The sequence below is a fragment of the Nocardia amamiensis NBRC 102102 genome, from assembly GCF_001612745.1.
Classification (GTDB): Bacteria; Actinomycetota; Actinomycetes; order Mycobacteriales; family Mycobacteriaceae; genus Nocardia; species Nocardia amamiensis.
Window position 1 is genome coordinate 1 of sequence record NZ_BDBA01000024.1, and the last position, 55,746, is coordinate 55,746.

Here is a 55,746-nt window from a genome sequence, read left to right on the forward strand (position 1 = left end):
AAAGAACTCCAGTCGCTGTGCCTCAACGTCGAGGTGCTGTCCTCCGACGGCGCCGCGATCGAGCTGCGGGAAGGCGAGGACGAGGACTTGGAGCGTGCGGCGGCCAACCTGGGCATCAACCTGTCCAGGAACGAAGCGGCCACCGTCGACGATCTGGCGAACTAGGCGGCCGGCCGGATGCTGTCATCGCACGGCATCCGGCCTCCCGCGACGGATTACCCAACTAGTGAACTTTTGCTCGAATTCGACCCGCACAGGGGAAAGGAAGTTACGTGCTAGACGTCAACTTCTTCGATGAACTCCGGATCGGCCTTGCCACCGCCGACGACATCCGTCAGTGGTCCTACGGCGAGGTGAAGAAGCCGGAGACCATCAACTACCGCACGCTCAAGCCGGAGAAGGACGGCCTGTTCTGCGAGAAGATCTTCGGTCCCACCCGGGACTGGGAGTGCTACTGCGGCAAGTACAAGCGCGTCCGCTTCAAGGGCATTATCTGTGAGCGCTGTGGCGTCGAGGTGACTCGCGCCAAGGTGCGCCGCGAGCGGATGGGCCACATCGAGCTGGCCGCTCCGGTCACGCACATCTGGTACTTCAAGGGCGTGCCCTCGCGCCTGGGCTACCTGCTCGACCTGGCGCCGAAGGATCTGGAGAAGATCATCTACTTCGCCGCCTACGTCATCGTCGGCGTCGACGAGGAGCTGCGGCACAACGAGCTCTCCACGCTCGAGGCCGAGATGGAGGTCGAGAAGAAGGCGGTCGCCGACCAGCGCGACGCCGACCTCGAGGCCCGCGCTCAGAAGCTCGAGGCCGACCTGGCCGAGCTGGAGGCCGAAGGCGCCAAGTCCGACGTCCGTCGCAAGGTCAAGGACGGCGGCGAGCGCGAGATGCGCCAGCTCCGCGACCGGGCCCAGCGCGAGCTGGACCGGCTGGAGGAGATCTGGAACACCTTCACCAAGCTGGCAACCAAGCAGCTCATCGTCGACGAGGTGCTCTACCGGGAGCTGGTCGACCGCTACGGCGAGTACTTCACCGGCGCGATGGGCGCGGAGTCCATCCAGAAGCTGATGGAGAACTTCGACATCGAGGCCGAGGCCGAGCTGCTGCGGGAGACCATCCGCACCGGCAAGGGCCAGAAGAAGCTGCGTGCGCTCAAGCGGCTCAAGGTCGTCGCGGCCTTCCAGACCAACGGCAACTCGCCGTTGGGCATGGTTCTCGACGCCGTTCCGGTGATCCCGCCGGAGCTGCGCCCGATGGTTCAGCTCGACGGTGGCCGCTTCGCCACCTCCGACCTGAACGACCTGTACCGTCGCGTGATCAACCGCAACAACCGCCTCAAGCGACTGATCGACCTCGGCGCGCCCGAGATCATCGTCAACAACGAGAAGCGGATGCTGCAGGAGTCCGTCGACGCGCTGTTCGACAACGGCCGCCGCGGCCGTCCGGTCACCGGGCCGGGCAACCGTCCGCTCAAGTCGCTGTCCGACCTGCTCAAGGGCAAGCAGGGCCGCTTCAGGCAGAACCTGCTCGGTAAGCGCGTCGACTACTCGGGCCGTTCGGTCATCGTCGTCGGTCCGCAGCTGAAGCTGCACCAGTGCGGTCTGCCCAAGCTGATGGCGCTGGAGCTGTTCAAGCCGTTCGTGATGAAGCGCCTGGTCGATCTGAACCACGCGCAGAACATCAAGTCGGCCAAGCGCATGGTGGAGCGGCAGCGGCCGCAGGTGTGGGACGTCCTCGAAGAGGTCATCGCCGAACACCCCGTGCTGCTCAACCGCGCGCCCACCCTGCACCGCCTCGGTATCCAGGCCTTCGAGCCGCAGCTGGTGGAAGGCAAGGCCATCCAGCTGCACCCGCTGGTCTGTGAGGCGTTCAACGCCGACTTCGACGGTGACCAGATGGCCGTGCACCTGCCGCTGTCCGCGGAGGCGCAGGCCGAGGCCCGCGTGCTGATGCTGTCGTCGAACAACATCCTGTCGCCCGCCTCCGGACGTCCGCTCGCCATGCCTCGTCTGGACATGGTGACCGGCCTGTACTACCTGACCCGCCTGGAAGACGGCGCGAAGGGTTCCTACCAGCCGGCCACCAAGGACGCTCCGGAGCAGGGCGTGTACTCCTCGCCTGCCGAGGCGCAGATGGCGGTGGATCGCGCTGAGCTCACCGTGCGTTCGCTGATCAAGGTCCGGCTGACCGACCAGCGTCCGCCGAAGGACGTCGAGGCGACCCTGTTCCCCGATGGCTGGCGCCGCGGCGACGCGTGGATCACCGAGACCACGCTGGGCCGGGTGCTGTTCAACGAGCTGCTGCCCGCGGACTACGCGTTCATCAACGAGCAGATGCCGAAGAAGCGTCAGGCGACGATCATCAACGATCTCGCCGAGCGCTACCCGATGATCGTGGTCGCGCAGACCGTCGACAAGCTCAAGGACGCCGGCTTCTACTGGGCCACGCGTTCCGGCGTGACGGTCTCCATGTCCGACGTTCTCGTGCCGCCGGAGAAGGCCGAGATCATGGAGCGCTACGAGGCGCAGTCGGATCAGATCGAGAAGAAGTACCAGCGTGGTGCGCTCGATCACCAGGAACGCAACAACGCCCTGGTCAAGATCTGGCAGGAGGCGACCGAGGAGGTCGGTAAGGCGCTGCGCGCGCACTACCCGGCCGACAACCCGATCATCACGATCGTCGACTCGGGCGCCACGGGTAACTTCACCCAGACCCGTACCCTCGCCGGTATGAAGGGCCTGGTGACGAACCCGAAGGGTGAGTTCATCCCGCGGCCGATCAAGTCCTCCTTCCGTGAGGGCCTGACGGTTCTGGAGTACTTCATCAACACCCACGGTGCCCGTAAGGGTCTGGCCGACACCGCGCTGCGCACCGCCGACTCGGGTTACCTGACCCGTCGTCTGGTGGACGTGTCGCAGGACGTCATCGTGCGCGAGCACGACTGTGGCACCGAGCGCGGCATCGTGGTGCCGATCGCGGAGAAGCTGCTCGACGGCTCCATCATCCGCGACGCGCACGTGGAGACCTCCACCTACGCGCGCACGCTCGCGGCCGACGCGCTCGACGAGCAGGGCAACGTCATCGTGGCGAAGGGCGCCGACCTCGGCGACCCGGCGCTGGAGGCGCTGCTGGACGCGGGCATCACCGAGGTGAAGGTCCGCTCCGTGCTGACCTGCACCACCGGCACCGGCGTCTGCGCGACCTGTTACGGCCGCTCCATGGCGACCGGCAAGCTGGTCGACATCGGTGAGGCCGTCGGTATCGTCGCCGCGCAGTCCATCGGTGAGCCCGGTACCCAGCTGACCATGCGCACCTTCCACCAGGGTGGTGTCGCGGGTGACGACATCACCGGCGGTCTGCCCCGGGTGCAGGAGCTGTTCGAGGCGCGCGTGCCGAAGGGCAAGGCGCCCATCGCCGAGGTCTCCGGTCGCGTGCGGCTGGAGGACGACGATCGCTTCTACAAGATCACCATCATCCCGGATGACGGTGGCGAAGAGGTTGTCTACGACAAGCTCTCGAAGCGGCAGCGACTGCGTGTGTTCAAGCACGACGACGGCACCGAGCGTCTGCTCTCCGACAATGACCACGTCGAGGTCGGCCAGCAGTTGCTGGAAGGCGCGGCGGATCCGCACGAGGTGCTGCGCGTGATGGGCCCCCGGCAGGTTCAGGTCCACCTGGTCCACGAGGTCCAGGAGGTCTACCGCTCGCAGGGTGTGTCGATCCACGACAAGCACATCGAGGTCATCGTGCGTCAGATGCTGCGTCGCGTGACGATCATCGATTCGGGTTCGACGGAGTTCCTGCCCGGCTCGCTCACCGAGCGCGCCGAGTTCGAGGCCTCCAACCGCCGTGTGGTCGCCGAAGGCGGCGAGCCCGCCTCGGGTCGCCCGGTGCTGATGGGTATCACCAAGGCGTCGCTGGCCACCGATTCGTGGCTGTCGGCGGCGTCCTTCCAGGAGACCACCCGAGTTCTGACGGACGCGGCGATCAACTGCCGCTCCGACAAGCTCATCGGCCTCAAGGAGAACGTGATCATCGGCAAGCTGATCCCGGCCGGTACCGGTATCAACCGCTACCGGAACATCCAGGTGCAGCCGACCGAAGAGGCCCGTGCCGCGGCGTACGCGGTGCCGTCCTACGACGACACCTACTACAGCCCCGAGGGCTTCGGCGCCCCCACCGGTGCCGCGGTTCCGCTCGACGATTACGGTTTCAGCGACTACCGGTAGTCCGTCAGCTGTAATAAGCATTCGGCCCCCGCTCCGTTTCGGAGTGGGGGCCGAAGTGCTGGTGGGCTCTCGGAAGTTGCTAGTCGCCTCGATGATTCATGGTGTAGGACGGAGTTGGCCTGCCCAAGGGGTCAGGACGGTGGTCGGGTAGATCGCATCCTGGCCGCGGAGATCGAAGGCTTGGTCGTGGCCGTAGTACCAGCCCACTGACTGGACGGCCTTGTCATCCTTCAGGAAGAGGTAGAAGCCACGGGGCGGGCCGTCGCCGTCGCTGCTGTAGGGCTTGGGGAGTCCCTGCCAGCAGTTCCCCGGGGTGTTTGCTCGTCTGTTGAGTTCTTCGGCCTTGATGTTCTGCGGCACGTCGACCATGCGGTCCCAGCCATCGCCCCAGCCTGCGGTGCGTGCGATGTCGGCCAGTGTGACGGCTTCCGTACCCGTTGCCGCGTTCATCGCCTCCCGGGTGAACTCACTCGTCGAACCGAGAGTGTCGACGTTCGACGACATCGTGTAGCGATTTGCGCAGTTCGCTTCGGAATCCGAACGGTTCGGCTGAGGTAGCAATCCGCAACCCGGGATGGCCGATATGGCCACAATCGCGTACAGAACCGAAATCGTGCGTCGGGCTTTGATCATCGGCTGTCACTTCTTTCCTGGTAACGGGACTCCGACGCCGGGCGGCGGTCCGGTTTGTGCTTCACCGACCGCATTGCTCCACGTTATTTGGGACGGCTTCGCCGTGCCGTCGGGATTCTTGCTTTCGATGACGATCGCGTTGCCGTTGGCGATCTCGTTCCGGATCAGGTCCTTCAATTCCTCTGGCGACGCATCGGGATGGGCGAGCGCGACATTGCGACCGAGTGTACGAACAGGTTCCAGCGGGACTCCTCGACCTCCTTTTTCTTCTCACGGATAGTTCTGATATTGGCCTCGATGTCATCGCTCAGCGTGCTGATCATCTTGCCCATCTCTTCCAACACATCTGCGGTGCTGAAGGTTTCGTCGCGGTCCTTGCGGCCGCGTGCGCGCGCTGCCTCTCCGGCCTCGCTGTCGAAGTAGTCCTGGGAGCGGCCGATCTTGTTCTCCGCGGCGGTGGCCTCCTGATCGACACCCTGTGCAGTCGCGAGCACCTTTGCCGCGGTCTCCTTCGCGTGCTTTAGATTCCAGGAGAGCACAGCGGTAATCGTCAGCAGTTCGACGCTCATCGCCCGTTCCCGTTCAAATCTGCTGCGCGATGCTGGTCGACATTCTCGTAGGCGGTTGCCTGTCTATCGATTTCGTCGCAGCATTCGCGAAGTCGGCGTGTGTGGTAGCCGATGACCGTGTCCATCGCCTGCAAGACCTCTTCGATCTTGGTGGCAAAGTTCGAGTCGATCATCTGCGGCCGCACCTGCTGGCGGCTGGCCAGCGCGATCGGCGCCTTGCCCGCCAGTGCGTCCGCGTTCGTCCGTACATCCTTTGCCAGCTCACGCATCCTGGCTGGGTCGACATTGAACATCAGAGCCTCCGATCCCAGTCGGAGGGCTCGCGCCACTGATTGCTCTGGTAAGTGTCGTCGCGTCTGAGATGGGACGGCGTCCACTCCATGGCGGGCTCGTTCGCCGAAGGATTGTCCGGCGCCGACCGGTTGTCAACGGGCGCATCGAAGATCCGTGTCGCTTCCGCATTGGCGTTGTCCATTGCGGCTCGTTGGCGATCGATGATGAGTGCGGCCAGTCGGTCCGGGCCGTTCTCCATCGCGTAGTCGGCGAGGTAGAGATCGGTGATGCGGCCGTTGACGTCGGTTTCGATGCTGACGCTGCCGTCCACCGACCGAGCCGAGCCGCGCACTGCGGCGAGTTGTTCGTTGAGTCGCTTGATTTCGAGCGCCCGTGCGCTGACGTCATCCATTGCTTCGGGACTCCCCTCCTTCTGCAGCGAACAGATTACCCAGTGATCGGGCGGTGGGGAGTCCAGCAATATCAGCGCTCGCTGTCGAGCATCGCCATTTGTGCCGTTGCGTAGCGTTCTCCGGCGACTCGGTCGGCGGGTACGGCCGACTCGATGGCGGACAGTTCGTTGTCGGAGAGCGAGATGTTCAGTGCGCCCATGGTTTCCGCCCAGCGTGTGCGCCGCCGAGCGCCGATGACCGGCACGATGTCGTTGCCGCGGGTCAGTGTCCAGGCGATGGCCAGTTGCGCGACCGAGACGCCCTTGCGTGTGGCGATCTCGCCCAGTGCGCGGACCAGTTCGAGATTGCGGTCCAGGTTCTCGCCTTGGAAGCGCGGGCTGTGCGCGCGGAAGTCGTTGGCGTCGAAGGTGGTACCGGGCCGGATCGAATCGCTGAGCAGGCCGCGCGAGAGCACGCCGTAGGCGGTGATGCCGATGCCGAGTTCTCGGCAGACCGGAAGGATCTCCGCTTCGATGCCGCGCGAGATCAGCGAGTATTCGATCTGCAGATCCGAGATCGGATGGACAGCGGCGGCGCGGCGGATGGTTTCCACCCCGACCTCGGACAAGCCGATATGGCGGACGTATCCCGCCTCGATCAGGTCGGCAATGGCGCCGACGGTGTCCTCGATCGGGACGTTCGGGTCGAGCCGGGCGGGCCGGTAGATGTCGACGTAGTCGACGCCGAGCCGTTGCAGGCTGTAGCCGAGGAAGTTGCGCAGTGCCTCCGGGCGGTTGTCCACACCGCCCCATGTGCCGCCCGGGCCGCGTAGCGCGCCGAATTTCACGCTCAGCACAACGTCCTCGCGTCGGCGTTCGGCGATGGCCCGGCCGATCAGCATTTCGTTGTGTCCGGCGCCGTAGAAATCGCCGGTATCGATCAGATCGACGCCGGAGTCCAGCGCCGCGTGGATGGTCGCGGTGGACTCGGCGTCGTCGGCCGCGCCGTACATGCCGGACATGCCCATCGCGCCGAGGCCGATGCGGCTCACGGTGGGGCCGGTCGCCCCGAGTCGTACTTCCTTGCTCGTCTTTGTCGTCATAGAACCAGCCTGACCTGCGCGGACTCGATGCGGGAGAGATCGTTTATCGGGGGAGCGGCGATCCCTGGCTGAGGCGGGCGTTCGGGAGGACAGTGGTGGCATGGACCGCGCCGAGCTCGCCGACTTCCTGCGCCGCCGCCGCGAGCAGCTCACGCCCGCCGACGTGGGGTTGCCGCCGGGCGTCCGGCGGCGTACGCCCGGCCTGCGCCGCGACGAAGTCGCGCTGCTGGCGGGCATGTCGACCGACTACTACACACGTTTGGAGCAATCACGCGGCCCGCGTCCGTCCACCCAGGTACTGGCCGCGCTCGCGCGGGCACTGCGCTTCACCAGCGACGAACGCGACTACCTCTACCATCTGTGCGACCACACGCCGTCGGGCCGCGAGCCGGCAGGCAAACATGTCGGTCCCGGTCTGATGCACCTGCTGGCGAAGCTGGACGACACCGCCGCCACCGTCGTCACCGATCTCGGCGAGGTGCTGGTGCAGAACCGGATGCACACCCTGCTCGTCGGCGATCATGCCGAGCGGCGGGGCTGGGACCGGTTCTACGCCTACCGCTGGTTCACCGACATCCCGTCCCGCGCGATCTTCCCGGTGGAGGACTGGGATCGGCTCGGCCGCCAGCACGTCGCCGATCTGCGTGCCACGGCCGCTCGCCGTGCGGGCGACGCTGACGTCGCCGAGTTCATCGCCAAGTTGCGGTCCGTGAGTGCGGAATTCGATCGGCTCTGGAACGAACACGAAGTGGCGGTGCGCCTTTCGGACACCAAGCGCATCCTGCATCCACAGGTCGGCCTGATCGACACGGTGTGCGAAACGCTGCTCACTCCGAACGCCGCGCAGCGCCTGCTGGTCTACCTTCCGCGTCCCGGCACCGACGCGGCCGAGAAACTGGACCTGCTGCGCGTGATCGGGACGCAGAAGCTGACCTCCGCAGACCAGCTCGACTAAGGCGCGGTCACGTACTCCAGCGCCGCGTCGACGGCGGGCTGCCCGCCACCAACCACGTATCCGGCCATCGCGCCGATTGCGGCGCCCGCGACCGCGGCGGCGGGCACGGTGATGAAGTCGAGCACGAACAGCCCGAGCGGGAATCCGAGGACGAAGCCGATGGCCGCACCGATCCCCGCGCCGGCCAGAATCGACGGCATCGCTTTCTCCGCTTCGGCGTAGAACCGCTCCTGCGTGCTGATGTCGCGCAGCGGTGCGTCGGTGAGGCCGGTTGGTGCGAGGGTGAGCCGGTGGCCCGCGTCCTCGACCACCGGGCGCAGTGCCACGCGCTGCTCCCCGATGCGCAGCGCCATCGGCAGCGCGGCGACGATCTTGCCGTCTCGGTCGGCCACCGTCACCACGCGATCGTCGTGGGTGAGCTCGAATGTCCCGTCCTGGAGGGTGGCCACGGCCGCGCGCCGGTCGTCGGTGGCGGCGACCTGGTAGGCGACCTGGTGGAACGAGCCGTTCAAGCCGAGCGGAGCGTCGTCGGGCGTGGGCTGCCCATGCGCGGCAGTCGTGGTGATCGTGGTGGCCGCCAACGCGATCAGTGCCGTCGCGGTGAAGTGCGAAATCCTCATCGTGCTCTTTCCGTGTGCCGCCCCCGTGTCCGGTCGTCCGAAGAACATACCGTCCGGTGGGCGTTAGCAGAAGAGGTTGGGACACGGCGTCGTTCGGTGCGCCCACGCGGTAATTCGATGTCGCGCTGCACAACCGAGTCGTCGCATCCATGCGTGAACGACTGGTTCATGCAGGCTATGCGGTCGATGAGCAGGGGTGGACCGCGTCGAGCTGCCTTCGTGCGGTTCGAGGGTGTGATCGCATATTCCCCTCTTGACGTCCACGCGCACACACGCAACACTGAACTAGATGGTTCAGTATGACTTCCTGGATGCCTCCTTCGGGGCGCTCGCGGATCCCACCAGGCGCGGGATCCTGGAGCGACTCGGTAGTGGGCCCGCGACCGTCAGTGAGCTGGCCGACCGCTTCGACATGACGCTGACCGGCGTCAAGAAGCACATCCAGCTGCTGGAGGCGGCGGGCATGGTGGTCACGGAGAAGCGTGGCCGGGTGCGGTACTGCCGACTCGGCGAGAACGTCTTCGACCGCGAAGTGGCCTGGATGCAGGGCTACCGGCGGATGGTGGAAGCTCGGCTGGATCGTCTCGGTGAATTCCTCGAGCGAACGGAGCAGCAACCATGAGTACAACCACGAACGACGCCGTTGTCACGACCGACACCGACCGCACGATCCACATCGAGCGGATCTTCGACGCCCCGCGCGAGCGGGTGTGGGCCGCCTACAGCCGGATCGAACTGCTCGCCCAGTGGTGGGGGCGCGGCAACAAGCTCGACATCGAGCGGTGGGAGTTCCGCCCGGGCGGCCACTGGCGCTTCGTCGAGCACTCCGACGAGAGCACCGACGGTTTCGAAGGCCGTTTCCGCGAGGTCACCCCGCAGGAGCGCATCGTGTACTCCTTCGAGTGGGACGGCATGCCCGCCTATGTCGCGATCGACCAGGTCAGCTTCGTCGACCTCGGCGACGGCCGCACCAAAGTGGTCACCGACAGCCAGTTCCACACGCCTCAGGAGCGGGACGGGATGCTCCAGTCCGGCATGGAGGTCGGGCTCAACCAGAGCTACCGCGCGCTGGACGCGCTGCTGGCCCGCGGCTGATCCCGGAACGCGTCCGGCCCCGGTCGTCTTCGCGAGCGGGGCCGGACCACGCGGTCAGCCCCTCGCCGGACCGATGCGGCGTTTGCGCGGCTTGAGGTGCAGCCCGGGTAGCGGCGGTGCGGGAATGCGCTGCTGTGGCGTATGGCCCGCGATGTCGGCGAATCTGCTGACATCGTGGTTCTCCCAGTCCGCGCGGGCCGCGACGATGTCCTCGTGGCTGCGGCCGACGAAGTTCCACCACATCACCAGTTCTTCGTCGAACGGTTCGCCACCGATCAGCGCGAAATGAGCGCCCTCCGCGCTGCTGATCCGCAGCTCGTCGCGATCGGTGCCCAGGTAGAGCAGGGGGCCGGGACCGAGTTCGTTGCCCGCGATCGTCACTTGGCCTTCGATCACCAGCACCGCATGCTCGAAACGGGTTTCCAGCGGGACGGTGACGTCGGCTCCCGGCTCCACCCGCACATCGGCGCCGACGATGGGCGTGTAGGCGATCGCGGGTGAGGTCACCCCGGCCAGCGAGCCGATCAGCACGATCGCGCTGAGGCCGGGCGCTTGCAGGACGGGCAGCTCGCGATGCTGCTCGAAGTGCGGGTCGATGCCGGTGCGGTCGCCAGGCAGCGCGATCCACAGCTGCAGACCGTGCCCGGCGGGCGCGCCGGGCACGGCGTACTCGGAATGGGCGATACCGCGCCCCGAGGTCATCAGGTTCAGCTGACCCGGTTCGATCTCCACGTCCGAGCCGACCGAGTCGCGGTGCCGGATGCGTCCTTCGAACGGCCAGGTCACCGTCTGCAGGCCGATGTGCGGGTGCGGATTGATGTCCGGCGGCGCGTCGGTCTTGGTGACGGTCGGCGAGCCGAAACGATCGAGGAAGCACCACGCGCCGACCGTCGGCAGATCCCGTTGCGGCAGCACTCGTTCGACAAAGACGCCGCGGACACCACCGAGCGGTACTTCGCGTGCCGGATACAGCTCCGCGGCCGGGCCGGGACCCGGCACCGGTTCACAGAGCGTTTCCGCAGGGTGAGGATCTAGATCACTCACCGCAGGACGCCTTTGCCGATCACGTGCGCGTCGTACCGGGGATGCTTCTCGAGGTATCCCTTGATGAACGGGCACAGCGGCCGGATCACGCGCTCACGCTCGATCGTGTCCTCGATCGCGTTCTTCGCCAGGATGGAGCCGAGGCCTTTGCCGGAGAACGCGCCGTCGATCTCGGTGTGGGTGAACACCGTCTCGTCGTCGCGCTCCTGGTATTCGGCGAAGCCCGCCAATTCTCCGCTGTGGAACACCTCGTAGCGATGCCGCTCGTCGTTGCGGACGACCGTGGATTCCGGAGCCGATTCGGTCATGCTTGCCTTCTCCTTCCGTGCGCGTACCGGGTGCCCGTTGAGAATCGAGACGCGGTGGAACGCGCCGATCGCGGTGGCAACCCAAGTGACGACAGACAGCTGATCGTCCGTCAGGTACCGCCGAGCGAAAATGTAATCACGCTCGATGATGCTCGATCACTCGATCTCAGTGAACCGCCGCAGGTCGAATGGCTCGGCCAGGATGTCCGCCAATGCCGCCGCGCAGGCCTCCAGGTGCGGCGTCTGGAAGTGCGTCGCGAGGGCGTCCGCGTCGATCCACTCCTCCAGCAACACCACCCGGCGCGGGTCGGTGGGGTGCAGATACAGCTCGTAGCCGACGCAGCCTTCTTCCGCGAGCGTCGGTTCGATCATTCCCTGCAGCACATCCTTCAGCTCCGCTTCGCGACCAGGCTTGGCGGTGAAGCGGACATTGAGCGTCAAGGTCGACATATTCATCTCCCGGTGTGGTGTGCGGCTATTGCCGGCCCAGCTGGACCTCATCGGCTTTGCCCTCGTAGAGGGTGATCTTGTAATCCAGCACGGCCAGGGTCTGACGGAGTTCATCGATCTTGGCGAGCACCTCGGCGCGCGTGTTCCGGAACATCTCCAGCCGCTGCGGAAACGTGGATTCCCCCGCGCGAACCAGCTCGGCGTAGCGAACCATGTCGGCCACCGACATGCCCGTGGTGCGCAGCCGTCCGATCAGCGCCAGCCATTCCAGATCGCGATCACTGAATCGGCGCTTGCCCGTGTGATCCCTGCCGATGTAATCCATCAACCCGATCCGCTCGTACCAGCGCAACGTGTCCCGGCTCAGGCCGGACCGCTCGGCAACCTCGCCGATCGAATACCGCGGCTGCTCCCGATCGCTCACGCCCTCGTGCAGTGCGGTTTCGCTCACGATTGCGCCTTGCCGGCGCTCGGTACGGTCGTGCGCGAGGGCACGCTGTGGTCCCGGTTCACTCGCTGACGCTCGCTCATTGTGCTCGCCTTTCCCGTCGAACACCGACGACGCTAGTCACCTGGAGTGCACTCCAAGCAAGCTGTGTCTGATTGTGGCTCGCGTCCGAGCGACCGCCGCCGGCGACTTCGTCGCGGCCGCGTCGGCCGCTCGGACGCGCTGGTCAGCTGCTGTAGTCGGGCAATTGCTGGACGGCCCACTTGTTGCCGTCCGGATCGGAGAAGAAGGTGAACAGGCCCCAGCCGAGGTCCTCGACCGGCGTGGCGTCGACACCCGCAGCGATCAGCTGCTGATACGCCTCTTCCGCGCTGGCGACCACCATCTGCATGCCCTCGACGCTGCCGGGCGCGGCCTTGGTGATGCCCTCGCCGAGACAGATCGAGCAACCCGAACCGGGCGGGGTGAGCTGAACGAAGCGCAGATTCTCGTTCACCCGGTGGTCGTGGTCGGCGTTGAAGCCGATCTTGGTGTAGAAGTCCTTGGCGCGGTCGACGTCGGTCACCGGAATCGCGACGAGCTCGATTTTCCAATCCATTCGCCGAGCATTCCACTGCCTGCCGACAAAGTCCCGGCTTGCGGCCTACTCTGGGAACATGCCTGGAAAGGACATCGATCGCATCAGGTCCCGTTCGGCCTGGGCGACGGTCAAGGAAAGCCCCGTGATCACCGCCATCGCGGTCGCGCCGTTCGCGCTCGCGCTCGGCGTGGTGTGGTGGCTGTTCGGCGGTTTCGCCGCGTTCGTTCTGCTGGTCATACTCGGCGTTGTCGTCGTGGCGGGCGGCAAGTTACTGCGCTGACCGCGCGTTGCCTGCGCGGTCAGCGCGGGATATGGAAGTGGATCAGGTCCCCGGTTCCCGGGTCGACGTCGGCCCAGGGACGGTCGAATCGCAGTACCGCGAGTGCCGAGGTCGGGAATTTCCTGCTCAGTTCGACGGCGGGCGCGCCGTCGTGATTGCTCGCCAATTCCCACGCCGTCCACGGCATGCCCGGCGCGTGCCCGATCACCAGCAGCGTCGCCACGTCGTCGTCGCTGAGCTGGATCAGCTCGATGAGCGTCTCGGGCGCCGCCTCGTAGATCGCGGACTCGAACACGACCGGCGCGGTGATCCCGGTGGCGGCCAGCGTCTGCCTGGTGCGCGTGGCGGTGGAGCAGCGCACGGCATCGATCGGCGGCTGGGTTGCGCGCAGCCACTGACCTGCCAGTCCGGCCTCGCGCCGTCCCCGGGGCGCCAGCGGCCGCTCGTGATCGTCTACACCATCCGGATAGGCCGACTTGCCGTGCCGCATGAGGATCAGAGTCCGCGCCATGGGGATACCGTAAGCCCTCCGGGCGAGAGGTCTCGACCACACTCGAGGCAAACTGAAAGCGGCATCACATCACCCCTTGGGTGGCACAGCCCACGCACACCTTCGAGGATCAGCACAATATGGCCTACGTAATCACGCAGCGTTGTTGCAACGACGCCAGCTGCGTTCCCGAGTGCCCGGTCGACTGCATCCGTCCCACCCCGGACCAGCCGGAGTTCGCGACGACCGAGATGCTCTACATCGACCCCGACACCTGTATCGACTGCGGCGCCTGTGTCGACGCGTGTCCGGTGGAGGCCATCTTCTCCGAGGACGACCTGACCGCCCAGCTGGCGCGGTTCCAGGAGATCAATGCCGCCTATTTCCAACGGCATCCGCTGGAATCGAACTTCGATCCGATCGTCAGTCCCGCGCGTCCACCGAAGGAACTGGGCACTCTGCGCGTCGCGATCGTCGGCGCCGGTCCCGCGGCCTGCTATGCGGCCGACGAACTGCTGCGCAGAGCCGACGTCGAAATCGAGATGTTCGACCGGCTGCCGACCCCCTGGGGCCTGGTCCGGGCGGGCGTCGCTCCCGACCACCCCGGCACCAAGATGGTGTCGAACATGTTCGAGTCCGCGTTCCGCCGCGAGACCCTGCAGTACTACTTGAATGTCGAAGTAGGCACGCACATCTCGCACGAGGAACTGCAGCGCCACCACCACGCCGTGATCTACGCGGTCGGTGCCTCGTCCGACCGCCGGATGGGTATCCCCGGTGAGGACCTGCCGGGCAGCCATTCCGCCACCGAGTTCGTCGCCTGGTACAACGGCCACCCCGACTACGCCGACCGGACCTTCGACCTGTCCGGCGAGCGGGCCGTGATCGTCGGCAACGGCAACGTCGCGCTGGACGTGGCGCGCGTGCTGACCGTGGACCCCGACGAGCTCGCCAAGACCGACATCGCCGACTACGCGCTGGACGCCTTGCGGCAGAGCAACATTCGCGAGGTCGTCGTGCTCGGCAGGCGCGGTCCACTGCAGGCGGCCTATACCTCGTCGGAGTTCCTCGCCCTCGCCCACCTGAAAGGCGTCGACGTGGTCGTGGACGGGGCCGACCTGGAGCTCGACCACGTCAGCCAGGCGATCGTGGACGACCCGGAAATCGAGCCGTCGCTGGGCTTGAAGTACACGCTTGCCAAGGAATACGCGGCGGGTGGCCGTGCCGAGGGCAACAAGCGGATCGTGTTCCGCTACCTGGGCTCGCCCGCCGCGCTGACCGGCGCCGACCGGGTCGAGTCGGTCCAGATCGTGCACAACGAACTGGTCGACGCGGACGGCCGGTTGGTGGCCAGGCCGACCGACCGCACCGAGACCATCGACGCCACGCTGGTGCTGCGGTCCATCGGTTATCGCGGCCAGCCGGTGGCGGGCCTGCCGTTCGATGAGCGGCGCGGCGTCGTGCCCAACGAGAACGGCCGGGTCATCGGCGACGACGGCACACCGTTGCCCGGTGTGTACGTCAGCGGCTGGATCAAGCGCGGCCCACGCGGCGTCATCGGCTCGAACCGGACCGACTCCGAGGAGACGGTGGAACTGCTCCTCGCCGATTTCACGGCGGGCAAACTCGGTGTGCCGCAGGGCGACCGCGCCGCGCTGAAGATCCTGCTGTCCGAGCGCCAGGCCGACCTGGTGGACCGCGCGGGCTGGAAGGCGATCGACCAGGCCGAGAAGGCGGCGGGCAAGACCGCGAACCGCCCCCGGGTCAAGTTCACCACCCGCGAAGACATGCTCAAAGCCGCCCGCGGCTGATGCTTCCCAAGGCCGGTCGGATCACCGGAGATCCGACCGGCGCGGGCACTGAAACCCCGCGTCACCTGACTGGTACGGCCTGAAGATCCGGCGAGGTGGGGAAGCCTAAAGACCCGGCGAGGCGGACGGCAGGGGCATGATGCGGACTACGGTGGTGATGGTCCCGCCGACCACGAACCATAACCGCAGCACCGGCTGTCCGCTCCGGTCGCCCGGTTCGTATCGGCTGCGCACGGTCACGTGCTGACGTGCCAGCACCGGCGCGACATACTCGATCACCGCCCGGTGCGGTCCCGCGAGCAGCTTGGGATATTCGACCAGGAACTGTTCCACCGCCTGCCAGTAACAGGCGTTGTTGACGTGGTTGTACTGATCGATGTCGGTGGCGCGCACCGGGAACGGCATGTCCGTGTCCGACTCCGGTGGTGTGGCGTCGGTCAGATACGGCCGCCACCGCAGGCGGTGTTCGGTGGCGGTGCGGGCCAGGTAAGCCAGGCCTTCGTCGCTGATCCGCGAGGGCATGCCGGTGGACTCGCTGATATTGATCCAGAAGCCCTCGGTCTCGATCAGACCGCCGTTTCCGCTGGTGATCCGCACGCGCATATTGGTCCAGCGGGTGGACATCGCCGAGCACCACCGCAGCAACCGCACCTCGTCCGGCCATAGAATCGGACGGATGACGTCGATGACCGTCCGGCGGACGATCCAGTTCGGGTCGGTCCGATGGAAGAACGTCTGATACAGGTTTTCCCAGGCGATATCTTGCAGGTAGCGGGCGATGGCATCGAACCGCAACCGGTCGTAGGGATCCACATCGCCAGCCCGGACGGGCCACGCCGAGGCAAAGCCCATGCCCTCCTGGGGAAGCGGGGCGAGTGGCTGATCGAGTGACACTTGTGCTCCTCGCGCTGCACGGTGTGCCGCGTTTCTTCATGCGGTGCTGTTGTGACGACTTTACGGGGCGTACGTCACACCCTCGCGTCGAGCCGTCTGTACCTCCTTCATAGTCGGCCTGCGAACACCCGGGCCACGGCTGCCACGGCCTTCGCTCGGCCCGCCGCAGCGCTGCCGGCGGACGTCATCCGGCTGCGCCCGTTATGTTGTCGGTGTGGCGTCGGCGCGGAACCTGCCGTCGCGAGGACAGAGAGGTCGGCTCATGCGCGCAGCCCAGGTGAGCAAACTGGAAGGACCGGAAGCGGTCGAGATCGTGGACATCCCGGAGCCCGCGCCCTACCCGGGCGGCGTCGTGATCGACGTGCACGCTGCGGGTGTTGCCTTCCCCGACGTGCTGATGACGCGCGGTCTCTACCAGATGAAGCCCGAATTGCCCTTCGTTGTCGGCGGCGAGGTGGCGGGCATCGTGCGGGAGGCCCCGGAGGACGCGCACGTGCGGGCGGGCGACCGCGTGGTGGCGCTGACCCTGCTCGGCAACGCCATGGCCGAGACGGCCGTCGTGCCCGCGCAGATGGTGTTCCGGCTGCCGGACAACGTCTCGCTGGAGGCCGGCGCCGGCATCCTGTTCAACGACCTGACCGTGCACTTCTGCCTGCGCACCCGAGGCAGGCTGGCCGAAGGGGAGACCGTGCTGGTGCACGGCGCCGCGGGCGGCATCGGCACCTCGACGCTCCGGATGGCCGCTGCGCTCGGCGCGGGCCGGGTGATCGCCGTGGTGAGCACGGAAGCGAAGGCCGAGGTGGCCCGCGCGAACGGCGCCACCGACGTGGTGCTGACCGACGGCTGGCTCGCCGCGGTGCAGGAGTTGACCGGCGGTCGCGGCGTCGACATCGTGCTCGACCCGGTCGGCGGCGACCGCTTCACCGACAGCATTCGCTCGCTCGCCTCGGCGGGCAGGTTGCTGGTGGTCGGCTTCACCGCGGGCGAGATCCCCACCGTCAAGGTCAACCGGCTGCTGCTGAAGAACGTCGAGGTGGTCGGCGCGGCGTGGGGCGAATGGGTGATGTCGCATCCGGGCTATCTGCGGGAGCAGTGGGCCGAGGTGGAGCCGCTGCTGGCCGCGGGCACGATCACGCCGCCGACACCGGTGCTGTACCCGCTGGACAAGGCCGCCGAAGCGGTTGCCTCGCTGGACAACCGCACCGCCACCGGCAAGGTCGTGGTCACGCTGCGCTGATCGCACAAGTCATGAAGCTGTCCAACCGGGTACTGAACCGGACTCTGCTGGCCCGCCAGCATCTGCTGGAGCGCTCGCGGCTGACTGTGCACGAGATGTGCGACCATCTCGTCGGGCTCCAGGCCCAGGATTCGCCGCCGCCGTTCGTCGGATTGTGGAGCCGCGTGGTGGATTTCGATCCGACGACGGTGTCGGACGCGCTGGAGGACCGATCGCTGGTCCGGATCACCCTGATGCGCGGCACGATTCACCTGGTCACTCCCACCGACGCGCTGCGGATCGCGCCGCATGTGCAGCCGGAGCTCGAAAAGGTGCCCTTCCGCAAGGGATTCAACTTCGGCGCCATGGTGGGGCTGGATCCGGACGAGGTGCGCGGGCACGGCGAGGCGGCGCTCGGCGACGAACCGATGTCCGCGGCAGACCTGCGTGCCCGCGCCGCCGAGCTGTACCCCGATCGCGACGCGGGCGCGGTGCTGCAGACCTGGCTGTATCAGCTGCCGGTGCTGCAGACTCCGCCCCGCGGGAAATGGAAGGACAGCAGCAGGCCGATCTGGTCGCGGGTGGAGCCGTGGCTCGGCGCGCCGCTCGACCCGACGTACCCGCTGGCGGAACTGCTGTTCCGCTACCTGCGTGCCTTCGGCCCGGCCAGCACGATGGACATGCAGACCTGGTCGAAGTTGCTCGGCATGAAGCAGGCGGTCGCCCAACTCGGCGACCGGGTGCGCACCTACACCGACGAGCGCGGCCGCACGCTCTACGACGTCGCCGACGGCGAACTGGCCGACCCGGACCTTCCCGCTCCGGTCCGGCTGCTCGGCTGGTACGACAACGCCCTTCTCTCGCACCAGGACCGGAGCAGGATCGTGCCGGAGGGCGCGGCTCCTCCGCTGCGAGCCTTCGCCGCGCAGGTGTCTCCGATCCTGGTCGACGGGTTTCTCGCCGGCTTGTACAAGGTCTTCGCGAACGCCAAGACGGCCCGGCTCAGGATCAGTCCGACCAGGGCATGGTCAACAGCCGAGCGCTCGGCCGTCGAAGCCGAGGCACACGGTCTGCTGGCCTTCCTGGAGGAGGGCAAACAGGGGAGCGTGGAAATTCTCGACCCGCACGCCGACCTGCGTCCCTGAGGGGACGAGCTCGGCCGCACCCGACATCGATCGCCGGCCGCGACGTCGACCACCCGGCCGCATTGCTCGGTGGTCGGTCGCACTGCTCGGTGGTCGGTCACACCGCTCGGCCACCCGGTCACACCACTCGGCCGCACTGCTCGGTGGTCGGCCACACCGCTCGGCCACCCGGTCGCACCGCTCGGCCACCCGGTCGCACCGCTCGGTCGGCGGTGGCACCGATCACGCAGCCGAGGCCGGATCGGCCGAGTGGCCACACCGGCTTCGCAGATCGCGAGCGGACGCGCTCACGGTTCGCGGGGCGGGCGGTAGGCGGGCGCCTTGGTGGTCCCGGTCGGACTCAGCGTGCGCAGCAGCGGCAGCGCCCGGCGCGCCACCACGGTGGACAGCACGATGACGCTGTGTGAGCGCACCACCGACGACGTCCGGTCGATGCTCAGCAGCACGGTTTGCAATCCGGCGTGCGAGTCGGCCCCGATCCGGCACAGCACGTCGCCCGAGCCGGTGGTGGCATAGGCCTCCAGCACTCCGGGGATGGCGTCGAGTTCGGCCGCCACCGCGTCCAGCGCACCCTGGGCGATCTCCAGCGTGACGAATGCCTGCACGTCGAATCCCGCCGCGGTGACGTCGATGTGCGGGTCGTAGGAGGCGATCACGCCGGATTCCTCCATGCGCGCGATCCGGGATTGCACCGTTGCCCTGGCGACCTTGGTGCGGCGGGAGAGCTCGAGGATGCCCGCCTTCTGGTACTCGTGCATCGCGGTGAGGATGGCGAGATCGAGTTCGTCGAGTTTCGCCGGTGTGCGCGACATGACGGCCTCCGTTTCGAGCACCGGCCAGGCTTGTCGCCTGTCCTGCTTGTGCTATTCAAATTGTCCAGCATTCCGGGCCGTTTCCTAGCCGAATTCGCCACACTGCCCATCCAGAATTCGCGCTGTTGCCTACTGGGCGGGCCCGGCGATTTCCTTGGAACATGACCATCGAGTACCTGCCGAACGCCCGGTCCGGCGCCGTTCCCAGCGACGGCGAGTTGCGCACGCTCGTGGGGCTGGTCGACCACGACGACAGCGGCGATCCCTTCCCGGTCATCGGGTGGGACGCCTTGGTCTGGGTGGTGGGCAACGCCACGCAGACCGCGCATTTCCTGCAATCCGCCTTCGGTATGCGGTTGGAGGCGTACTCCGGTCCGGAGACCGGCAACCGCGACCACAAGGCGTTCGTCTTGCGCAGCGGCGCGGCACGCTTCGTGATCACCGGTGCGGTGGACCCGGACAGTCCGCTGGTGGCCCATCACGACCGGCACGGCGACGGTGTGGTCGACATCGCGCTGGAGGTGCCCGATGTGGACCGCTGCGTGGCATGGGCACGCGCACACGGCGCCACGATCCTGGTCGAACCGCACGACGACTCCGACGACTTCGGCACCGTCCGTTCGGCCGCGCTGGCGACGTACGGCGACACCAGGCACACGCTGGTCGACCGTTCCGGCTACGACGGGCCTTACCTGCCCGGTTATGTCGCCCGGCGCTCGCACTACCAGCGGCGCGACGGCGCGCCCACCCGGCTGTTCCAGGCGATCGACCACGTCGTCGGCAACGTGGAGCTCGGGCAGATGGACGAGTGGGTCGAGTTCTACCGGCGCGTCATGGGTTTCACGAACATGGCCGAGTTCGTCGGCGACGACATCGCCACCGAGTACTCGGCGCTGATGAGCAAGGTCGTCGCAAACGGAAATCACCGGGTGAAGTTCCCGCTCAACGAACCCGCCGTGAGCAAGAAACGCTCACAGATCGATGAGTACCTGGAGTTCTATCGCGGTCCGGGCGTGCAGCACATCGCACTCGCCACGGGCGACATCCTCGCCTGCGTCGACGCCCTGCGCCGGGAGGGCGTCGAGTTCCTCCAGACACCCGACGCGTACTACGAAGACCCCGAATTGCGCGCTCGCATCGGCCGCGTCCGGGTCCCGGTCGAGGAACTCCAGCGTCGCGGCATTCTCGTCGACCGCGACGAAGACGGCTATTTGCTGCAGATCTTCACCAGACCGCTCACCGACCGGCCCACCGTCTTCTTCGAGCTCATCGAGCGCCACGGCTCCCTCGGCTTCGGCAAGGGAAATTTCAAGGCGCTGTTCGAAGCCATCGAGCGCGAACAAGCCGCCCGCGGCAATTTGTGACCGATCCCGGCGGTTGATGGCGGCAGCTGCCGGGCCGGGTTCGCCGGACCGGTACCTCCGTCGCGTAATCGGTAGAGTTCTTCCCATGCGGATCAAGTCGGCGGTCGTCCTCGCGACAGCCTTGGTGCTCGCGCTGGCGGCCTGCGGTTCGGACGCGCAGTCGGAGGACTCGGGTCCGTCGCGTCCGGCGCCGAAAGTGGTGGCGCTCGGCCCATTCGTCGGTGAGTGCGGGCATGTGACCGACGACGAGGTGCGCGACCTCGGTGGCCTCGGCCAGATCTCCGGCGTGTTCAAGAACGCGGTCGGCTGCAACTGGCGGGCGGCCGGAGTCGGTTCCGCCAGCATCACTTTCGCGTCCTATCGGGGTAGCCCGATCGAGCGCGAGCGAGCGTGGGTGACCGTCAACGGCCGCGCTCCCGATCCGATCAAGGTGGACGGGCGCGAGGGATTCGCCGCGCTGGATCCGAGCGGACAGATCTGCGATCTCGCGGTGCAACTCGGCGACGACTTCTTCGAGTGGTCGACGTCCTTCGGGTTCTTCTCCACCGCGACCGGCAACCCGTGCGACCGCAGCCGCGCCCTCGCCGAGCTGACCTTGAAGCGGTTGCAGTGAGGGGGGAGGGCATGAAATCCAGACGAGGTCTGCGCCGTCGTGCTGCGGCCGCCGCCGCTGCCATCGTCGTCGCGTTGGCCGCAGGCGGCTGTAGCCAGACCATCTCCGGGTCGGCGCTGCCAGTCGGCGGCAGTGAGCCGGTCAACACCAGGCTCGACAAGCTGCTGCGGGAATGCGAGATCCTCTCCAAGGAGGAGATCGGCAAGGCCATCGGCGAGAACATCTCGGTCGAGGACTCCTTCTTCGGCGCGGTGTGCATGTGGGATCTGGTCGGCGCGCCCGGCGGCAACGGCATGGCCACGCTCAACTGGTACGAGAACGGCACGCTGAGCAACGAGAAGCAGACGAACAACAAGCTCGGCTACGTCACCACCAACGTCACCGTGCAGAGCGCTCTCGCGCTGCTGATCCGGCGTCCGAATGATCCCGACTCCTGCGGTGTGACGGCGAGTGCGCCGGACAACGGCGTGATCGGCTGGTGGATCAACTACCGGCCCGGCTCCGCCCACCCCGATCCCTGCGAGGCGGCCAAGAAACTGATGGAGATGACCTTGAATCTGGCCCGGTAGACCACGGCCATCGCGACCCGCTTTGACCCTGTGTCCCGGCCGCGGGTATCGTGGATCGCTGTGCCCGGAAGCATGCGGGCAAGTTCGTGCGTGACCGTAGGCCAGCGAGAGCGGCTGACGACTCCAGCGTGCCCGGAATCCGGGCTCCGCGCCGCGCGCGACACGCCCGACCTCGGGACGCGAGAAACGTGGCCGGACGTGCGAGTGAAAGCTCGATGACAGCGGAGTGAACGTCGGGCCCGAGGCGGCAGTGTGCCGCCGACGGCCCCGGGAGCGCCGCGAACGACAACAGACATGAAGTCCAGACACCGCGTTAACTAATAAGGAAAGCCGGTCTATGCCAACCATCAACCAGCTGGTCCGCAAGGGTCGCCGCGACAAGGTCGCCAAGCAGAAGACCGCGGCCCTGAAGGGGAGCCCGCAGCGTCGTGGCGTGTGCACCCGCGTGTACACCACGACCCCGAAGAAGCCGAACTCCGCGCTGCGCAAGGTCGCGCGTGTTCGCCTGACCAGCGCGGTCGAGGTCACGGCCTACATCCCGGGCGAGGGCCACAACCTGCAGGAGCACTCCATGGTGCTCGTCCGCGGCGGTCGTGTGAAGGACCTGCCCGGTGTTCGCTACAAGATCATCCGTGGCTCGCTCGACACGCAGGGTGTGAAGAACCGCAAGCAGGCCCGCAGCCGCTACGGCGCCAAGAAGGAGAAGAGCTGATATGCCACGCAAGGGCCCCGCACCCAAGCGTCCGCTGATCAACGACCCGGTCTACGGTTCGCCGCTGGTTACGCAGCTGGTCAACAAGATCCTGCTGGACGGCAAGAAGTCCACCGCCGAGCGCATCGTCTACGGCGCGCTGGAGCAGGCGCGCGAGAAGACCGGCACCGATCCGGTGGTCACCCTCAAGCGCGCGCTGGACAACGTGAAGCCGTCGCTGGAGGTGAAGCCCCGCCGCGTCGGTGGCGCCACCTACCAGGTTCCGGTCGAGGTCCGTCCGGGCCGCGCCAACACCCTGGCCCTGCGCTGGCTGGTCAACTTCTCCCGCGCGCGCCGGGAGAAGACCATGGTCGAGCGTCTGGCCAACGAATTGCTCGACGCCAGCAACGGTCTCGGCGCCTCGGTCAAGCGCCGCGAGGACACCCACAAGATGGCCGAGTCCAACCGGGCCTTCGCGCACTACCGCTGGTGACGTCTGCCCGGCCCGTCGTCTGGGTCGGGAGGCACAGCCGGAACGCGGCACCCACCGGCCGCGTCCGGCGTTGATATAGAGGCGACCACAGGGTCGTCCCCGATAATCCCAACTAGCTACGAGCGGGGAAGATTTCCGTGGCACAGGACGTGCTCACCGACCTGAACAAGGTCCGCAACATCGGCATCATGGCCCACATCGATGCGGGCAAGACGACCACAACTGAACGCATCCTCTTCTACACCGGCATCACCTACAAGATCGGTGAGGTCCACGACGGCGCTGCCACGATGGACTGGATGGAGCAGGAGCAGGAGCGTGGTATCACCATCACCTCGGCTGCGACCACATGCTTCTGGAAAGAAAACCAGATCAACATCATCGACACCCCCGGGCACGTCGACTTCACCGTGGAGGTGGAGCGGTCGCTGCGCGTGCTCGACGGCGCCGTCGCGGTGTTCGACGGCAAGGAAGGCGTCGAGCCGCAGTCCGAGCAGGTGTGGCGTCAGGCCGACAAGTACGACGTGCCGCGGATCTGCTTCGTCAACAAGATGGACAAGCTCGGTGCGGACTTCTACTTCACCGTGCAGACCATCAAGGACCGCCTCGGCGCCAAGCCGCTGGTCATCCAGCTGCCGATCGGCGCGGAGGACACCTTCGAAGGCATCGTCGACCTGGTCGAGAACAACGCCAAGGTCTGGCGGGGCGAGACCAAGCTCGGTGAGCAGTACGAGGTCGTCGAGATCCCGGAGGATCTGAAGGAGCGGGCCGAGCAGTACCGCCAGGAACTGCTGGAGACCGTCGCCGAGTCCGACGAGGCGCTGCTGGAGAAGTTCTTCGGCGGCGAAGAGCTCACCATCGACGAGATCAAGGGCGCCATCCGCAAGCTGACGGTGACCTCCGAGCTCTACCCGGTGCTGTGCGGCTCCGCCTTCAAGAACAAGGGCGTGCAGCCCATGCTGGACGCGGTCATCGACTACCTGCCCTCGCCGCTGGACGTGGAGGCCACCACCGGCCACGTGCCCGGCAAGGAAGACCAGCTGCTGACCCGCAAGCCGAACGCCGAGGAGCCGTTCGCCGGGCTGGCGTTCAAGATCGCCGTGCACCCGTTCTTCGGCAAGCTGACCTACGTGCGCGTGTACTCCGGCAAGGTCGACTCCGGCGCCCAGGTCATCAACTCGACCAAGGGCAAGAAGGAGCGTCTGGGCAAGCTGTTCCAGATGCACTCCAACAAGGAGAACCCGGTCGGCGCCGCCTCGGCGGGGCACATCTACGCGGTCATCGGCCTCAAGGACACCACCACCGGTGACACCCTGTGCGATCCGCAGAACCAGATCGTGCTGGAGTCCATGACCTTCCCGGACCCGGTCATCGAGGTCTCCATCGAGCCGAAGACGAAGTCCGACCAGGAGAAGCTGGGCACCGCGATCCAGCGTCTCTCCGAAGAGGACCCGACCTTCTCGGTCAAGCTCGACCAGGAGACCGGCCAGACCGTCATCGGCGGTATGGGCGAGCTACACCTCGACATCCTGGTCGACCGCATGAAGCGCGAGTTCAAGGTCGAGGCGAACGTCGGCAAGCCGCAGGTGGCCTACCGCGAGACGATCACCAAGCGGGTCGAGAAGCTCGAGTACACCCACAAGAAGCAGACCGGTGGCTCCGGCCAGTTCGCGAAGGTCATCATTGCCCTCGAGCCGTTCGTGGGCGAGGATGGCGCACACTACGAGTTCGAGAACAAGGTCACCGGTGGCCGCGTGCCGAAGGAGTACATCCCTTCGGTGGACGCCGGTGCGCAGGACGCCATGCAGTACGGTGTGCTCGCCGGCTACCCGCTGGTGAACATGAAGGTCACGCTGCTCGACGGCGCTTACCACGACGTCGACTCGTCGGAAATGGCGTTCAAGATCGCGGGTGCGCAGGCCCTCAAGGAAGCGGCTCGCAAGGCCGGTCCGGTGATCCTCGAGCCGCTGATGGCGGTCGAGGTCACCACGCCCGAGGACTACATGGGCGATGTGATCGGCGACCTGAACTCCCGCCGTGGTCAGATCCAGGCCATGGAGGAACGCAGTGGTGCCCGTGTCGTCAAGGCGCTGGTTCCGCTCTCGGAGATGTTCGGTTACATCGGTGACCTGCGGTCGAAGACCCAGGGCCGGGCGAACTACTCCATGGTGTTCGACTCGTACGCGGAGGTTCCGGCCAACGTGTCGAAGGAGATCATCGCCAAGGCGACCGGCGAGTAATGGCTCCCGGGCGTTTGTAACACCCTTTCCCCGTGTCCGCGGGGATGACCCCGCACTGCTGCAATTGCACGCACCAACAAGTCCAGGAGGACAAAGAAGTGGCGAAGGCGAAGTTCGAGCGGACGAAGCCGCACGTCAACATCGGCACCATCGGTCACGTCGACCACGGCAAGACCACGCTGACTGCAGCGATCACCAAGGTGCTGGCTGACAAGTACCCGGATCTGAACGAGAGCTTCGCGTTCGATCAGATCGACAAGGCGCCGGAGGAGAAGGCTCGTGGTATCACGATCAACATCTCCCACGTCGAGTACCAGACCGAGAAGCGCCACTACGCGCACGTCGACGCGCCGGGTCACGCCGACTACATCAAGAACATGATCACCGGTGCGGCGCAGATGGACGGCGCCATCCTCGTGGTCGCCGCCACCGACGGCCCGATGCCGCAGACCCGTGAGCACGTGCTGCTGGCCCGTCAGGTCGGCGTGCCCTACATCCTGGTCGCGCTGAACAAGGCCGACATGGTCGACGACGAGGAGATCCTCGAGCTCGTCGAGATGGAGGTCCGCGAGCTGCTGGCCTCGCAGGAGTTCGACGAGGACGCGCCGGTGGTGCGGGTCTCCGGTCTGAAGGCGCTCGAGGGCGACCCGAAGTGGTCGGAGTCGGTGCTGGAGCTGATGGCCGCGGTCGACGAGTCGATCCCGGACCCGGTTCGTGAGACCGACAAGCCGTTCCTGATGCCGATCGAGGACGTGTTCACCATCACCGGTCGTGGCACCGTGGTCACCGGTCGTGTCGAGCGTGGTGTGATCAACGTGAACGAGGAAGTCGAGATCGTCGGCATCCGGGAGAAGACCACCAAGACCACCGTCACCGGTGTCGAGATGTTCCGCAAGCTGCTGGACCAGGGCCAGGCGGGCGACAACGTCGGTCTGCTGGTTCGTGGTCTGAAGCGTGAGGACGTGGAGCGCGGCCAGGTCGTCGTGAAGCCGGGTACCACCACTCCGCACACCGAGTTCGAGGGCCAGGCGTACATCCTGTCGAAGGACGAGGGCGGCCGCCACACCCCGTTCTTCAACAACTACCGTCCGCAGTTTTACTTCCGTACGACTGACGTGACGGGCGTTGTGACCCTGCCCGAGGGCACCGAGATGGTCATGCCCGGTGACAACACCGAGATGTCGGTCAAGCTGATCCAGCCGGTCGCCATGGACGAGGGTCTGCGCTTCGCGATCCGCGAGGGCGGCCGCACCGTCGGCGCCGGTCGCGTCACGAAGATCATCAAGTGATTCGCTGAATCGCTGGAAACGGCGCCGCTCCGAAAGGGGCGGCGCCGTTTGCGTTTTCCGGTTCGGTGGCGCTGTCGGGCAGAGGCTGATTCAGCAGCGATAGGCGCGACCGACAGCGGGTTCGCGCTCTGCTTCATGGGCTTCACGCAGGCAGCCGAGCGGGACAACGCCCTCGTCGCTCAGCTGCACGCCGCTGCGCGAGGTGGGGTTCACGCAAGTGAGGCCGGTCGTCGCGAGGCGGCAGGCATAGTTGCCGAAGGTGAAGGTGCTGTCGTAGGGCAGGGCCAGTCCCTGGCCGTGGATGAAAAGCCCTGGGTCGCCGCGGAATTGGCCGACGGTCAGGCGCTGCGCGGAGTAGGTGACGTACCCGCCGAACCACTGTCCGTACTCCTCGCCGGGCGCGGGCGCCGGTTGTTTCAGTTCGACTATGCAGTCGAACCCATCCATGCCGAGCGCGGTTCCGGTAATGCAACTGATCTTGCCGGTCGGGCTGACGAAAGCGATATCCGACTGCAAGTCGGTCGCCTGACCATCGTCGAGACTCGCCGAGTGATACTGGCCGAGATCAATTGCCGAACCTTGGCGAACCCAATCGATCCGAGCCTGCAACTCGCTCTCCAAGGACGCCGACGGTCCGATTTCCGAACCCGCCACCGGCTGCGGATTTCCCGTTGTGCTCTGCGAACACGCACTCAACACCACTGCCACGCCGACCAGCACCACCCACCGCATATAGCTAGACACTAGCCCGTTGCGCGCCAATGGATTTCCCACGCCAGCGGAGACCTTCTCGACCCGATCGGAGTCGAGGCGACTTGACGACCGCGCACGGCCTGGTCAGCAGTGCGGCATCGGCGGCCAGCCCGGATGCGAGCAGTGCCGCTGCGACGACGGCTCACAACTGTGCGAGGACCGCCGTGGCCGCCTTTCTGCCGGAGCGGCAGCAGTTCTCTAGCGATACGCCGAGCATGTAGTCGCCGGCCAACGCGAGCTTGGGGCCCACCTGCGCTGTCCGTGCGCGAACGGTGTCGAGGAAATCCCCGTAACGCGGACCGTAAGCGCAGTAGGCGGCGTCCCAGTGCCGGGTGACCATATCGACCCTGGCCGGTTTGCGGATGCCGAGGTACGTGACCAGGAGACTCTCGACGTCGGTCACCATGCTGGCGATCTCGTCGCCCGACGATCCGATCGCACGTGCCTGACGGCCGGAGAAGGTGTACCGGACGACGTTGCGCTGGTTGATTCCGTAGCTGCCCGCATTGCTGCACGGGCCGTCGTCCATCGCGATGGCACGGATATCCGGCCGGAAGACGTCATCGGCGTACTCGACGACCGCGACCGCCGCCGGGAAGTAGTTCACAGACCGGAGTAGCTCGAAATCCGCCGAATTCGCCGACAGGATGTCGGCGGCGATATGCGCGGGTGTCGCCAGGACGACACCGTTGTACCGGGTCGTCTCCACCGTGCCCTGCGGTGTCGACATTGTCACCGAGATATCCCCGCTGGCGTCGTCGGCCCGCTCGATCCGGTGCACGGTCGAGCTGAGCCGCACGTCGACCAGCCGCTCGATCACCGACAGCACCGGTTGAATACCGGAGGTGAGCTGATCGTAGGTGTCGAGCAACATCGCGAGGTTGGTGCCGAAATTGCCGAGGTAGACCTCGGCAGGTTCGGCCCCGTTCATTCGCACCGTCACCGGGCGGACGACATTGTTCACCAGCTCGGATCCGAAATGTTCCGATAGTGGCCGGTCGTCGTAGCGCACACTCAGCTTCCGGGCGAATTCCGAACCGAGCAGCCGAGCCGAATCGTCGCCGCGCACCTGAGCGGCGAGCCGCGCGAGGGTGAGGAAATCCCGCGGCCCGCTCAACCTGGCCAAATTGGTCACGGTGCGTAAACGCCGAGTGCTGTCGATCGGCAGCACGACGCCTTCCTTGACGCGAGAGGTGTTGATGCCGAACTGCTCGTAGCCGTTCGCGCCGAGATCGTCGAGCATCGTGCGCAGCACGGGATAGCGGCGGCCGATGTTCTTGCCGCCCAGCATCACATCGTGGCCGCCGAGTTTCGAGACGCCGAGCCGGCCCCCAAGAACGTCATCCTTTTCGATGAGTTCTACCGACAGACCGGCGAGGTGCAGTTTCACCGCCGCGCTGATTCCGGAGATACCGGAACCGACCACAGCAACTTTCATCACCATGATTACCTTCAATCCTATGACGTAGTCGGTTATGCGAAATGCGCTGCCCCACAGGCATATCGCGGGATCGGGTTAGATGAGGTGCAGCCCGAGTTCGATTTCGGCGACCTGCACACCGCGCTGCAGGATCGCCATACTCATCTCGATCGACCGGCCACCGGTGTCGGCCGGTCCGATCGATGAACGCAGCACCCGGCAGTACGGTGTGCAGTCGAGCTCGGTGAAGTCGGAGAACGACGCCGCGAACGAGGTGATCTCGATGCGCGGCAGATCCTCTGGGCGCATGTCGAACCCGGAGGCCGGGGACGACAGATGCATAAGTGCTGTCTGCCGCCAGGCCTCGAGGATCACCGCACCGGAAACATGGTCGACCTCGTGATCGAACAACGACGGATGGTCGGTGGCCAGGCAGATCGGATAGGTACCGGCGTTCCCGCGCCCGATGACCACATTCTTGCGGTTCGAGCGCCCGACCTCTTCGGGTGTCACGAGATCGAGCTCATCGTTGCGCCTGGGTTCGACGCCCAGTCGCGATTTCTTCGCGATACCTTCGGTACGCAGCTCGTCGTACGGTTCACGCGGCATACAGATGAACGACGATTCGCAATTCGCGGCTACCTCGCCGTCGGCGATCACCGCATAGGTCATCGTGGCGTTGGTGAGCTGCCCACGAGTCTTCAGATTGCGGTCGACTTCGACGTCGATGACGATATCGGCCGGGCACTCGCCCACCGCCAACAGCTCCGGGCGGAAGCGCGACATCCCGAGCCGGGGCGATCGCGTGCCGGGCCGCGGCCAGGCTGATCTCGACCAGAGTCTCCTGGTCGGTGCACAGGCGCCGGGTGCGTATTCCGGAGCGGGAGGTTGGCCGCATCGTCGGCGCTGGTCGCGTCACGAAGGTCGACACCAGCACCACACCGACCAGCACGAGCCACCGCATGCCGCACACAGTAGCCCTTGCGCTCCAAGTCAACTCAGCTCGCAGTGCGCACCAAGATCGCACACCGGTGACGATCTGAACACAGCTCATCCGTAGCGGACTCACGAGCGCGCGGGCCGGCCTTGCCGGTCCGCATGCGGACCGGCGGATCGGGCCGTCGTGACCAGTAGGCGGTACAGGACCTGTGCGGGCGGTGCGGCCTGCGCGCCGTTCAACACCACGTCGGTGAATGCCTCGGCCAACGCGTCGGCAGGTTGGAACCGCCCGCGGCGGAAGCTGCGGCCGCTCAACTGTGAGCGCCACTCCTGGAAGCCGGACACTGTGCGGTTCAGCGATCCCTTGTCCTCCGGATTCAGCTGAGGCAGGTAGGCCGTGAGCAGCGCCCGCTGCGCTGCGGCGCGGGCGCCGAACCCGCCTGCGCCGTCCAGCGCCCCGCCGAGTTCACGGACGATCGATGAATACACCGGTCGTCGTGCACATCCCGGCGCGAGTAGACCGGCGCTGTCGGCCGCGGTGATGGTCTGCTCCATGCGCTTCGAGTCGGTCGCCGCGTGTACTGCCAGCACAATCCGGGCGGTCATCAGCGGCCGTTCGCCGCTTGGTTCCACAATCGCGTCGGATTCCTGTGCGGAGTCAGAGTTTTCGAGGTTGTTCGCCGCATGCCACTCCAACAGGGTAGTTTCGCCGTCCGGCAGCTCGTCGATGCCGATCGCATGCACGGCGATCTGCGGATACTGCGGCAGCACATCGTCTACTGCGGCGACGATCTCGGTCAGCACCTGCTCGGGAACATCGGGGGTGTCGAAGCCGAACGCGTGCACCCCGTGCCACTCGGCCAGCTCCCGAGCGAGGCGTGCCGCGACGGATTCGCCTGAGCCGTTCACATTGGTCTGCTCCGGCTTTTGCTCTGGACGCGCGGGTCTGCCGGGCATACGCGGCGGAGAACCGGGTGTGCCGGCTTCTGGGGCCGAGACTCGCGGTGGATGACTCGATGCGGCCTGGGACCATGGTGTGCTTGTTGCCGGGGCGGCCGCATTCGTCGCGCGCGGGGTAGGCCTGGTCCACGGTGAAGCGGCCGGGGCATTCTGCGCAGGCCGGACAGGTTCGGCAGCCATTTGGCGAAATGGATTCACGCTCGGGCCGGGTACGCCTTGATGGTCGGTGCCCGGTTGGTCGCGGTCGGTCGGATTCCTGTTCAGCTGCCCAGGCTGCTGCTCGGTGGAGGGTCCGTCCATGGTTGGCTTTCGCGTGTCGGCGGGCCCGCCCTCGGTCGGGTCTTGCGTGTCGGCGGGCGCCTTCGATGCGTCAGGTGAGCGCTGGGTAGCCGGCGCTGGGGAGGGCGATTGGTGTGTCGGCTGCGGAGTGGTCGGCGTTGCGTCTGCCGGAAGTTCTGAATGCGGCTGGGCCACGGTTGCTGGGGTTGTGCGGCTCGGGCCGAGCTGCTGTGTGACAGTGTTGTCGCTGACCGGAAGCGATGTCGAGCCGTTCTGGATTGCGTTGCCGGCGTTGCGGACTCTCTGCCCGAGGGCCAAGTCCTGATTCTCGAAGTTAGCGGCGAGATTGCGCAGATCGCCACCCGCCTGTTGCAGCACCTCGACCAGGCTGTTCAGGTTGGACATGGTCTGCTTGCTTTCCGGAACATAGGACTCGGCGAAGGCGCGCCCGGCGTCGTCATCGCCCCAGGGTGTGCCTTCCTTGGACAGCGCGTCGTGGAGCCGCCGCACGGTTGCCGCCACATCCGCGCCGATCTGCTCGAATGCGGGCGCATGAGCACGTAGCCGATCCGGATCTAATGCAAACTGCTCGCCCACACTGTCCTCCCAACGCGCTGGGTCATCCATTATCACCGAACACCGCAGCGCCTTCCCGTCGGCGGTGATACTTCCGTTGTCGACTCTCTTGCCTTACATCACGTCGCAGCCGATCGTGCCCGTGAAAATGGTGCCTGGCGCGAATCGCGTCGATATTCCACGCGTGTATGCGTCGTCCGAATGGCCTCGGGTTGCAGGGGCGAATGCGTAGCGGTCCAATAATCTCGGCCGGATAGGTGCCGCATACGGCGTGAGTAACCGGCTGCGCGAAATTGCACTTTCCAACATTGGGAATATCGCGCCTTGTCTGATTTGTCTAGATTGTCGCTCGGCGGGTGTGAGGGTGCCGGGAGGCAGGCTGCCATGGAGTCGAGCGGGCTGCTGGCCGAGGTGCCGTCGGCTGTGCGTGACCTGGTCATCGGGCATTGGCCCGAGACCAGCGTGGAGGGTATGCGTAACAACGGGGACGCGTACCTGCGGGCCGGCGAGGAAATCGACAGCTCGGCTGATCGGTACGAGGCCGAGGGAGCTGGTACCGAGCAGGAGATCACCGGCGTTACCCAGCAGGCATTGGGCGAGCGGCACCGCGACGTCGCCACGTCCATGCGCGCTCAAGCAGCGGTGTGCAAGAGCCTGGGGAAGCAGTGTCATGACGTCGCCGACTCCACCGTCCAAGTGCAGCACCTGCTTACCGCGATGGGGATCGCGCTGGCGGCGCAGCTGGCCTACGACGCGCTGCTGTTCTTCCAGGGTGGCGGGGCCAAGGCCCTGATCGATCGGCTGGAAGCCGAGGAGGCGATGCGCGCGGCGGCGGCGAGATTCACCGCGGAGGTGGCCGGGAACGTGGCCGCAGGCGCGGCGCAACGGGCCGCGCTGCACGGGGCGGTCCACGCGGCCAAGATCGGCCTCTTGACCAGCGCGGCGATCAGTGGGGGCGCACAGGCGTGGGACCTGGCCAGCGGTGTCCGCGACAAGTTCGACGTGGGCGCGTTCCTGGAAATGCTCGCCGGTGGAGTGGTCGGCGGCGTGGCGGGCGCTGAGGTCGGTCGCAGGGTCGCTCCGCGCGTGTTCGGGTTGCTCGGCGGCAGAGCCACCTCCCGCCCCGGTCGCCTCGCCGTGCACATGGGCGGCACCATGCTGATCGGCGGCGCGGGCGGCCTGGCCGGCGGCCTGGCCGGGGCGGTGCCCTCGGTGATCATCCACCACGGAGAAATCAACAGCCTCGGCGACCTGTTCAAGATGGTTCGCGAATCCGTCATCACCGGCTTCGGTAGCGGTTTCGTCGGGGCGGCGGGTAGTGCATTGCGGGTCCACCTGGCCGGTGCCCATGCGGCGCGCGGCGGTCGCGATACAACCAATGCCGACGGCGGGTTGTCCCGGATCGCGGCGCGCCAGCGGGACTTCGCCGCTGACATTCGCGAGCGATTGCGCTCCGGCATACCACCACGGGTCGAAACGATCGAGCGATTCACCACTGCGGGAAAGTCGGCAAAAGTGGTGGAGCGGCTCATCTTCCAGGACGGCACCGAGGTGATCCACAAGGTGGTTTCCGATCCGCGGCACGCGCATGCGGAGTTGCTGAGCTCGCTGGTCGGCGACGCGGTCGGCGCACGGGTACCGGCGGTGCATGTCATCGGCGACCACGTTTACATGGAGGTGGTCCCCGGCAAAGTCGCGGCGGACGCGTATCCACGCAGATCATGGCCGGAGGAGCTCTTCACAACCCCTGCTGGACTGCGTCAGGGCGTTCTCGACGTGCTGACACGTATACCCGACCGCAATAGCGACAACTGGATGGTCGACCCCGACGGGAACGTGTGGGGAATAGACCACAGCCGAGCGTTCGAAGACCTCGACAACGTGCAGTATGCGATCAGCCCCTTCGCGGAGCACTTTCAGCACTACGGACCCGATAATGAAGTCCTGTGGAGTGACCACAGCCTCACCCGGTCCGAGGTGCTGGAGATTCGGCAGCGCGTCGAAGAGCTGAGCCCGGTGTTCTCCGTTGCTGATCGGGTGGGCTGGCACGATGTCATGCTGCAACGGCTCGATGCATTGGCGGAGCACGCGGCGGGCGACGGCGGCCCTCGTGTCACCGCGCCTGGGTCTCGGCCCCCGTTCACCAGCGAACCATCCGCGCTGGTACCGGAAGCGAACGGCCAACGGAGGGGCAGCGATGGCCGGGGCGTTTCCGCCACGCCGCGCAATGACAGGCCGCCCCGCCTCGACGAGAACATGCGCCAGAGCCGATCCCAGTCTCCCTGGAGCCGCGCGGGAGACAACGGACTGCCGGAATCCCCACAGGGCAGGGGTGTCCGGCCGCCGGTCTCCGAGGATGTCGACGTTCCGATCGTGCCGGAGGAGCACCTGGGTGGGCGCCGGAATCCGCTTGATGATGGGACCCAGGATCGGCCGCCCGTGCCCAAGGATGTCGACGTTCCGGTTGTCGCGGAAGAGCAGCCGGGTGGGCGCCGTGGTTCGCTGGATGACGGGACTGGGGGGCGGCGGCCGTCGGTGCCGGAAGAGGCCGAGGTTCCGGTTGTCCCGGAGGAGCTGTCCGCTGGGCGACGGAACCCGCTCGACGAGCCGACCTATGACGGTCCCCCCACGCGATCGCAGCCGCGCGCGGAGCCGCACCTTCGATCGGTGACCGACGATGCGTATGCCCTGGCGGCGGCTCCTCCTCCATCCGGGGCCACCATGTTCTACCGCCATCCCGACGGCGGCTATGTGGACGTGGTGTTGACCGGCGAAGACGGCACACCGATCCCACTTCGATTGATTCCGGGTCAGGAATACGTTCTCGGCCGCGGCAAGGGGGCGCTGCTGGAGAACGTGGCAACCGATGGTGTATCGCGTCGCCACGCGACCCTCAAGGTGGACGAGCAGGGCCACGTACTCCTCCGCGACGAGAACTCGAAGAACGGTACCTTCGTCGACGGCAAGCAGCTGACCGGCGAGCGCTGGGTGCGCATCTACGACGGCCAAGACATCCTGCTGAGCCGAGATCTCGAACTCGGAGTCACATTCCAGCGCCAGATTGCGGAACTGCGGCTGTTCGGCAACGACGGACCCACGCTGACGCTCCATCGCGGCCAGGAGATCGAGATCGGCCGCAGCATGGTGCACCCGGAAGCGCAACGAAGAATGACTATCTCGGCGCGCCATGCGACCGTCGGCATGGACGAGAACGGCCGAGTGTGGATCCGGGACGACAACTCCACCAATGGCACTCGGGTGAACGACGAGCGACTCGCCAAGGGGGAGCAGCGCACCCTGGCACCGGGCGACTCCGTCGAGCTCGGCAGATATCTCGGTGAGGCACAGTTCGTCCCGGCGGATGGGGTGATGGACGCGAGCCCCTTGCGCGTGCGGATCGGCGGTTCGGACGCTACACCGGTGCGGCTCGAGCCGGGGCAGTCGGTCGTGATCGGCACCGACGAGAGCTCGCCCTTCGCGTCGCAGCTGCGCGGAGTCTCCGGCATCGCCCCGCAGCACGCGACGCTCGGTCTGGACAACGACGGTCGGCTGTGGATCCGCGACCACCGAGGATCGGACGGGGTCTGGATCAACGGGAGCCGGATTGCGCCGAACCAGCGGGTGACACTCACCGAAGGCGACAGTATCGGACTCGGTCCCGATTACGTCGGGACCGCCCGCCTCGGAGGCGATGAACCCACACAGCTCCCGCCGGCGGAGCTGCACTACCCGCCCCACGAGCATAGATCTCCGATTCGCTTGCAACCCGGCCAGGAAGTGTCCGTTGACGTCAGCCTTCTGAACGGTCACACGATGATCGGCATACCCGGCCAGATGTCCGGTCATCAAGTCGTCGTCGGACGTGACCTCGATGGCCGGATATGGGTGCGCGACCCGAACAGCTACAGCCGCGTCCGTGTCAACGACGAGGCGATCCCCCCGGGCGAGAAACGGTATTTGAACGCCGACGACAAGGTCAGCTTCGACAACGTGTCCGCGAGAGTTCAATTGGGCGAGGAAGCGCCGCTGACGTTGCGGTTGTCCGACGATGACAACGTTCCGCCGCTGACGCTTCGTCGTGGCGAGGAGGTGATGATCGGCCGCGACCTGGACTCGCCGATGGCGGATCAACTGGCCGACCACTCCCAGGTGTCCCGGCGTCATGCCACTATCTACCGCGACGAGTACGGAAACGTGTGGTTGCGTGACGAGCACTCCACGCGGGGAACCTGGGTCGACAACCTCAAGGTCGACCCTGACCAGGGACCGGTGCGCCTGCGTCCAGGCGATCAGATCCGTCTCGGCGACTGGGTGGGCGCCGCGCGATTCGCCGATGGCTACCGCGACGGCACACGTCTCTTGGCGGTGAAACTCAATGGGCCGCACGGCGATTTGTCGCTCGATCTAGCGCGCGGCGGCGAGCCGGTGCTGCTCGGGCGGGACAGCGCGGAGCTGCCCGATGGGCTGCCCCGCCTCAACGAGATGTCCCGTCGGCACGCCAGCATCGGCACCTACCCATCCGGCCGGGTGTGGATCCGCGACGAAGGATCGACCAACCACACCTACGTCAACGGCAAGGAGATCAAGCCCGGGACGAAGGTCATGCTGCATCCGGGCGATCACGTGCGGCTGGCTGACTCGTACGAGTTCACCGTCGCTTATCCTCCTCCCGACGGCGGCGCTTTTGTGAACGTCGTCGACCGCACACCCGAGACCCGGCAGATGCTGGAGGACCTCGCCCGAGTGCCCAGCCATATCTACGCGAGAGTCAGCGAGCACATGAACGCCGTGACCGGAGGCGGAATCGTCATCGGCAACCGGCCCTTGCTCGATCTGCCCGGTACCGAGAGTCTTGCGGGCAGTACCCCATACGGCCGCAAGCCGGGAACGAGCTGGAACACCGTTGGCGGCGTGTACATGGGTGGTCCGCGGCGGGTCGTGATCAACTCCGGTGGGAGCCATGGCAGTTTCAACGTGGTCTGGCACGAGTTCGGCCACGCCGCCGACGCGGCGTACGGTACGGGTGGGAAGTGGCTCAGCGATGCGCAAGAATGGCGCAACCTGCACGCGACGATGCTGCAATCCATCGGGAAGCGTCATCAGTGGAACGATTACTTCGACAAGCGCAGCGAAGCCTTCGCCGAGGCTTTCACGGCCTGGATGCACGGTGGCACCGCTCAGCTGCGCAAGTTCGCCCTCAACGATAAACAGATCGCCAATCAGCTGAAGGATTACTTTGACCGCGTATTCGGATGACACAAGTCCGCCCATGCTCGCTGAGGACGGGGTGACGATCCTGCTGCCGTTGCGTGGCCGGACCGAGGATGGCGTCTATTACAGCGGCTTCGAGGAGTTCCACCCCGGCGACCCGGGCTACGCCGAGATGCTCCCGGCGGCGAGGGAGAACCCGGTATCGGAGAGTGAACCGCCGGAACGCCCCGTCGACAACGACACCTTGGCCCAGATCCTGCGCGAGGCCGGCCTGGACGGACCCGGCGGCGAAGAGGGCTAGCCCATCGCGCCACGCCGCACGCAGCGTAGGCGCATCCTGTCTATCGCTGCTCGCACGAGCCCGCGAGCTGAGGTCGCCTGCCGCGATCAGAGTTGAGGCGACTTGACTACCACGCATGGACTGGTCAACAGCGAGGTATCGGTTGCCAGCCCGGAAGCGAGCAGTGCCGCGGCGACGAGGTTCAGAACCTCGGTGGGTGCGATGTCCGACTGGATATGGCCGGTGGCGGCGCGGCGGTGGAACTCCTCCGCCGCTGCTCTCGCATCGGAGAGATGTGCGGCTCGGTGGCAGTGCGGTCCTTGGAACCCGCGGACACGAACGCTTCCCAGATCAGCAGATCGAGTGAACCACTGAGCAGGCTTTCCGCGTCCACTCCGGCCCGGATCGGGCGGTGCAGCGTCTCAGCGAGCCGGTGCGTCACATACGACGCCTGCTGGACGCCGAATGCGAGCGCGATGGTTCCGGCGCCCGCGCACCACGGGCGTCCCGCCTCGCCGTCTCGTTGTCGCCCGAGGCCACCTGTGGCGGGAGGATTGGGGATGAACAGCGGCGCCTCGAAGCCGAGCGCGACGGGGCGGCCTTCGTTGAGGTCGGCCGCGAGCGAGGTGACGAGGTCGTCCAAGTCGCGACCGCCACTCGCTCCGACTTCCGCGATGCGCCACCATCCGACATTCGCGAGCTTGCCGACATCGATGGCGGCGACAACGAGCTGGTTGGGCGGCATACCGGCAACATATCCCCGTTCCCGCGCCTCCGTGCGGCCCAGGGGTGGAGAAATGCCGCTTCGAGCTGCGCCGACGTTGTGCCCTCTGCGCGACTCCTCCGCCGGGTCAGCCGCCTTCCCACCGTTGATGCATGCTATTCTGTGCATGAAGTACTGCATGTAATTCATGCACAGGAGGGTGGGTAATGGCGACGGTTCAGGTGCGAGACGTCCCAGACGAAGTGGCCGCAGTGATCGCAGAGAAAGCTAGTGCCGAGCACAAATCGGTGTCGGCGTATCTGCGGGACCTGATGGCAGCAGATGTCCGGCGGGAACTGCAACGGCGGGCTATCGCCACATGGGACGAAGAGTTGAAGCAGACGCAGCAGCGGTTGGGTATCACCGGTCGGGCGACGGTGTCGGGAGCCGAAGCGGTGCGTGAAATTCGGGACGGTTACGACCGGGGCGAAGAGTGATCGTCGTCGATGCCTCGGTCTGGGTCGATCTGCTGCGAGGGGCGCTGCCGTCCGGCTATGCGGACCGGATCCGCATAGCCGGGTGTGTTTCCCCTCCGCATGTGGACTTCGAAGTCGGCTCCGCGCTGATCCGGCTGGCGCGACGCGGCGAACTGGAACTCGAGCAGGCGCGTGCATTGATCGATGCGTTCAGCAATCACCCCGTGGAGCGGATCCGCGAACCGGTCGATTCGGTTTCCGCCGTGGGATTGATCGATAACGCCACGTACGCGGATGCCTGGTATATCGCGCTTGCCCAGCGCCTCGCCTATCCACTGATGACCCTGGATGATGGGATGCAGAAGGCCGCCCGGATCCACGGGGTGGAAGTGGTGGGTGCGTCCGGCTGACCCCGGTACCGTTACTACGGCCGGGTCGTATCCCGTTCGCCGATCACACCGCCTGGTCATGCGTGATGGTCTTGTTTTCCGTACAAACCTCGCCGCCGCGCGGAGGGCCGGACAGTCAAGAGTGGCCGTTATCGCCCGTCGACACCACTTCGGTACCGGGCGACGAACCGGCGCAGCATTTCCCCGGGAATGGGGACGGATTCTTGATGGCCTAGGGCCGTCAAACGTTCCGCCTCGTCCGGGTCGAAATATCCGGCGTCACGGTAGGTTTCGATGCGGAGTGCCAAGCCCTTGCTGTCCAATTCGGGATGGAACTGGGTTGCGTAGATATTCCTTCCGACCCGGATCATCTGTACCGGGCAACCGGCCGACTCGGCCAGCAGTTCCGCGCCCGGTGGCACCTCTTGGCAAGCTTCCTTGTGTCCGACGAACGCCCGGAACGAGCGCGGAATGTCGGCCAGCAGGGGGTCTTCGCTGCCTTCGTCGGTCAGGATCATAGTCTGCGCGCCCGCTGTTTCAGCGAATCGTCGGTCGCTCACCTCGCCGCCCAATACCTGGGCCAAGATGCCCAATCCATAGCATGCGCCGAAATATGGGAAGTCCCTGGCGACAACCTCGGCGACCAGCTGCCTCAGTTTCGGCTCGAACTGTTTTTGATAATCAAATTTCTGGTCGGCGGGATAACTGACATTGCTCGGTCCGCCGCCGACGATCACAGCCGAGAAATCATCCAGGTCGATATCGGGTAGTCCCTGGTCCATGTGTACTCGCACCAGTTCCTCGGTATCGAGGCGAGAAAATCGCAGCACGGCGCGATGCTCGTCGTCCGCCGCCTCGCGCTCGGGTCGCAACTGCAATAGCAGATAGGGTTTTGACGCGCTCACCGTAGACCGTCACGAATATCGAGCTCGAGCTTCAGAGCCTGACCTGATGCCACGATTGCCCTCCACTCACGGTCAGTATTCCCCGGCTGTGAAACACAGGTGCTACGCCGACATGCTGTCCACGACGCTCTGCGAGTTGATGTTAATGGACCATCCTCCGTCCCGGCTGGAAATGCAGCCGCCGGAGGGGGCGACGATCCATCCATCGTCGCCAGGAAGCGGGAAGGGTGCCGCTGGGCCTGTCGGCGGGTTCTGAAAAGCGTGCTGGTGAAAGTTCACCGATCAGGCGGGTCCTCGCTCTCTATCCGCTGCCTGATCGCCTCCACCGATCGATCTTTCGGGATGCGCTCCGGCCACACCAGCACCGCGATGAGCACACCTAACGGTAGGCCGACCGCGACCGCGATTCCGGCCACGATCCATCCGTCGCCGATCATCGTTTCCACCCGCCCTGATTCTGCATTTGCATATTCGCTCCCATCCCACGCGGCTGCATCAGTTGAGCGCGGGGAAGTCCATGATTGCGGCGACGATCGCGGTGTCCCAGTCCGTCGCTTCGGCACCGTTGAGGATGACATCGAGCAGTGGCGCGCTGGCCAGGCTCCCGGCTCCGTGGTGTCCGGCGTCCCGCGCGCTGACGATGACCGCGTATAGAACGGCGGCGTAGATCTTGGCGCGCGGAACGGTGAGCTTGTGGCCCTGTGCGGCGCGTTCGGCCAGCCGGGCATCCACGGCCGCGATGACCTCGTACAGCGCGCGGACTTCGATCTCGGTGAACCTGTTCATGATCCGAACTCGACCGGTCGCCGGGGCCGCGATTCGGGGACGAGTCTGCCCGTGTGGATCAGGTGTGTCTTGGCTTGGAGCTTGACCGGACACGCGGTGATCGGGCATTCCTTGTGCGTCTGCATGATCAGATGCGCGCGGCCGGTGGTCATGACAGACAGCGAGCTGTGGTCCATGACGGATCAACCCTCCATTGGATCGAAGACGTTGGGAGCACCCGGAACCGAGGGCTGGACCGCACCATCCGGCAACAGTGCTCCTCGACCGTGCCGGATGCCCACTGGCAAAGGGCAGATGCCAGGGATTTCCCGGTTCCGGGTGCGGGCCGAGTAGACACCCGAAACACCGAGGTGGACAGGCTATTTGGACCATCCATCCGAATTCGTCCATTTCCCCAGCAACCCGTCCGCGCCGCGTGCACAATGTCATCCAGCACCACGCGACGGGCCATCCATGAAGTCGACCGGGTGCCATCCACGAAACAGGGGGACGAAGCCATATGGGGAAGATTCCGACCACCATCCCGCGCCGTCAGTTGGGCCGACATCTCCGTGAGATGAGACTCGAGGCGGGGCTGTCGATCCAGGACGCTGCCCGGCTGATCGAGCGGGGCGCGGGCACGCTACAGCGCCTGGAGAGCGGGACTCCAAGAACCCGACCGGCCCGGCGCTGATCTTCGCCCCCGCGGAGTGGGACGCCTTCACCGCTGGCTTGGCTGACGGCGAGTTCGAGCGACCGTAAGAACCATCACAAGCGATAGCGAGAGTCCTGGGCAGCTGTCAAAGGAGAAAAGGCCTGACCCAGTCGTTGAACCGCTGGGCCATCTCCGCCTGCGCTGCCGCGAGGACTGCTGCGGGGTCCTCTGCCACCGCCAGGCCGAACTGCTGGTCGAGCCAGGCTACGTACTCGTCGTGACCATCACTGTATGGCTCGTCCTCGCTGCGGTAGAAGTAGGCTTCTTCCACGTCGACGTTTATCTCCGAGTCCAAGCCGAGGAGCTGAAACAGCTCCCGCACGTGGCGGGCCACAACGTGCTCCCCGCCTTCATCTCCGAAGACGACCACCGGCAGCGTGGCTGGATCGGCCTGCTCGTCGAGCCGCCAGAGCGCGTAGAACGAGCCGGAACCGTTGGCCTGCGCGAAGGGGATCAGCCGGTCGGTGAACTTTGGGTCCTTCGACCAGCCCGCCACCAGCCCGGAGATGTCCCCGAAATCCGTAAGCCCGAATCCGGCGGCGTAATTCTCGAAGCCGAGTCGGTCTTGCAGTTCCTTCAGAAGATTCAGTTCCGCGACGGGCGAGTATGCGCTGTTCATTGTGTCTCCAAGCAGGCTAGCGGGACGTGACGTGTCCGCATCCCCGGACAGGTTGGCTGTGTTGATCATGCCGCTAGTGGGGGAGGTGCGGTTCGTGGGTCACCGTGAGGGCTTGTGTTCAATGATTGCGTTGTGGCACTTCGGCGCTCGGGTGTCGATCGGGAGTGCGCAGAGGAGCGCCGACGTGGTGCAGGTGTCTCAGTGCCTCGCGGTATGAGGAGATCAGCCCGGTTTCGTGGTAGGGCACACCGATTTCGGTGCAGTAGTCGCGCACGATCACCTGGGCGTGACGCAGGTTCGGCGTCGGCATGCTCGGGAACAAATGATGTTCGATCTGATAGTTGAGCCCGCCGAGGGCGAGGTCGGTCAACGCGCCACCGCGCACGTTGCGGGAGGTCATCACCTGGCGACGGAGGTAGTCGGGGCGTTCGTTGCCGGTCAAGGTCGGCATGCCTTTGTGGTTCGGGGCGAAGATGCAGCCCATGTACAGGCCGAAGAGGCCTTGGTGGACAGCAAGGAACGCGAAGGCTTTGTCGGCGGGCAGAACCGCGAACAGTGCGGCCAGGTAGGTGGCGAAGTGGCCGAACAGCAGTGTGCCCTCCAATTTGCGGTGTTTGACCGATCGATTTCTGAGCGCGCGTACGCCGGCGACATGGAGGTTCAGGCCCTCCAGCAACAGGAGGGGGAAGAACAGGAATGCCTGCGCTCTCCCGATGAGCCGAGGCAGACCGCGGCTGGATCGTGCCTGCTGTTGTGACCAGACCAGAATGTCGGGCGCGACGTCGGGGTCGAGTTCCTCGTGGTTCGGGTTGGCGTGATGCCGGGTGTGCTTGTCCTGCCACCAGCCGTAGCCCAGGCCGATGCCGGCGTTGCCGACGAGTCGTCCCATGAGCTCTGTCGGCTGCCGTAGCCGGAAGACTTGGCGGTGTGCGACATCGTGCATGACGAGTGCGATTTGAGCGAATGTCACGGCCATGAACCCCGCGACCAGCAGCGTCCACCACGAATCGCCGATGAGGACGAACGCCGCCCAGCCGGCTGCGAACGCGACCCCGACGAGGCTGAGGCGGACGGCGTAGTAGACGGGACGCCGGTTCATCAGCCCCGCGTCGGAGATCCGGGCCAATAGACGGGCGTAATCACCGTTGGCGCCGCGCTGCGGTGACCGTGGAGATGACTCGGGGACCAAGGCAGGTGTCGTCATAGATCTTCCTGAGAGCTGGGTCGGCGACGCCACCTCCGTCCGTCGAAGATGTCGGCCGGTCGATGTCGGAGCGGGGCGCCGATTTCGATACCCCGAAGCTATCGGCCGGATTCTCGTTACCCGTAACCCTTTGGTATGACATGGAATCGGACTGCGGTGTGATATTGGATGCCTACCGCACGTGCCGACTCCTCGAACCGCTCAGCTGCTGGCGGACGCTCGATCTCGTGGTGTCGGCTACGAGCACAGCTCACCGCTGTTGCGCTGAGCTCGGGCACCGTCGGCATCGGCTACTAGTCAGCTCGTGATCGCCTCGTACGCGGCCAGCAGCACGCCGAGCGACCGATCGTAGCCGCGGTTCCAGAGCATCTGGTTCATCACATACGACACCGTCATTCGATGCTCGAAGTCGACGAGCACCAGCGAACCGCCCCACCCACCCCACGAACACGTGCGGTTCTCCAACCGGTATCCCATACCCCAGCGGATCGGATAGTCCAGGATGCGGTCGGCGCCGCGGAACTGTTCGTCGAAGACGCGCTCGCACCCGTCCGGTGACAGCAGCCGGACCCCGCCGACAGTGCCACCGCACGCCAGCACCGACTGCACAGCGGCGACCGAGCGGGCATTGCCGTGACCGTTCACGGCGGGGATCTCGGCGCGCCGCCACTGCACCGTGTTCGCGTCGGACACCCCGACCGGGAATCCCGGCGGTTTGTCCCCTTCGGGCGCGGGGAGCAGTGTGGCGACGCGCCGGTCGTGCTCGGCGGCGAGCCCGATATGGAAGTCGGCGCCCAGCGGCCCGGCCACCTCCTCGGCGAAGAACGTGCCGACACTGCGCCCGGTCACCCGTGCGATGACCTCACCAACCAGGAACCCGAAGGTGATCGCGTGATATCCGGCCGCGGTGCCCGGCGCCCATTGTGGTGGCTGCGCGGCCAGCCGCGCAGTGACCATCGACCACTCGTACAGGTCGGCGGCCGCGACCGGATCGTCCCAGACCGGCAGGCCCGCCGTATGACCCAGCAACTGCCGAACCCGCACATCCTGCTTTCCCGCGGCCGCGAACTCCGGCCAGTAGACCGCGACCGGCGCGTCCAGATCGAGGTCGCCGCGATCGGCCAGGATCAGTGCACACAACGCCACCATCGTCTTGGTCGTCGACCACACGGTGACGATGGTGTCGCGCTCCCACGCGACGGTGCCGGCGGCGTCGGCGTATCCGCCCCAGATATCGACCACCGGCGCACCGTCGACGAACACCGCCGCGGCCGCGCCGACAGCATCGGAGTCCAGCGAGGCCGCCAGCGCCTCGGCGACCGCGCCGAATCGGTCATCACACCAGCCTTCGATCTGCGCCACGGGCGTAACCTAGCCAGACCACGAACATCCGAGCCACCCATTTTCCGGCCGAATAGGTTGGCTACCGGGCCTAGAATCGCGCGCATGTCTTGCAGGATCACCGAACTGGTCATCGACTGTGCCGACCCACAACGGCTGGCGGACTTCTGGTGCGAAGTCCTCGGCTACGTCGAACTCGGCTGGGAGGGCGACGACCACCTGGAGATCGGCCCGCCCGGAACCGGCTTCGGCGGGCCCCAGCCCACACTGGTTTTCGGTCGCAGCGCCGAGCCGAAGCGCGGGAAGCTGCCGCTGCACTTCGACGTGAACCCCACCGACCGCGATCAGGACGCGGAACTGGCCCGGCTGCTCGCCGCGGGTGCGCGGAAGGTCGACATCGGCCAGCCCGGCGCCGCAACGTGGCACGTACTGGCCGACCCGGAGGGGAACGAATTCTGCCTCCTCCGGCGCCGGGTCGAGGCAGTGGAGAGCCACCCGAGCACACGGTAATGCCGCTGAACGCGTGATCGGGTGCGGTCGGGAGGCAATAGAACCGGTTTGTTCGGCGCGGGCGGTCGCATTGCTCGATGTACGTTCCCAGATCAGTTGTTACGCTGCGGCGATGGTCGGAAGTGTTGGTATTGACCTCGTGTGGGCGCGGTTCGAGACGTGGCTGCGTGGTGCTGCGCCGCTGATCGCGGAGAATCTCTGCCCACCGGCCGATGACAGGGTTCTCGCCCGCTCCGAGGCGGATTTGTGTCGGGCACTGCCCGAAGAGCTCGAGACCGTGCTGAAGATCCATAACGGTGGGCGTGCGATCTTTAACGGATTCGACCTGCTCAGTGCGGAATCCATCGTCAAGGCATACCGGAGGATCGGTGAGCTGGACGCCGATGGGGGCCGTGGGTGGATCCCCTTTGCGTATTCGGTGGGTGGTGACTACCTGTGCATTGATATGGCGCCCGGACCGGCGGGTACTGCAGGGCAGGTCTTCCGATGGAACCACGACGACGACCACGATCCGCCGATGGCCCCGAACCTGACGGCGTGGCTGGCGCGAGTCGTGACATCCGCCGAAGCCGGTGACATCGTCTACGACACAGACCGCGCGGAGTTCCTGCCCTGCAACAGCTCAGTCGGCTTCGCAACTGTGTTCGATGCCGAGCCGCCGATGCGGTTCGATGCAGCGCGCAGCGAAGTGGAACTGCGTGGACTGCGCAGTGTGGCCCTGCGGTCGGTTGAATCAGCAGGGCGGCTGCCCGACGGCTGCCGTATCGAGCTGGTACGAGCGGGAGCGGTCGTGTACGACTGGGACGTCGACGAACTGCGTGCAGCGGAGGATTGTGCCACGGATTTCAACGTCTTCATCGAGGAGCCCGCGCCCTGGGTGATGGTCGGTACAGGCGCGGTACTACGTGTTTCGGGACGGGCTCCTGACGACATCATGTGGGTGACGCTCGACTCCGACGACGTCGCATCCTAATCACCCACCGCCTTTCGACAGCGGCGTCAGTGGGAGATGCTGTCCGGCTGCGGATACGGCTCGATCATCACCCGCGTCGATTTCGGGATTGCCTTGGATCTGGGCGAGTTCCGCGCGGGGAGCTACTGCACAAGACGGGACAGCATCCGACGGCGTGACGGGGGGTGGTCTAGCTCACCTTGTGTGCGTTGTTCAATTGTCGGGTAGGGGGAGTCGGGCCAGTTCGGCGCGCGACGCGACGCCCAGTTTCGGGAAGGCCTTGTACAGGTGTGAGGCGACCGTGCGTGGGCTCAGGAACAGTTGCGCGCCGATCTCGCGGTTGGACGCACCAGTGACTGCCAGACGGACCACCTGCAGTTCCTGCGGTGTGAGCAGCGACTGGTCCCCACGCTGCGGCAGCGTTGTCCCGGTGGCTCGCAGCTCGGTGGCAGCGCGGGCAGCCCAGGGGGCCGCGCCGAGCTGGTCGAAGGTTTCCATGGCCGACTCGAGCTGGACGCGAGCCTGAGCTCGTCGTTTGTTGCGGCGCAACCATTCTCCGTAGACGAGGCGGGTGCGTGCCTGGTCGAAGGGTTGGGTGTCCTCGGCGTGCAGGGCGAGCGCGGCGTCGTAGAGTGCTGCGGCGCTGTGGTCGGGGGCCAGCAGTGCGCGGGCCCGTTGGAGCACGGCCCGCGGCGCCGGGCGGCCGGTGGACTCCGCCCATTGGGCGAAGCGGTCGAGATATTGATGAGCCCGCGAGGGTTCGCCCGCCCGGACGGCTGCTTCGATGTAGTCCGGCCACAGATACCGCCACAGGAAGGCGTGCCGCAGTTGGCCGGTCATCACGCGATCGGCCCGGTCGAGCATGGCGCGGTAGTGGCCGAGTCCCAGGTCGAGCGTCGCCCGGGCGTACTCGGCCCAGCAGTCGGCCATCACCCACTGGCGGTGATCCGCGTCGCAGATCGCCTGCTGGGCCATTGATTCGCATTCCTCCCGGTCACCGGCGGCCGCGGACAGCCAGGCATGGACGGCTGCCAGGTATCCGCGCCACATCGGCTGGCCGACATCGGTGGCCAGGGCCAGGCCCGCGCCTGCTGTGGCGCGCGCGGATCGGTGCCGGCCGTCGAGCAGTTCGGCGATGGCGAGTAGCACCATGGTCTGCGGTAGGCGACCGAGCCGCCCTTCGGCTCGGCACTGCTGCACCAGGGCTGTCGCGCTGTCGAGCATGCCGTCGATATCGGCCCGGTCGAGGCCCTGCAGTCCGATGAGGAAACGCAGTTCGTAGGGGACGTTCTCGTCTGGGTCCGGGGGTCGGTAGGACGGGACGGCCACGGCGTCGCCCTGCAGGATGAGCCGGAAGGCGTGGTTGATCGTGCGCACCGCGGTGAGGGCGCTGTCGTCGCCGGTGGGGCACAGCTGTTCGGTGCGGCGGGCGAGGACGAGCTGATCGGGGTGGGCGGCACTGGCCCACGTGTAGAAGCCTGCCACGCTCAGTAACGTCAGTTTGGTCGGCAGGTCGTCGGTGGCCTCGATACCGTCGTGCAGCAAGCGCACTCCCGCCAGCGGCCTGCCGTTCTCCACTTCGAGAACGGCACGCGCATAGGCGAGTTCGGCCAGGACCGGCCCCGGCACCGTGACCGATGCGGTCCGCGCGCGAGCTTCGTCCACCAGTTCGGCGGCGCGCTGCCACAGGCCGGCCTCGATGGCGGCGTGTGCCGCGACGACCCAGCGCCGGACGGCGTCGGCGGGATCGGTGGACAGCTCCGCCGCCCGGGCGTAGGCCGCCGATATCGCGGTCTGTCCGCCGCGGCTGCGGGCCCGCAGCGCCATGTTCTCGAGTTCCTGTGCCACCTGTTCATCGGGTGTCTGGGTGATCGCGGCCAGATGCCAGGCGCGACGGTCGGTGTCGGATGTCCGGGCCAGGGCGCGGTGTGCGGCCATGCGCTCGGCGATATCGCAGGCCAGCAGTACCGCTGTCGAGACGAGTGGATGGTGGAAGGTGAGACCGTCCGGGCCGACCCGGATCAGGCCTGCGCGTTCGGCTGCGGCGAAGTCGGCCAGGGACGCGTCGAGCAGTTCGACGGCGTGCGACAGCCGGTCGAGTCGGTCGTGGTGGTCCAGCGCTGCCACCAGCAGACAGGTGCGTGTGGCGGCGGGCAGCGTCGCGACGCGGTCGCGGAATCCGATCAGGACGCGGTCGGTGGCCTGATGGGCGCAGCCGAGGGAGAACGACAGCGGCAGACGGGCGCCGGTGCGCTGCTCGGGGGTGAGCATGCGGGGCAGCTCGCGCAACGCGAGTGGATTGCCCTGTGCCTCGGTGATCAGCTGATCGCGGACCGCGGGCGGAAGGTCTGCCGCTTCGACGGCGAGCAGTTCGCGAGCCGCCTCGGCGTCGAGGCCGCGAATGTGCAGCCCGGGTAGACCGTGCGCTGCGAATGCCTGTGTGCGAGTAGCGAACAGGACGACGACGGGCTCGTAGTGCAGGCGGCGGGCGGCGAACAGCAGCGCGTCGGCGGACTCACCGTCGAGCCACTGCGCGTCGTCGATCAGGCACAGCATGGGACCCTGCAGAGACAGCTCCACCAGCAGATTGAGCGTCGCCAGCCCGACGAGAAACCGATCCGCCTTGGTGGCGGCGCCGACGCCGAGAGCACCGCGCAACGCCGCTGCCTGCTGGGGCGGCAACGCGTCGGTGTGATCGAGAACCGGGCGCAGCAGCAGATGCAGGGCGGCGAAGGGCAGGTCTGCTTCGGACTGGATCCCGGCTACGCGCAGGACCTGTCCGCGCGCATCGGCGGCGGCGTGGGCCAGGAGTGCGGACTTTCCGATGCCGGCCTCACCGCAGACGACCAGCGCGCCGGATCCGTGTTCGAGTAGCTCGGAGATGGCCGACAGCTCCGGCTCCCGGCCGAACAGCATGGGTGCCGCGTCGTGTGATGTGTTGGTGCCCTTCATGTTAGCGCCGTGCTCCGGCGGTAGAAGGCGATCTGTTCGGCGACGACGCGGTCCCGGAAGCCGGGAGGTCGCCCCTGCACCGCACCCTGGAAGAACTGAATGGCACCTTGTTTCGCATGAGTATCGCCCCGGTCGATCGACTGACTTTGGATAGACACTCTAGCGGAGAATTTTACTTCGGGTAAGTCTATTTCGCCTGATATTCATGAGAAAAACGCAGAATACGCCGTCTCAATAACAAAAGATTCTGCGATTTGATTGTGAAACTGAGACGGCGTTCACGCTACGCGTGCGCCCGGGTCGCTGCACTACGTGACCGGCAGTGGGTCCGCCGCCGGTCGATCCGCCGCGGCGAGCTGACGGCTCTCCTTGACGAGGAAGTAGATCAGCAATGCGCTCATGATGAAGTGGCCCCCTGCGGTGTAGAGGCCCGGGAAATAGCCGCCTTTGATGATCGGGAATACGAAGTGTGAGATGCCGTTGAGCAGACCCGCGCCCAGGGCGTACCACCACAGGAAGAAGTTGGACACGCGGATTCGGTAGAGCGCGCCCGCGCCGGCGAAGAAGTACAGCGCGCCGAAGCCGAAGACGAACACCAGCAGGAACTCTCGCTCGGGCCAGTCGCGGGGGGAGTCGAACAATTCGACGATCTCGTGGGGGAAGCCACCGGTGTATTCCTCGGCCATGTGGATCAGCTGAAAGCCGACCGCGCACAGATAGATGGCGACAGCTTTCCGTGATTTCACCGGGCGCCGGTAGCTGAAGGCGATCCATCCGGTGTAGGCCAGAACGCTGGCTGCCGTGAGGATGACGGCACCCTGGATGGGCAGAGTCAGCAGCGCCCAGGCGCAGAAGCCGACGGCAAGGACCGCCATCACGGCGGCCGAATAGGGTTCAGGTCGTTTGGTCATGAGCGAACCATAAGAACGTGGTGCCGCGGCCCGCCTCCGTCGGATGACTGATGTCGGGCCGGTGTACATCAGTCATCCAACGGAGGCGGCGGGAGACGGTGCGGACCTAACGTCGCCACCGTGAAAGTGATCGACGTGGCCGCGACGGCCCTGCTGGTGCTGTTGCCTGCCGCCCCGGCGCACGCCCACGTGATGGAATCCGGGTCGGAACTGCGTGTGACACAGACGTTTTCGGCAGGCGAGGTGACTCTGGTCCTGCCCGGCATCGCGCAGGCTCCCGCGCCGCTGCCGGTGAGCGCACACGCGCCGTACCCGATACGGCTCGAGCTGGAGCTGCGGTCGCTCACCGACGGCGGCACCTCGACGGGCACAGTGACCGCGGGCAGTGCAGCCGCGGCGCTGCAGATACGGCACGACGGTCCGCACGAACTGCGGGTCCGGGCGGATGACGAGGTGACGGTGATCCCGTTCCGGGTCGTGGTGCCCGAGCCTGCCGGGTGGGGGATGCTGGTCGACGGCGCCGCCCTCGTCGCCGGGTTGCTGCTGGTCGGCTCGGTACTGGCTACGCGCGGATCCCGTGTCCTGGTCGGCGGCGGCACCGCGGCAGCTGCCGTCGCGATCACGGTCACGCTGCTCACCCCGTATATGTCCGCGAACGGCGCCGCGGCGGCACCCGAGACCGGTAGGCCCTACGCCCAAGCTCGGTTCTCGACGCAGGCCGAGCCCGTCACCGGCGCCGACTTCACCCTCAGCGTGCGGTTGACCGACGGAGCGACCGGGCGGCCCGTCGACGACCTCGCCGTCCACCACGAGGCGATGGCTCACCTGGTGGTGACGAGCGAAGACGGCAGCGTCTTCCGGCATCTGCACCCGTTGCGGACCGCACCGGGCATGCTGGCGGTCAGCCTGAATGTCGCCCGGCCCGGCCGCTATCTGGCCTATCTCGAGATCGAACGGCAGCGGGCCGGTGGGCAATTGCTCACCGGTGCGTTCCACGTCGCCGGTGCGGTTCTGCCGGACACCGCCGACCACGACGGTGCTGGACGCGGTGCCATCGTTCCCCGGCTGTCGCCTGCAGTTCCGGTCGCCGGGAATCCGGTGACGATCGAGGTCGACACCGCAGGGCCGCACCAGCTCTGGCTCGGCATGCCCGGCCATCTCGTCGTCCGCAGTAGCGACGGCGACCGGCTGACGCACGTACACGCGGCCGCGGCGGGCATATCCGCGCTGCGGTTCACGGTCACCTTCCCCGAACCCGGCCGCTGCCTGGCGTGGGTCCAGTATGCGGTCGGCGACCGTGTCATCACCGAACCGTTCACACTGGAGGTTGTTCGATGAAGTATCCGAGTCTGTGTGTGCTCCTGGTGGGAGCGTCGGTCGCGGCCATATCGTGCGGGTCCGGTGACTCGCCCGAACCCGTGCAGGCCGCGGGTGCTCAGTACACCGTCACCGTGCGGGCAGCCGATCCCATCGAGGTACGGGTTGTATCGGGCGCCGCGGAAACGGTCACCCTGGCGGCCGTCATGCCCGCCATGGGGCACGCCGTGCCGCCCGTGGCGACCGTGCGGACCGGGCCGAATCTTTTCGTCGCCACCGGAAATCTGCTGACGATGGACGGTGAATGGGAGCTGTCCATCTCCCTCTCCGGTGACCGGGGCATGGAGACGATCACCGTCGACCTGCCGGTGTGACCCGCGATGGTCACACCCGACGGTAGATGATCGGCTGCGCGGCAATGCCGTTGGCCTGGAAGTTGGCCAGCACGAACCGGCGGAAACCGGGACGAAAGATCAAGCCGGGCAAGAAGGTTCGCCAATGCGGCCAGCTCGCGTGGTTGATGATCCCGTAGTCGTTCGGTTCGCCCGCCAGCGGCTCCATCATGGCGGAGTTGGGTAGCGCGGTCTTCGCCTGGAACCACCCCGCCGTGTACTCCCACACCCGCAGCAGGGTTTCGCGGTCGTCGGCGTAGAAGTAGTTGAACAGGAAAAGGTGATCCGGTCCATGGTCGACGTCGCCGAGGCGCCCGGCATTGCGCGCGACGATCTCGTGGGTGCGACGGGCAGCCGCCGTCATCGACTCGGCGAGTGTCCGATAGGCGGGGCTCTCGCGCAGCGCTTGTGCGGCAGCGACGGACTCGGTACGGACAAGGACGACGATGTCGTACCGCGCCGACCGGATTCCCCTGGCCGCCAGCAGTTCATCGCCCTCGCCCGGGGCGCGCAGCACCGCACGGAATACCGTGGCTTCCACCGCATCGATCGCCCTGGCCAGTACGGCGAGGTCGGTTGCCACCGCGCCCGGAGGAAACGCGAAATTGCCGCGCCATGTGCCGATTTCGCCAGCCAGTAGGAGAAACCCGTCGTCGGTGAGCGGCAAGGTGCGGGCTTTCACGGCCAAGTGATCGTTGATGAGCTTCATGGCAGGGAAGCTAATCCGGTGCGTCTGCCCGCCGCATCAGTCAGATGACTGAGGTTCCCACGCTCACCCGCCACGGCTGACCTCGTCCTGTATGTCGGCTACCCCCGCGCGCGTCGCTGTGGCCGGTTCAGCGAAGGGCGGAAGCGGCCTGAGCCAGCAAGTCGCACTGGTGTCGCCAGTCGCCACCCGCGATCCCGAACACGAGGTGGTCGGCGCCGGCGTCGCGGTAGGCGGCGAGACGTTCGGTGGCGCCTTCGAGGGGGCCGGTGATAGGGACGCGCATCGTGTCCTCGACGGATCGCCGGTAGGCGTGGCTGATTCCCGCGGCGATCTCGTCGCGGGTCGGTAATTCCGCGTCGGTGCCGAGGACGCCGGTGGCGCCGACCGCGACCGCAGGCACCGGTCGTCGACCCCTGGTTGCCAGGTCGGTGAGTTCGGCGAGTCCGGCTGCCAGTTCTGCCGGAGTGATCAGCGAGGGGAACCAGCCATCGGCCATCAGGGCGGCGCGACGGCGGGCCACCGCGGAGTGGTTACCTACCCACATCGGGGGAACCGGGACCGCGGGCGACAGCTGGACCTCGGCCGGCCCGGCGGGCTCGGGCACGGTGACACGGCGGCCCGCGAGCAGCTCGGGTAGCAGGCGCAGCGCGGTGTCGGTGCGAATTCCGCGCTGCACGTATGGGATTCCGGCGGCGGCCCACTGCGCGGGGTGTCCACCGGACCCGATGCCGAGCAATACCCGGCCGCCGCTGATGTGCTGCAGCGAGGCGATCTGTTTCGCCGCCCACGCCAGCGGGCGCAGCGCGGCGACGTACACGCTGGTGCCGAGGTGGATGCGGTGAGTGGCGGCCGCGGCTGCCGCGAGAGCGACGGTGCAGTCCAGCGACGGGGCGCCGGTGGCGAGGTGGTCGCCGTGCCAGACCCCGGCCAGGCCGGCCTGTTCGGCGTGGCGGGCCGCGGTCGCGATGTCGAGCTGTTGGTCGCGCTGGGTTGCCACCGAGGGCAGGATGACACCGATTCTCATGGAACGAGCACCACTTTGCCGACAGCCGTACGGTTTTCGAGCGCGGCGTGTGCCGCGGCGGCATCGGCGAGCGCGACCGGCGGGCCGAATTTGTGCTGCCGCACCGCGAACATGGCGAATATCCCTTCGCGTCGATCGCCAGAGCCGGTCGATCGCATACGGATGATCGTGGCGGCCATAGACTGACTACGGGTCAGCACCCTACCTGATATTTGACCGAAGGTAAGCCATTGACGACTTCCGAGCGCATCTTGGCCGCGGCGCGAATCCTGTTCGCCACGAGGGGGTATCGGGCCACCTCCATGCAGTCGATCGCCGATGACGTGGGAATCACCAAAGCGGCCCTGTACTACCACTTCGAATCCAAGGACGAGATCCTGCGTCAGCTCACCCTCCCGATGCTGGACGAGCTGGACGCGACGCTGGCCGCTGCCGAGGCGGAGCCGGATGCCGAGATGGTCCGGTGGCGGGCGATCGAAGGCTACGTTGATGTGCACCTCCGTCACCGCCATACCCTCACCATGCTGGTCCTGGATATGACATTGTTGGTCCAGGCCCCGGTGGCCGACCGATTCCGCGTGGCAATCGCGCTGGCGAACGAACTCGTCGCCGGGCCGGGTGCGAGCATCGAGCAGCGGGTTCGGGCCTGTCAGGTGGTCGCCGGCTTGGCCGATCCGGTGGTGTTGTTCCGCAACGAACCGGCCGACCGGCTGCGGCAACTGATCCTCGACGGCGCGCGGGCGCTGCTGGGAGCGCCGCTCCCGGCGCGCCCGCGCGGAGCCGCCCGCGGGCGAAACGGTGGACGGCCCGCCAAACTCGGCGCCGAACAGATCGAACAGATGCGGAAGCTGCACGCCCAAGGCGCAGGCATCGACGTGCTCGCCACCCGTTTCGAGGTCTCCCGCGCAACGATCTACCGCCATCTCAAAATGTAACTCGCCAGGTCTTAGATTTTGATACGAGACTGCCGCTGCGGCCGGATATCGACCGACGGTGGGGATCCTGGTGCGACATCGTTGGTTCAGGTGATTTGCGCAGCGGGTACTGCGCGAACTCGCCGATATCGAACTGCCGGCGCTGCCGACGCCGCGTGCGGGCACGATCGACGCGAGTCGTTTCTCGGTACCTACGGCAACTCGATCGCCGCATCACCATCAGCCAGGACGATACCGGCGCCATCTGGGCCGAGCAGGCAGCAGATCCGTCGGCAAGATCACCGACTGCCGAGGTATTCCGGCGCAGCCCGGCCGTCGTGCATTCTGACTGACATGGCCTTCACGCTGACGGACTTCCAGGGGTTCGTACCGTTTGCCGCCCTGGCCGCGAGCGACGTTCCGGCAGGGCCGGGGGTGTATGTGGTCATGCGGCCGGCCATCGCACCGCCTGTATTCCTGGCGAGCAGTCCGGCGGGTTGGTTCAAGGGCAAGGACCCATCGGTGTCCATGGCGGTGCTGGAAGCGAATTGGGTGCCCGACGAGCCGGTTGTCTACATCGGCAAAGCAGATGCCGGGGCGAGGGGCAAGCGTGGGTTGCGCACGCGGCTGGACGAGTATCGACGGCACGGCGCAGGAAAACCTGTCGGCCATACCGGCGGCCGATTCATCTGGCAGCTCGCTGATAGTTCCGAACTGCTGGTCGGGTGGCGCGAAGAACCCGACGCCCTCGCGCTGGAGCAGTCGATGATCCGAAGCTTCAAGGCCATGCACGGCGGCCGGCGCCCGTTCGCCAACCTCCGCGACTAGGGCGGCGGCAGGTCAGCCCAGAGGGACATGCCCTCACGAGACAACCCTCTGCTCCCTCATTCCGAGTTCAAGGGGTTCGCAGGAGCATGAACACGATCTCGGCTGCACCGATGAATTTTGGGCGGATCCGTCGTCGATACCGCTGGATACACCGGCAGCGATGGGCCTGCGCTGGGACCGTTCCAGCGCAGGCAGAACACATGGAGGCAATGATGAGCGTCGACGACCCCGCGCAGAGCAAACGATCCGGACAGTGATCCGGACGGGCGAGAAGTGGCTCCGGTGAGTGGTGTCAGGGTGTTGGTGGCGGGGGCGAGTATCGCGGGGCCCGCGCTGGCTCACTGGCTGCGTCGGCGGGGGGCCGAGGTGACCGTGGTGGAGCGGGCCCCCGAGCTGCGTCCCGGTGGGCAGGCAGTGGACGCGCGCGGGGTGACCAAGGAAGTCATCCGGCGGATGGGGCTGGACGCAGCCGTGCGCGCGGCCCGCACCGAAACCGCCGGCGCGTACACCGTGGACGCGAACGGGAACGTGCTGGAAACCTTCCGCGCGGACGACGACGGCGGCGACGGGTACATCGCGGAGATCGAGATCCTGCGCGGGGACTTGTCCCAGGTGCTCTTCGACGACACCCGGGACGGTGTCGAGTACGTCTTCGGCGACCGGATCGCCGAGCTCACTCAGGACGCGGACGGGGTCGATGTGGCCTTCGAGGGCGGCGACCGGCGGCGCTTCGACCTGGTGGTCGGGGCGGACGGGCTGCACTCGGCACTGCGAGCGATGGTCTTCGGGCCACGCGAGCGGTTCGTCCGCCACCTCGGGCACGTGCTGGCCTTCTACAGTGTGCCCAACGAGTTCGGGCTGGACCGCTGGCTGATCGACTACCAGGAGACCGGGCGCTCCGCCGGGCTGCGGCCCATCCAAGACGCCACCCGGGCGATGGCCATGTTCTCCTTCCCCTCGGGGAACTTCGACGTCGACTACCGCGACGTCGCGGCCCAGAAGCGCCTGCTGCGCCAGCGGATGGCCGGCATGGGCTGGTTGACCCCGCGCATCCTCGCGCACCTGGACGACACCCCGGACTTCTACCTCGACCAGGTCGC

Annotated in this window: 61 protein-coding genes (1 of these 61 only partly in view); 29 read left to right on the forward strand and 32 right to left on the reverse strand. The window is 66.5% G+C overall.

The features are described from left to right. Window positions 1–165 (forward strand): hypothetical protein (locus NA4_RS43610; RefSeq protein WP_169810990.1); only part of this gene is annotated, 165 nt, incomplete at its 5' end. 107 nt (window positions 166–272) lie between these two features. Then, window positions 273–4,226, forward strand: a complete 3,954-nt coding sequence (locus NA4_RS06530; protein WP_067465441.1) for a DNA-directed RNA polymerase subunit beta' — start codon at window positions 273–275, stop codon at window positions 4,224–4,226. Between the two features lie 96 nt (window positions 4,227–4,322). Here NA4_RS06530 and NA4_RS06535 read toward each other — a convergent pair whose 3' ends face one another. From NA4_RS06535 to NA4_RS06555, 6 genes are all read right to left on the reverse strand, one after another. Further along, window positions 4,323–4,859, reverse strand: coding sequence for a hypothetical protein (locus NA4_RS06535; protein WP_067465444.1), 537 nt, complete (start codon window positions 4,857–4,859; stop codon window positions 4,323–4,325). 6 nt (window positions 4,860–4,865) lie between these two features. After that, window positions 4,866–5,036 carry a hypothetical protein gene (locus NA4_RS40120; RefSeq protein WP_157128848.1) on the reverse strand — a complete coding sequence of 57 codons (171 nt, stop codon included), beginning with the start codon at window positions 5,034–5,036 and terminating at the stop codon, window positions 4,866–4,868. Then, window positions 5,033–5,428, reverse strand: a complete 396-nt coding sequence (locus NA4_RS06540; RefSeq protein ID WP_067465446.1) for a hypothetical protein — start codon at window positions 5,426–5,428, stop codon at window positions 5,033–5,035. Before NA4_RS06540 ends, NA4_RS40120 begins: the two co-directional genes overlap by 4 nt. Further along, complete coding sequence (locus NA4_RS06545) at window positions 5,425–5,721, reverse strand: type VII secretion target (RefSeq protein WP_067465449.1); 297 nt, start codon at window positions 5,719–5,721, stop codon at window positions 5,425–5,427. The genes NA4_RS06540 and NA4_RS06545 overlap by 4 nt, the downstream gene beginning before the upstream one ends. Beyond that, window positions 5,721–6,113, reverse strand: coding sequence for a YbaB/EbfC family nucleoid-associated protein (locus NA4_RS06550; protein ID WP_067465452.1), 393 nt, complete (start codon window positions 6,111–6,113; stop codon window positions 5,721–5,723). Before NA4_RS06550 ends, NA4_RS06545 begins: the two co-directional genes overlap by 1 nt. A 71-nt stretch (window positions 6,114–6,184) precedes the next feature. Then, window positions 6,185–7,195 (reverse strand): aldo/keto reductase, encoded by a 1,011-nt coding sequence (locus NA4_RS06555; RefSeq protein WP_067465455.1) that lies wholly within the window; start codon window positions 7,193–7,195, stop codon window positions 6,185–6,187. 100 nt (window positions 7,196–7,295) lie between these two features. Here NA4_RS06555 and NA4_RS06560 point away from each other — a divergent pair, with 100 nt between their 5' ends. After that, complete coding sequence (locus NA4_RS06560) at window positions 7,296–8,150, forward strand: helix-turn-helix transcriptional regulator (protein ID WP_067465458.1); 855 nt, start codon at window positions 7,296–7,298, stop codon at window positions 8,148–8,150. Here NA4_RS06560 and NA4_RS06565 read toward each other — a convergent pair. Beyond that, window positions 8,147–8,770: a DUF8020 domain-containing protein gene (locus tag NA4_RS06565; protein ID WP_067465461.1), complete on the reverse strand. Its 624-nt coding sequence runs from the start codon at window positions 8,768–8,770 to the stop codon at window positions 8,147–8,149. The genes NA4_RS06560 and NA4_RS06565 overlap by 4 nt on opposite strands. Window positions 8,771–9,059: 289 nt before the next feature. Here NA4_RS06565 and NA4_RS06570 point away from each other — a divergent pair, with 289 nt between their 5' ends. Both NA4_RS06570 and NA4_RS06575 read left to right on the forward strand, forming a co-directional pair. Beyond that, window positions 9,060–9,392 (forward strand): ArsR/SmtB family transcription factor, encoded by a 333-nt coding sequence (locus NA4_RS06570; protein WP_067465463.1) that lies wholly within the window; start codon window positions 9,060–9,062, stop codon window positions 9,390–9,392. Next, window positions 9,389–9,865, forward strand: a complete 477-nt coding sequence (locus NA4_RS06575; protein ID WP_067465466.1) for an SRPBCC family protein — start codon at window positions 9,389–9,391, stop codon at window positions 9,863–9,865. The genes NA4_RS06570 and NA4_RS06575 overlap by 4 nt, the downstream gene beginning before the upstream one ends. A 54-nt stretch (window positions 9,866–9,919) precedes the next feature. On the opposite strand, the gene NA4_RS06580 is transcribed toward NA4_RS06575, so the two are convergent. The 5 genes from NA4_RS06580 to NA4_RS06600 form a co-directional block, all read right to left on the reverse strand. Continuing rightward, on the reverse strand, window positions 9,920–10,909 hold the full coding sequence (locus tag NA4_RS06580; protein ID WP_067465469.1) for a pirin family protein: 990 nt from the start codon (window positions 10,907–10,909) through the stop codon (window positions 9,920–9,922). Then, the gene (locus NA4_RS06585; RefSeq protein WP_067465472.1) at window positions 10,906–11,217 is read right to left on the reverse strand and encodes a GNAT family N-acetyltransferase; all 312 of its coding nucleotides are present in this window, start codon (window positions 11,215–11,217) and stop codon (window positions 10,906–10,908) included. Before NA4_RS06585 ends, NA4_RS06580 begins: the two co-directional genes overlap by 4 nt. Window positions 11,218–11,373: 156 nt before the next feature. Further along, the gene (locus tag NA4_RS06590; protein ID WP_067465475.1) at window positions 11,374–11,667 is read right to left on the reverse strand and encodes a putative quinol monooxygenase; all 294 of its coding nucleotides are present in this window, start codon (window positions 11,665–11,667) and stop codon (window positions 11,374–11,376) included. Window positions 11,668–11,692: 25 nt separating this feature from the next. Further along, window positions 11,693–12,118 (reverse strand): MerR family transcriptional regulator, encoded by a 426-nt coding sequence (locus NA4_RS06595; RefSeq protein ID WP_067465730.1) that lies wholly within the window; start codon window positions 12,116–12,118, stop codon window positions 11,693–11,695. A 223-nt stretch (window positions 12,119–12,341) separates the two neighbouring features. Beyond that, window positions 12,342–12,713 carry a VOC family protein gene (locus NA4_RS06600; protein ID WP_067465478.1) on the reverse strand — a complete coding sequence of 124 codons (372 nt, stop codon included), beginning with the start codon at window positions 12,711–12,713 and terminating at the stop codon, window positions 12,342–12,344. Between the two features lie 58 nt (window positions 12,714–12,771). Between NA4_RS06600 and NA4_RS06605 the strand changes: the two genes are divergently transcribed. Further along, window positions 12,772–12,975, forward strand: coding sequence for a hypothetical protein (locus NA4_RS06605; RefSeq protein WP_067465481.1), 204 nt, complete (start codon window positions 12,772–12,774; stop codon window positions 12,973–12,975). Between the two features lie 19 nt (window positions 12,976–12,994). On the opposite strand, the gene NA4_RS06610 is transcribed toward NA4_RS06605, so the two are convergent. Next, window positions 12,995–13,486 (reverse strand): SixA phosphatase family protein, encoded by a 492-nt coding sequence (locus tag NA4_RS06610; RefSeq protein WP_067465484.1) that lies wholly within the window; start codon window positions 13,484–13,486, stop codon window positions 12,995–12,997. Between the two features lie 119 nt (window positions 13,487–13,605). Between NA4_RS06610 and NA4_RS06615 the strand changes: the two genes are divergently transcribed. After that, window positions 13,606–15,276, forward strand: coding sequence for an FAD-dependent oxidoreductase (locus NA4_RS06615; protein WP_067465732.1), 1,671 nt, complete (start codon window positions 13,606–13,608; stop codon window positions 15,274–15,276). Window positions 15,277–15,381: 105 nt separating this feature from the next. On the opposite strand, the gene NA4_RS06620 is transcribed toward NA4_RS06615, so the two are convergent. After that, complete coding sequence (locus NA4_RS06620) at window positions 15,382–16,170, reverse strand: acyl-[acyl-carrier-protein] thioesterase (protein WP_067465488.1); 789 nt, start codon at window positions 16,168–16,170, stop codon at window positions 15,382–15,384. Between the two features lie 262 nt (window positions 16,171–16,432). On the opposite strand from NA4_RS06620, the gene NA4_RS06625 reads away from it, so the two are divergent. Next, complete coding sequence (locus tag NA4_RS06625) at window positions 16,433–17,407, forward strand: NADPH:quinone oxidoreductase family protein (protein WP_067465491.1); 975 nt, start codon at window positions 16,433–16,435, stop codon at window positions 17,405–17,407. 11 nt (window positions 17,408–17,418) lie between these two features. Then, window positions 17,419–18,531, forward strand: coding sequence for a winged helix DNA-binding domain-containing protein (locus NA4_RS06630; RefSeq protein ID WP_067465496.1), 1,113 nt, complete (start codon window positions 17,419–17,421; stop codon window positions 18,529–18,531). Window positions 18,532–18,818: 287 nt separating this feature from the next. Here NA4_RS06630 and NA4_RS06635 read toward each other — a convergent pair whose 3' ends face one another. After that, window positions 18,819–19,343, reverse strand: coding sequence for an Lrp/AsnC family transcriptional regulator (locus NA4_RS06635; RefSeq protein WP_067465734.1), 525 nt, complete (start codon window positions 19,341–19,343; stop codon window positions 18,819–18,821). 161 nt (window positions 19,344–19,504) lie between these two features. Between NA4_RS06635 and hppD the strand changes: the two genes are divergently transcribed. From hppD to tuf, 7 genes are all read left to right on the forward strand, one after another. Further along, entirely contained in the window at window positions 19,505–20,707 is a 1,203-nt protein-coding gene (hppD, locus tag NA4_RS06640; RefSeq protein ID WP_067465500.1) for a 4-hydroxyphenylpyruvate dioxygenase, read from the forward strand. Window positions 20,708–20,792: 85 nt separating this feature from the next. Continuing rightward, the gene (locus NA4_RS06645; RefSeq protein ID WP_067465505.1) at window positions 20,793–21,320 is read left to right on the forward strand and encodes a DUF3558 domain-containing protein; all 528 of its coding nucleotides are present in this window, start codon (window positions 20,793–20,795) and stop codon (window positions 21,318–21,320) included. Between the two features lie 11 nt (window positions 21,321–21,331). Beyond that, the gene (locus NA4_RS06650) at window positions 21,332–21,889 is read left to right on the forward strand and encodes a DUF3558 domain-containing protein (RefSeq protein ID WP_067465510.1); all 558 of its coding nucleotides are present in this window, start codon (window positions 21,332–21,334) and stop codon (window positions 21,887–21,889) included. A 337-nt stretch (window positions 21,890–22,226) separates the two neighbouring features. Then, a complete protein-coding gene (gene rpsL, locus NA4_RS06655; RefSeq protein ID WP_024802068.1) occupies window positions 22,227–22,601 on the forward strand; it encodes a 30S ribosomal protein S12 in 375 nt (124 codons plus the stop codon). A gap of 1 nt (window position 22,602) precedes the next feature. Beyond that, window positions 22,603–23,073, forward strand: coding sequence for a 30S ribosomal protein S7 (gene rpsG / locus NA4_RS06660; protein WP_014353063.1), 471 nt, complete (start codon window positions 22,603–22,605; stop codon window positions 23,071–23,073). Between the two features lie 137 nt (window positions 23,074–23,210). Next, window positions 23,211–25,313: an elongation factor G gene (gene fusA / locus NA4_RS06665; RefSeq protein ID WP_067465515.1), complete on the forward strand. Its 2,103-nt coding sequence runs from the start codon at window positions 23,211–23,213 to the stop codon at window positions 25,311–25,313. A 98-nt stretch (window positions 25,314–25,411) separates the two neighbouring features. After that, window positions 25,412–26,602 carry an elongation factor Tu gene (gene tuf / locus NA4_RS06670; RefSeq protein WP_067465738.1) on the forward strand — a complete coding sequence of 397 codons (1,191 nt, stop codon included), beginning with the start codon at window positions 25,412–25,414 and terminating at the stop codon, window positions 26,600–26,602. Between the two features lie 90 nt (window positions 26,603–26,692). On the opposite strand, the gene NA4_RS06675 is transcribed toward tuf, so the two are convergent. The 4 genes from NA4_RS06675 to NA4_RS06690 form a co-directional block, all read right to left on the reverse strand. After that, complete coding sequence (locus NA4_RS06675) at window positions 26,693–27,334, reverse strand: hypothetical protein (RefSeq protein WP_067465521.1); 642 nt, start codon at window positions 27,332–27,334, stop codon at window positions 26,693–26,695. 163 nt (window positions 27,335–27,497) lie between these two features. Further along, a complete protein-coding gene (locus NA4_RS06680) occupies window positions 27,498–28,799 on the reverse strand; it encodes a protoporphyrinogen/coproporphyrinogen oxidase (protein WP_067465526.1) in 1,302 nt (433 codons plus the stop codon). Window positions 28,800–28,871: 72 nt separating this feature from the next. Continuing rightward, the gene (locus NA4_RS06685) at window positions 28,872–29,561 is read right to left on the reverse strand and encodes an AfsA-related hotdog domain-containing protein (protein WP_067465531.1); all 690 of its coding nucleotides are present in this window, start codon (window positions 29,559–29,561) and stop codon (window positions 28,872–28,874) included. 279 nt (window positions 29,562–29,840) lie between these two features. Then, entirely contained in the window at window positions 29,841–31,550 is a 1,710-nt protein-coding gene (locus NA4_RS06690; RefSeq protein ID WP_067465536.1) for a WXG100 family type VII secretion target, read from the reverse strand. A 363-nt stretch (window positions 31,551–31,913) separates the two neighbouring features. Here NA4_RS06690 and NA4_RS06695 point away from each other — a divergent pair, with 363 nt between their 5' ends. Further along, entirely contained in the window at window positions 31,914–36,785 is a 4,872-nt protein-coding gene (locus NA4_RS06695) for an FHA domain-containing protein (protein ID WP_067465543.1), read from the forward strand. A gap of 13 nt (window positions 36,786–36,798) precedes the next feature. Then, window positions 36,799–37,041, forward strand: a complete 243-nt coding sequence (locus tag NA4_RS06700; RefSeq protein WP_067465548.1) for a hypothetical protein — start codon at window positions 36,799–36,801, stop codon at window positions 37,039–37,041. Window positions 37,042–37,222: 181 nt separating this feature from the next. Here NA4_RS06700 and NA4_RS06705 read toward each other — a convergent pair whose 3' ends face one another. Further along, on the reverse strand, window positions 37,223–37,765 hold the full coding sequence (locus tag NA4_RS06705) for a hypothetical protein (protein WP_067465552.1): 543 nt from the start codon (window positions 37,763–37,765) through the stop codon (window positions 37,223–37,225). Window positions 37,766–37,950: 185 nt separating this feature from the next. On the opposite strand from NA4_RS06705, the gene NA4_RS06710 reads away from it, so the two are divergent. Continuing rightward, window positions 37,951–38,220: a hypothetical protein gene (locus NA4_RS06710; RefSeq protein WP_063709500.1), complete on the forward strand. Its 270-nt coding sequence runs from the start codon at window positions 37,951–37,953 to the stop codon at window positions 38,218–38,220. Next, window positions 38,217–38,609 (forward strand): type II toxin-antitoxin system VapC family toxin, encoded by a 393-nt coding sequence (locus tag NA4_RS06715; protein WP_067465562.1) that lies wholly within the window; start codon window positions 38,217–38,219, stop codon window positions 38,607–38,609. The genes NA4_RS06710 and NA4_RS06715 overlap by 4 nt, the downstream gene beginning before the upstream one ends. A gap of 128 nt (window positions 38,610–38,737) precedes the next feature. On the opposite strand, the gene NA4_RS06720 is transcribed toward NA4_RS06715, so the two are convergent. The 4 genes from NA4_RS06720 to NA4_RS06730 all read right to left on the reverse strand — a co-directional run bounded on the left by NA4_RS06720 (window position 38,738) and on the right by NA4_RS06730 (window position 40,431). Then, window positions 38,738–39,493 carry a glutamine amidotransferase gene (locus NA4_RS06720; RefSeq protein WP_067465567.1) on the reverse strand — a complete coding sequence of 252 codons (756 nt, stop codon included), beginning with the start codon at window positions 39,491–39,493 and terminating at the stop codon, window positions 38,738–38,740. A gap of 275 nt (window positions 39,494–39,768) precedes the next feature. After that, window positions 39,769–39,939, reverse strand: coding sequence for a hypothetical protein (locus NA4_RS40125; protein ID WP_157128850.1), 171 nt, complete (start codon window positions 39,937–39,939; stop codon window positions 39,769–39,771). Between the two features lie 49 nt (window positions 39,940–39,988). Further along, window positions 39,989–40,279 (reverse strand): hypothetical protein, encoded by a 291-nt coding sequence (locus tag NA4_RS06725; protein WP_067465571.1) that lies wholly within the window; start codon window positions 40,277–40,279, stop codon window positions 39,989–39,991. Continuing rightward, window positions 40,276–40,431, reverse strand: a complete 156-nt coding sequence (locus NA4_RS06730) for a hypothetical protein (protein WP_157128851.1) — start codon at window positions 40,429–40,431, stop codon at window positions 40,276–40,278. The genes NA4_RS06725 and NA4_RS06730 overlap by 4 nt, the downstream gene beginning before the upstream one ends. 404 nt (window positions 40,432–40,835) lie before the next feature. Between NA4_RS06730 and NA4_RS38750 the strand changes: the two genes are divergently transcribed. Further along, window positions 40,836–40,952, forward strand: coding sequence for a helix-turn-helix domain-containing protein (locus NA4_RS38750; protein ID WP_245671150.1), 117 nt, complete (start codon window positions 40,836–40,838; stop codon window positions 40,950–40,952). Then, window positions 40,952–41,020 (forward strand): hypothetical protein, encoded by a 69-nt coding sequence (locus tag NA4_RS43615; RefSeq protein ID WP_373862763.1) that lies wholly within the window; start codon window positions 40,952–40,954, stop codon window positions 41,018–41,020. The genes NA4_RS38750 and NA4_RS43615 overlap by 1 nt, the downstream gene beginning before the upstream one ends. A 38-nt stretch (window positions 41,021–41,058) precedes the next feature. Here NA4_RS43615 and NA4_RS06735 read toward each other — a convergent pair whose 3' ends face one another. The 3 genes from NA4_RS06735 to NA4_RS06745 all read right to left on the reverse strand — a co-directional run bounded on the left by NA4_RS06735 (window position 41,059) and on the right by NA4_RS06745 (window position 44,158). Beyond that, window positions 41,059–41,661: a hypothetical protein gene (locus tag NA4_RS06735; protein WP_218022260.1), complete on the reverse strand. Its 603-nt coding sequence runs from the start codon at window positions 41,659–41,661 to the stop codon at window positions 41,059–41,061. Between the two features lie 49 nt (window positions 41,662–41,710). After that, window positions 41,711–42,796, reverse strand: a complete 1,086-nt coding sequence (locus NA4_RS06740; RefSeq protein WP_067465585.1) for a fatty acid desaturase family protein — start codon at window positions 42,794–42,796, stop codon at window positions 41,711–41,713. Window positions 42,797–43,093: 297 nt separating this feature from the next. After that, entirely contained in the window at window positions 43,094–44,158 is a 1,065-nt protein-coding gene (locus NA4_RS06745) for a serine hydrolase domain-containing protein (RefSeq protein ID WP_067465590.1), read from the reverse strand. Window positions 44,159–44,242: 84 nt separating this feature from the next. Here NA4_RS06745 and NA4_RS06750 point away from each other — a divergent pair, with 84 nt between their 5' ends. Next, complete coding sequence (locus NA4_RS06750) at window positions 44,243–44,647, forward strand: VOC family protein (protein ID WP_067465594.1); 405 nt, start codon at window positions 44,243–44,245, stop codon at window positions 44,645–44,647. A gap of 70 nt (window positions 44,648–44,717) precedes the next feature. Beyond that, complete coding sequence (locus NA4_RS06755) at window positions 44,718–45,620, forward strand: SMI1/KNR4 family protein (protein WP_157128852.1); 903 nt, start codon at window positions 44,718–44,720, stop codon at window positions 45,618–45,620. 192 nt (window positions 45,621–45,812) lie between these two features. Here NA4_RS06755 and NA4_RS06760 read toward each other — a convergent pair whose 3' ends face one another. Together NA4_RS06760 and NA4_RS06765 are read right to left on the reverse strand one after the other, a co-directional pair. Continuing rightward, complete coding sequence (locus NA4_RS06760; RefSeq protein ID WP_084496864.1) at window positions 45,813–48,551, reverse strand: AAA family ATPase; 2,739 nt, start codon at window positions 48,549–48,551, stop codon at window positions 45,813–45,815. 308 nt (window positions 48,552–48,859) lie between these two features. Beyond that, entirely contained in the window at window positions 48,860–49,462 is a 603-nt protein-coding gene (locus tag NA4_RS06765) for an HXXEE domain-containing protein (RefSeq protein ID WP_067465603.1), read from the reverse strand. A gap of 120 nt (window positions 49,463–49,582) precedes the next feature. On the opposite strand from NA4_RS06765, the gene NA4_RS06770 reads away from it, so the two are divergent. Continuing rightward, window positions 49,583–50,800, forward strand: a complete 1,218-nt coding sequence (locus NA4_RS06770; RefSeq protein WP_157128853.1) for a DUF8832 domain-containing protein — start codon at window positions 49,583–49,585, stop codon at window positions 50,798–50,800. Next, on the forward strand, window positions 50,797–51,153 hold the full coding sequence (locus tag NA4_RS06775; protein WP_067465613.1) for a hypothetical protein: 357 nt from the start codon (window positions 50,797–50,799) through the stop codon (window positions 51,151–51,153). Before NA4_RS06770 ends, NA4_RS06775 begins: the two co-directional genes overlap by 4 nt. Before the next feature lie 10 nt (window positions 51,154–51,163). Here NA4_RS06775 and NA4_RS06780 read toward each other — a convergent pair whose 3' ends face one another. The 3 genes from NA4_RS06780 to NA4_RS06790 all read right to left on the reverse strand — a co-directional run bounded on the left by NA4_RS06780 (window position 51,164) and on the right by NA4_RS06790 (window position 53,083). Next, a complete protein-coding gene (locus NA4_RS06780) occupies window positions 51,164–51,880 on the reverse strand; it encodes a hypothetical protein (RefSeq protein ID WP_067465617.1) in 717 nt (238 codons plus the stop codon). A gap of 127 nt (window positions 51,881–52,007) precedes the next feature. After that, the gene (locus tag NA4_RS06785; protein WP_067465622.1) at window positions 52,008–52,904 is read right to left on the reverse strand and encodes an LLM class flavin-dependent oxidoreductase; all 897 of its coding nucleotides are present in this window, start codon (window positions 52,902–52,904) and stop codon (window positions 52,008–52,010) included. Beyond that, window positions 52,901–53,083: a hypothetical protein gene (locus NA4_RS06790; RefSeq protein WP_067465627.1), complete on the reverse strand. Its 183-nt coding sequence runs from the start codon at window positions 53,081–53,083 to the stop codon at window positions 52,901–52,903. The genes NA4_RS06785 and NA4_RS06790 overlap by 4 nt, the downstream gene beginning before the upstream one ends. A gap of 51 nt (window positions 53,084–53,134) precedes the next feature. Between NA4_RS06790 and NA4_RS06795 the strand changes: the two genes are divergently transcribed. From NA4_RS06795 to NA4_RS06805, 3 genes are all read left to right on the forward strand, one after another. After that, a complete protein-coding gene (locus NA4_RS06795; RefSeq protein ID WP_067465632.1) occupies window positions 53,135–53,839 on the forward strand; it encodes a TetR family transcriptional regulator in 705 nt (234 codons plus the stop codon). A 333-nt stretch (window positions 53,840–54,172) separates the two neighbouring features. Beyond that, complete coding sequence (locus tag NA4_RS06800) at window positions 54,173–54,646, forward strand: hypothetical protein (RefSeq protein ID WP_067465636.1); 474 nt, start codon at window positions 54,173–54,175, stop codon at window positions 54,644–54,646. A gap of 282 nt (window positions 54,647–54,928) precedes the next feature. Further along, a protein-coding gene (locus NA4_RS06805) for an FAD-dependent monooxygenase (RefSeq protein ID WP_067465745.1) crosses the window boundary here: on the forward strand, window positions 54,929–55,746 show its 5' portion. The gene runs 394 nt beyond the window's last position; only the first 818 of its 1,212 coding nucleotides appear in the window; the start codon lies at window positions 54,929–54,931; the stop codon falls past the right edge of the window.

Coding starts and splice junctions, on each gene's coding strand:
- NA4_RS06710 (WP_063709500.1), top strand. CDS start 37,951: ATGGCGACGGTTCAGGTGCGAGACGTCCCAGACGAAGTGGCCGCAGTG.
- NA4_RS06785 (WP_067465622.1), bottom strand. CDS start 52,904: ATGAGAATCGGTGTCATCCTGCCCTCGGTGGCAACCCAGCGCGACCAA.
- NA4_RS06565 (WP_067465461.1), bottom strand. CDS start 8,770: ATGAGGATTTCGCACTTCACCGCGACGGCACTGATCGCGTTGGCGGCC.
- NA4_RS06535 (WP_067465444.1), bottom strand. CDS start 4,859: ATGATCAAAGCCCGACGCACGATTTCGGTTCTGTACGCGATTGTGGCC.
- NA4_RS06560 (WP_067465458.1), top strand. CDS start 7,296: ATGGACCGCGCCGAGCTCGCCGACTTCCTGCGCCGCCGCCGCGAGCAG.
- NA4_RS06775 (WP_067465613.1), top strand. CDS start 50,797: ATGAAGTATCCGAGTCTGTGTGTGCTCCTGGTGGGAGCGTCGGTCGCG.
- NA4_RS06645 (WP_067465505.1), top strand. CDS start 20,793: ATGCGGATCAAGTCGGCGGTCGTCCTCGCGACAGCCTTGGTGCTCGCG.
- NA4_RS06765 (WP_067465603.1), bottom strand. CDS start 49,462: ATGACCAAACGACCTGAACCCTATTCGGCCGCCGTGATGGCGGTCCTT.
- NA4_RS06540 (WP_067465446.1), bottom strand. CDS start 5,428: ATGAGCGTCGAACTGCTGACGATTACCGCTGTGCTCTCCTGGAATCTA.
- NA4_RS06570 (WP_067465463.1), top strand. CDS start 9,060: ATGGTTCAGTATGACTTCCTGGATGCCTCCTTCGGGGCGCTCGCGGAT.
- NA4_RS06625 (WP_067465491.1), top strand. CDS start 16,433: ATGCGCGCAGCCCAGGTGAGCAAACTGGAAGGACCGGAAGCGGTCGAG.
- NA4_RS06605 (WP_067465481.1), top strand. CDS start 12,772: ATGCCTGGAAAGGACATCGATCGCATCAGGTCCCGTTCGGCCTGGGCG.
- NA4_RS06610 (WP_067465484.1), bottom strand. CDS start 13,486: ATGGCGCGGACTCTGATCCTCATGCGGCACGGCAAGTCGGCCTATCCG.
- NA4_RS06545 (WP_067465449.1), bottom strand. CDS start 5,721: ATGTTCAATGTCGACCCAGCCAGGATGCGTGAGCTGGCAAAGGATGTA.
- NA4_RS06725 (WP_067465571.1), bottom strand. CDS start 40,279: ATGAACAGGTTCACCGAGATCGAAGTCCGCGCGCTGTACGAGGTCATC.
- NA4_RS06700 (WP_067465548.1), top strand. CDS start 36,799: ATGCTCGCTGAGGACGGGGTGACGATCCTGCTGCCGTTGCGTGGCCGG.
- NA4_RS06550 (WP_067465452.1), bottom strand. CDS start 6,113: ATGGATGACGTCAGCGCACGGGCGCTCGAAATCAAGCGACTCAACGAA.
- NA4_RS06635 (WP_067465734.1), bottom strand. CDS start 19,343: ATGTCGCGCACACCGGCGAAACTCGACGAACTCGATCTCGCCATCCTC.
- NA4_RS06615 (WP_067465732.1), top strand. CDS start 13,606: ATGGCCTACGTAATCACGCAGCGTTGTTGCAACGACGCCAGCTGCGTT.
- NA4_RS06585 (WP_067465472.1), bottom strand. CDS start 11,217: ATGACCGAATCGGCTCCGGAATCCACGGTCGTCCGCAACGACGAGCGG.
- NA4_RS06695 (WP_067465543.1), top strand. CDS start 31,914: ATGGAGTCGAGCGGGCTGCTGGCCGAGGTGCCGTCGGCTGTGCGTGAC.
- NA4_RS06790 (WP_067465627.1), bottom strand. CDS start 53,083: ATGGCCGCCACGATCATCCGTATGCGATCGACCGGCTCTGGCGATCGA.
- NA4_RS06800 (WP_067465636.1), top strand. CDS start 54,173: ATGGCCTTCACGCTGACGGACTTCCAGGGGTTCGTACCGTTTGCCGCC.
- NA4_RS06590 (WP_067465475.1), bottom strand. CDS start 11,667: ATGTCGACCTTGACGCTCAATGTCCGCTTCACCGCCAAGCCTGGTCGC.
- NA4_RS06630 (WP_067465496.1), top strand. CDS start 17,419: ATGAAGCTGTCCAACCGGGTACTGAACCGGACTCTGCTGGCCCGCCAG.
- NA4_RS06555 (WP_067465455.1), bottom strand. CDS start 7,195: ATGACGACAAAGACGAGCAAGGAAGTACGACTCGGGGCGACCGGCCCC.
- NA4_RS06730 (WP_157128851.1), bottom strand. CDS start 40,431: ATGACCACCGGCCGCGCGCATCTGATCATGCAGACGCACAAGGAATGC.
- NA4_RS06735 (WP_218022260.1), bottom strand. CDS start 41,661: ATGATCAACACAGCCAACCTGTCCGGGGATGCGGACACGTCACGTCCC.
- hppD (WP_067465500.1), top strand. CDS start 19,505: ATGACCATCGAGTACCTGCCGAACGCCCGGTCCGGCGCCGTTCCCAGC.
- NA4_RS06760 (WP_084496864.1), bottom strand. CDS start 48,551: ATGAAGGGCACCAACACATCACACGACGCGGCACCCATGCTGTTCGGC.
- NA4_RS06780 (WP_067465617.1), bottom strand. CDS start 51,880: ATGAAGCTCATCAACGATCACTTGGCCGTGAAAGCCCGCACCTTGCCG.
- NA4_RS06740 (WP_067465585.1), bottom strand. CDS start 42,796: ATGACGACACCTGCCTTGGTCCCCGAGTCATCTCCACGGTCACCGCAG.
- NA4_RS06575 (WP_067465466.1), top strand. CDS start 9,389: ATGAGTACAACCACGAACGACGCCGTTGTCACGACCGACACCGACCGC.
- NA4_RS06650 (WP_067465510.1), top strand. CDS start 21,332: ATGAAATCCAGACGAGGTCTGCGCCGTCGTGCTGCGGCCGCCGCCGCT.
- NA4_RS06680 (WP_067465526.1), bottom strand. CDS start 28,799: ATGGTGATGAAAGTTGCTGTGGTCGGTTCCGGTATCTCCGGAATCAGC.
- NA4_RS06600 (WP_067465478.1), bottom strand. CDS start 12,713: ATGGATTGGAAAATCGAGCTCGTCGCGATTCCGGTGACCGACGTCGAC.
- rpsG (WP_014353063.1), top strand. CDS start 22,603: ATGCCACGCAAGGGCCCCGCACCCAAGCGTCCGCTGATCAACGACCCG.
- NA4_RS06750 (WP_067465594.1), top strand. CDS start 44,243: ATGTCTTGCAGGATCACCGAACTGGTCATCGACTGTGCCGACCCACAA.
- NA4_RS06705 (WP_067465552.1), bottom strand. CDS start 37,765: ATGCCGCCCAACCAGCTCGTTGTCGCCGCCATCGATGTCGGCAAGCTC.
- rpsL (WP_024802068.1), top strand. CDS start 22,227: ATGCCAACCATCAACCAGCTGGTCCGCAAGGGTCGCCGCGACAAGGTC.
- NA4_RS06685 (WP_067465531.1), bottom strand. CDS start 29,561: ATGTCGCGCTTCCGCCCGGAGCTGTTGGCGGTGGGCGAGTGCCCGGCC.
- NA4_RS06675 (WP_067465521.1), bottom strand. CDS start 27,334: ATGCGGTGGGTGGTGCTGGTCGGCGTGGCAGTGGTGTTGAGTGCGTGT.
- NA4_RS38750 (WP_245671150.1), top strand. CDS start 40,836: ATGAGACTCGAGGCGGGGCTGTCGATCCAGGACGCTGCCCGGCTGATC.